This is a genomic window from Lysinibacillus sp. NPDC093197 (assembly GCF_044754025.1).
Classification (GTDB): Bacteria; Bacillota; Bacilli; order Bacillales_A; family Planococcaceae; genus Lysinibacillus.
The window spans coordinates 60162-114602 of the sequence record NZ_JBIVOH010000011.1 but is presented as its reverse complement, the minus strand read 5'-3'; the positions used below and the strand labels follow the sequence as shown (position 1 = coordinate 114602).

Below are 54441 nucleotides of genomic sequence, written 5' to 3'. Positions count from 1 at the left end.
TCACACCCGTTCCCATACCGAACACGGAAGTTAAGCTCTTTAGCGCCGATGGTAGTTGGGGGCTTCCCCCTGTGAGAGTAGGACGTCGCTAGGCAAATAAAAACCTGAGATTAGATTCTCAGGTTTTTTTGTATTTAAAGCAGTCTGTCTGAATAAGCCCCGCCAAAATCAGATTGGGGCTATTCGACAGACTTGAAGTGTCTTAATAAAATACAATGCGATTCATTGTAGTAAATGTCTTGTATCACTCGTTGACAATCTGGAACAGCTGTTTATACAGCTGTTTTTATTTTGTCTATTAAAATTCAAGGGCGTTTCGCAAGTTATTGAGATAGGATTGGCTGACTGGTAATTCTGTCCCGTCATTTAATGTAACGATAAAATTGGAAGTGAGGTCACGCGCCATCTTTTTTATGAAATGAATATTAACAATATAAGATCGATGAATGCGAATGAAAAATGCTGGTAAGCGCATTTGTAATTCTTTGAGTGTAATACTTGTTTTAAACTGTTCCTTTTCTACATAGAACCATGTCTTTTTCTGCAGGCTTTCGATATAAGATATTTTCTCAATGGCAACAGGGTTCCATTCTTCGTCCCGTTTACCAGTTAAAAATTGATAAGGTTCTAATTTCTGCGCTGTAAAAGTTGAAGGTAAAACAATTACTAATGCAGCTAGCGTGTCCTGTATATGTATTGGATAGCCAATACCGTAATATGGTGTTCCAAATAAGGTATTGTCTAAGATTGCGTCTGTGCGTTTTTTTGTTTGTAATACTTGCTCTGCAATACTGCCTGGCTCGACTTGCCGCCCTGCTTCTAAATGAATACTGTGCGATCCAGAGTGAAAATAGATATAAGAGTTTTGAACAGCAATGGCGATGGACGAATTTGTTGGAATCCAGTCTTGTAACATCGTAATAAATTGTTGTGAAATATCTTTTTGTAAAGAATCTAATTCATTATTCATTGTGATTATCCCCCTTGTTTGTAAACAGTTTACCAAATTTTGTCGTTAAAAAAGGTAGTTTCATCATTAAAATTCGGCATTTTATCTAAAAATAATGAAAATTCAGATGTACTGTTATATATTAATTTACAACAAATAAACCTGTTATGGAACAGATTTTAAAAAGTTTTTTAACAGAGTATATTTTATACAAAGGGGAAGGTGGAATTTCAATATGTCAACACGTCAAGAAAAAATCCAAGCTTTAGAAAAACAATGGGCAGAAAACCCGCGTTGGGCTGGTATTGAGCGCGCATATACAGCTGAAGAAGTAGTTAAATTACAGGGGTCTGTTGTAATTGAGCAAACTTTAGCAACTAAAGGTGCTACGCGACTTTGGAAATCCCTACATGAAGAACCATTCATTAATGCATTAGGTGCACTAACTGGTAATCAAGCGGTTCAACAAGTAAAAGCAGGTTTACAAGCAATCTACTTATCAGGCTGGCAAGTAGCTGCCGATGCTAACCTTTCGGGACAAATGTATCCTGACCAATCACTATACCCAGCTAACTCTGTACCGGCTGTAGTAAAACGTATTAATCAAGCACTACAACGCGCTGATCAAATCGATCATGCTGAAGGTCGTGTAGATGACTTTGATTGGTTTGCGCCTATCGTTGCAGATGCTGAAGCTGGTTTCGGTGGTCCTCTAAATGTATTTGAACTTGTAAAAGGTATGATTGAAGCGGGAGCTGCAGGTGTTCATTTAGAAGACCAATTAGCTTCTGAGAAAAAATGTGGGCACTTAGGTGGGAAAGTATTACTTCCTACACAAAATGCTGTTCGTAACTTAATTGCAGCTCGTCTAGCAACAGATGTAATGGGCGTAGATACAATTTTAATCGCACGTACGGACGCTGATGCAGCAGATATGGTAACTTCAGATATCGATCCACGTGATGCAGAATTTATAACTGGTGAACGTACACCTGAAGGCTTCTTCCGTACAAAACCTGGTATCAAACAAGCAATTGCCCGCGGTTTAGCATATGCACCATACGCAGATTTAATCTGGTGTGAAACGTCTAAGCCATCACTTGAAGAAGCACGCGAATTTGCAGCAGCGATTCATGCTGAATTCCCAGGTAAAATGCTTGCTTACAACTGCTCACCTTCATTTAACTGGAAAGCAAACCTTTCAGAAGAAGAAATCGCAGAATACCAACGCGAGCTTGGAAAACTAGGATACAAATTCCAATTCGTAACGCTAGCAGGCTTCCATGCATTAAACCACTCTATGTTTGAGCTAGCTCATGACTATAAAGATAACGGAATGGCTGCATACTCTAAACTACAACAAGCTGAGTTTGCTTCTGAATCTAAAGGCTATACGGCTACTCGTCATCAACGTGAAGTAGGTACAGGTTACTTCGATGATGTGTCACAAGTTATTTCAGGTGGTACTTCTTCAACAACAGCAATGGCAGGATCTACAGAAACTGAACAATTCGTTTAATTCAATTACGTTAATTCCTAAATTCATAATCATAGATAAGTTTCCCTCGCACCTCCTAAGCGGGGGAAACTTAAATCACGAGAGGTGGGGAACTACTAATGGAACAGGTAACTACAGGTAAGCTTACTATTGTTGGGGAACAAAACGAGCAAACAAAAGAAATTTTAACACCGGAAGCCCTTGAGTTTGTTCTTGCCTTGCATGAAAAGTTCGATGCTCGTCGTAAAGAGCTTTTAGAGGCTCGTCAAGAACGTCAAAAACGTCTTGATGCTGGTGAGAAACTCGACTTCCTACCAGATACAAAGCATATTCGTGAGGGAGATTGGACGATTGCGCCACTGCCAGCGGATTTACAAGATCGACGAGTAGAAATTACTGGACCAGTAGACCGCAAAATGGTTATTAATGCGTTGAACTCTGGTGCGAAAATGTTCATGGCTTGTTTTGAAGATGCATCTGCTCCGACATGGGAAAACATGATTTCTGGTCAAATCAATATGCGTGATGCCATTAATAAGACAATTGAATTTACACAAGCATCAAATGGTAAAACATATAAATTAAACAATGAAACAGCTGTATTATTAGTACGTCCACGAGGTCTTCATTTACTTGAAAAGCATGTACTAGTGGATGGGGAACCTATATCAGGTAGTTTCTTTGATTTTGCTCTATATTTATACCACAATGCTAAAAATGCACTAGCAAAAGGTACGGGTCCATACTTCTACCTGCCAAAGTTAGAAAGCCATTTAGAGGCTCGTTTGTGGAATGATGTTTTTGTCTTTGCACAAGATTACATCGGTATTCCACAAGGTACAATTAGAGCTACAGTTTTAATTGAAACAATATTGGCTGCTTTTGAAATGGATGAAATTTTATATGAGCTTCGCGACCATTCAGCAGGGCTGAACTGTGGCCGTTGGGATTACATTTTCAGCTATATTAAACGCCTGCGCAATCAACCAGATGTGATTTTACCTGATCGCGGTCAAGTAACGATGACAGTTCCATTTATGAAGGCTTATACGTCTTTATGTATTCAAACATGTCATAAACGTAACGCACCTGCGATGGGCGGTATGGCGGCGCAAATTCCTGTAAAAGGGGATGACGAAGCGAATGCAGTAGCATTTGCAAAGGTTGCTGAAGACAAACGTCGTGAGGCAACTGATGGTCATGACGGGACTTGGGTAGCACACCCTGGCATGGTTGCAACGGCTATGGAGCAGTTTGATGCGATTATGGAGACACCAAATCAAATTCATAAAAAACGCGAAGATGTGAATGTTAAGGCTGAAGATTTAGTGGCTGTGCCAGAAGGTACAATTACACTTGAAGGTCTTCAAATTAACTGTAGTGTTGGGGTTCAGTACATTGCTTCTTGGTTACGAGGCAACGGTGCTGCACCGATTAACAACTTGATGGAGGATGCTGCAACAGCAGAAATCTCCCGTACACAAGTATGGCAATGGATTCGTCATCCAAAGGGTATTTTAGATGATGGAAGAGGTATTACATTAGCATTCGTGCTAGAAGTTTTGGAAGAAGAGCTTGTGAAAATTAAAGAGGCTGTTGGGGAACAGGTTTATAACAGTGGTCGCTATGATGAAGCTGCTGAACTGTTTAAATCTTTAATTGAACAAGATGAGTTCGTGGAATTCTTGACACTTCCAGGCTATGAAAAATTAAGTTAATTAATAGGAATCTACTAACGAACATATCCTACTTTTCTAAAATACAGTGGGCTGAACTCGAATGCAGCTCATGAGTTCCACTAATGTAACGAGCGGGGTCTGTTCCCCTGTTCTTTACTTATACACAATGAGCACTGTTTAATAAAAGGGGTCTACTTATATTAATGGTAAGTAATGAGATTTAAAAATGGGGTGCAAGATGTCTTACGAGCTTAGATGGGGGGCTTGTAAGGCATTTTTCTATACACAGGAAAACATTATGAGGGGGAAAAGAAATGGGCAATAAGGAAATGCTATTAATTCCAGGTCCTACACCAGTAGTTGATGAGATATATGATGCTTTGGCGAGCGAGACGCGTGGGCATACAGATCCACGATTTGTTGCGATTTATAAAAATGCATTAGTCCAAACAAAAGAACTGCTCCAAACGGATGGCGAGGTGTTTGTACTAGCAGGCTCAGGAACGCTAGCAATGGAAATGGCGATTGTCAATATAGTGGGCAAGGGAGAAAAAATACTTGTCATTAGTCATGGGTATTTTGGGGATCGTTTTACACCTTTAGCAACTGCTTATGGTATTCAAGTAGAAGTGCTACAGGCAGAGTGGGGTAAACAAGTTGAACTAGCTGCTGTAAAGGCAAAATTAGCTGGGGGTAATTTTAAAGCAGTCACTATTACTCATGCAGATACATCTACAGGTGTTGTTTCAGATTTAGATGCATTAGTTCCAATTATTAAACAAGCGGGGGCTCTTATAATTTTAGATGGAGTTGTTGCAACAGCCGCATTGGATGAAAATATGAATAAAGCATATGGGCACGCCGACTATAAATTGGATGTTGTATTAACTGGCTCACAAAAGGCTATTGGCGTTCCACCAGGATTAGCAATCATTGCGTTTAATCAATCTGCTTTAAAGGCTCGCGAAGCACTTGGAACGATACCAGCATACTACTGCGATATTGAAAACTGGATACCAGTCATGAATGATCCAGGGAAATATTTTGCAACACCACCTGTAAATTTAATTTATGCTTATGATGTTGCTATGAAGATGGTTTTAGATGAGGGGATTGCGAAGCGTGAGGCGCGCCATAAAGCATATGGACGTGCTGTGCGTTTCGCATTATCTACGTATGGCATGGCAGCACTTGCTGATGAGACTGTAGCAGCACCAACTTTAAGTTGTATGCTCTATCCTGATGGGGTAGAGGATGCCAAGTTCCGAGCAAAGCTTGCAGAAAAAGGCGTAATTGTCGCTGGTTCTTTGGCACATTTAGCAGGTAAAGCATTCCGTATTGGGCATATGGGTAATACAACACCTGCTATGCTTGAACAAGCCGTGAAACTAATCGGTGAATCACTCAATGAATTAGGACACGTAGTAGCAGTAAAAGAAGCGGTTGCACGTTTGAATGAAGAATTAGCAGTAGTGACTATGTAATAGTAGAGGGAGATGTCTCACAAATGCGTGAGACATCTCCTTTTTCGTTATTTAACAATTGCTAGGATGAAACCGTCATATCCTTTAATTCCAACGGTTTGAATGGCTGTAGATTCGATACGTGGTTCGTGTTCTAATAAATCCATAAATTGACGCACACCTTGCACACGCTCATCTTCGCTTTTATCATCGATGACTTCACCGTTTCGCACTACATTATCAGCAATGATAAGTGCTCCACTATTCGCTAATTCTAAAGCCCATTTTAAATATTGAGGATTATTCGGTTTATCGGCATCAATGAAAATAAGGTCGAATAAAGGGCCTGAATTTTTAATTGTAGGCAATGAATGCAATGCATTTCCTACAATCACTTCGACTTTGCTACTACAGCCTGCTTTTAGGATGTTTTGCTTCGCCACTTCTGCATACGTCGGTTCAATCTCTAGTGTGTAAACCTTTCCTGATTCAGGGAGCGCACGAGCAAGCCATATACTGCTATAGCCACCAAGTGTACCAATTTCTAAAATATTTTGAGCACCTTTTATTTTTGCTAGCAGGTAAAGTAATTTTCCTTGTGTGGGTGATACATCAATTTCAGGAATGCCAGCATTTTTATTTGTTTGTAGGACATTCTCCATTGTTTCATCAAATGGAATTAGCTTATCAATAAAATATTCATCCACATCATGCCAAACATTGTTAGTTAACATAGTATAATTCCTCGTTTCCATAAGTGATTTAAACTGCAACTAAAGTGTATGATAAAATGAACTATAATAAAAATATATAATAATTACTAATACATAACTTTAAGTTATGAGTGAGGAGAAGGTATGAATAGTCACGCATTAAAATTATTTTACCAAGTAGCTAAAACAGGTAGTTTTACAAAGGCTGCTGAAATATTACATATTAGTCAGCCAGCAGTTTCTAGCCAAATTAAAAGGTTTGAGCAGGAAATAGGCGTACCATTATTTAAACAGCAAGGCAGAGGCATCGTATTGACTGAATTTGGTGAGGCGCTAGCGGAAAAGGCGCAAAATCTTATTTCTCTTGAGCAACACATTGAGTCATTTATTGAAGACTTTCGCCTAGCCAAGACAGGGTCTATTCATATTGTTGCTACTTATTTACCTGCTAATTTTTTAATTCCAAAATGGGCAGCTACTTTTAAAGGCTTAAATGAAGATATTAATTTAGTTGTTACAACGGCCAATACGAAAGAAGCATTTGAGCAGCTTATACACTATAAAGCGGATATTGCTATTTACGGTGGTGGAATATATGAGAGACCTGAGGAAGTATTATGGGAGGAGCTCTTTGAAGACGAGCTGTGGTTTGTTGTTGCACCCGAACATTTATATGCAAATCAAACGATTTCTATAGCGGATATGATGAAGGAACCTTTTATAATGCGCGAGGAAGGAAGCTCCATGAGAGATCACCTCTTTTCCCTATGTGAAACCCATCAAGTAAATCCACCGAAAATTGCACTACAATTTAGTGGAATAAATGAAACAATTCGATCGGTTATGGCTGGATATGGTGCAATTTTTATTTCATCACTTGCGGTTAAAGAGTATGTTCATAATGGGCAATTGGCAAGAGTATATGTACAGGGGATACATAGTAAACATAAAGTTGCTATTTGTACAAGGAAAAATGAGAAGCAAAGTTTACTTGTAAATAAGTTTATTGATACGATAAAAAATTCTTTATAGAAAAATTTAAGTCCTTCCGAGATACCTCAATTTTTCTATGCATAAAACCTGAATTTTGTTATACTAACTGTATAACAAACATGGAGCTGATATAGATGTTTATTCAAATAGAGCCCTTATCGGATGTGCCTATCTATGAACAGGTTACACGGCAAATTATAGAGGGTATTGCAAGGGGAGACATGGGACCAGGTGATATGTTGCCATCTGTGCGTAGTTTAGCGGCTGATTTAGGTGTTAATATGCATACGGTTAATAAGAGTTACCATGAGCTTGAGGCAAAAGGAATCATTACAATTCGCGCTAAATCAGGTGCAATTATTCGATCAACTGAGGATCGTGCATTAACGCCTGAACAGTTGCAACAGATTGAAAAAAATTTAAAGCCTGTTGTGGCAGAAGGAATGGTGCTCGGCGCAACAGCTGATCAAATTGAGCACATGATGAAAAAGGTATTTGCTGACTTGCAACTGCCAGTAGAAGGGGTGTAGCATGCTACTAGGTATTTTTACAATAATGTATATTATGACATTAGCTATGCAAATTTTTGTCCCTTATATTGTACGTGAGACAATCGTATTTGGAGTTACCGTACCGGAGCAAAATGTAAAGCATCCTGCATTAGCGATTGCGAAAAAGCGCTATGCGCAAATAGTAGGTCTTTTGGGAGCGATAATTTTAATAATCATGTTTGTGTTTTACTGGTTGCTCGCTCCTGCTGAAAGTGCTCAGGGCATTCTTTTACTTAGCTGTTTATTTGGGATGCTTGCGGTCAGTATGGTGTTATATTGGTTGAATCATCAAAAAGTGATGAAGCTGAAACTGCGTGAACGATGGGGCTTAAATATAAAACAAGTGAGAGCTGTCGATTTAACAGCCCGTAGTCGTGATGAAATACTACCTTGGCCATTTTATGTGGTGCCTATCGGTGTTACTGTTTTCCTCATTATGTTTACGTTGTTACATTATGAACAAATACCAAATGCTGTTGCGGTACATTGGGGACCAAGCGGAGCGGCAGATGCGTGGCAAGAAAAAACGTATTTTTCTGCGGTTTCACTACCACTAGTCATGTTAATGATGCAATGTATGATGTGGGGTATTGCAGATTCACTTAAGCGCTCTGCAATTCGATTGTCTATCAACCATCAGCAGGAGTCTTTGGAAAGCGAATTAAAAACACGGAAATTTATGAGCTGGAATATAGCGTTGGTCAGCTATAGTTTAACGGGATTATTTACAATACTACAGTTAAGTAATATTTATCCTTCGATGGCTGAAGGAAAAAAACTATTACCATTGTTTATTGCTTTCCTAGTTTTAATATTAGGTTCAGTGCTTGTATATGCATGGAAAAAGCGACAGTTACGATTGAATTATAAAGATAATGTGGTGTCAGAGGTAATGGATATTGATGAGGATCGTTATTGGAAGGGCGGTCTTATTTATATGAATCGTCAGGATCCATCAGTGTTTGTGGAGAAACGTTTTGGTGTAGGTTGGACAATGAACTTTGCGAACCCAAGAGGCTATATCGTCATCGGCTTGCCATTACTTATATTGCTGTTGGTTTCAATATTTTCATTATAAAATAAAGAGGTTGTCAAAAAGCGCATAAGTGCCAGTCACTCAAACAATTTCCAATGGTAACTGTGGGTTTTATGAAAATATAAGTGAAAATCCAAGAAGTCTCCCAGTGGGAACAACACAGTGCATAAGCCGCAACAAACCGCGCGTAGCGAGGGATGCGGCTTATGCTGTGCCCGCGGAAAGCGAAGTGGATTTTTGCACAGAAAGTAGTCAATAGCAAGTGCCAGTCACTCAAACAATTTCCACTGCTAGCAGTGGTTTTTTATGTAACAAGTCATATTTTATTGTTAGACTGACTTATAGGACAGCCCTTTTTACATAAAGCGTAAGTTAGGAACTGAACTCCTAGTGCAATATATTGAATGGGGGCAAGGATAAATGAAAATTTTAGTTGTCGATGATGACGTTCATATTTTACAGTTAGTCAATATTTATTTAACGCGAGAGGGCTATCAAGTATTGCAAGCAGAGAATGGCGAGCAAGCTTTGCAATTGCTTGATGGAAATATGCCCGATTTGGCTGTTGTTGATGTTATGATGCCAGGAATGGATGGCTTTACGCTAACTGAAATTTTAAGTAAGGATTACGATATTCCGGTGCTGTTATTAACGGCAAAAGGAGAGCTAGAAGATAAGGAGCGTGGCTTTTTAGCGGGTTCAGATGACTATGTCGTTAAACCGTTCGAGCCAAAGGAGTTGCTGTTTCGCATTGCAGCGATTTTACGTAGGCTTGATAAAAAGAATCAGGTAACAATACAGGTTGGTAAGCTCGAAATTGATCGACGTAGCTTTGAGGTTACGATTGGTGGAGAAACACTTATTTTGCCTTTAAAGGAATTCGAGCTATTGGCGCTACTTGCCTCTCGACCAAATCAAGTTTTTACACGTAGCATTATTATGGAGCAAGTATGGGGCTACGACTATGAAGGGGACGAGCAAACGTTAAATACACATGTGAAGCGGATTCGCGAGCGCTTGCATCGCTACGAAACAGATGTTGAGATTACAACGGTACGTGGCGTCGGTTATAAGCTTGAGGTTAGTGCGACATGAAGACGTTATATAGTAAGTTTGTTGTCACAACGATGCTCATTATGATTGGCAGTTTATGCATTGGGTTTTTAATGACGAATACGTATTATCATCAAGTGACTAAAGGAAAAAATGATGCTAAAAATGTTGCAATTGCAGAGGATATTGTCGATTATATCGAATCAGCGAAGCAAATGGATTTAGATAGCTATTTAACAACACTTGGAGAGATTGGTTATCAAATTTATGTTACAACGGGAGAGGATCATCGCTTTTTTGGTGGCGAATACCGAGATAAAACATTGTCGGCAGATGTAATCCAGCATGTTTTAGAAGGTGAAGTCTATCATGGGATGCGTGATTTCCCAAAAGAGACCTTTATGACAGGCTTTTTTGCAAATGAACTCATTAATACCATTGGTGTACCCTTTACGTATAATAACGAACAGTATGCACTGTTTATTAGACCAGATATTCGATTGTTGTTCTCTGAGGCGCATACGCTATTAGGAGGTCTTATCCTTGGAATGGCTGTGCTAAGTTTACTTGCTATGCTGCTATTTGCAAAGGCATTAATTAGACCGATTACACAGTTAACAGAAGCAACACATCAACTGGCTCATGAAAAGTTTGATACGTTGCTTGAAATAGATCGAGCGGATGAAATTGGACAACTGGCAGATAGCTTTAATGTGATGACAGAAAAATTACAGGAAAATGATAGAATTCGTAAACTATTTATAAGCAATGTATCTCATGACTTTCAATCGCCTTTATTGAATATTCAAGGCTATGTAGATTTACTGAAAAACCCTACGCTTTCTGAACCAGAACGACAAGAATATGCGACAATTATAGAGCTAGAAACGAAGCGACTTTCGACATTGACGAAGCAACTGTTACTCCTGACATCACTCGATCAATCGACTAGAATGCTAAAGAGAGAACCGTACAATTTAGATGAACAATTGAAGGAAACTGTGCGCAAATATCGTTGGCAGTTAGAGGAAGCTAATGTGCAGTTATCGTATCAGATTGAGCCAGTAACGTATAAAGGTGATGCGGGGCTACTACAAAATGTATGGGATAATTTATTAACAAACGCCATTAAATATAATGTTAATGGGGGAGAAATTCACATACATCTTCAAGAGCAATCTACTTTTGTAGAAGTGTTAATAGAGGATAGCGGTATTGGAATGAATGAGGAGCAATTGCAAAAGGTATATGACCGTTTTTATCGAGCTGATGAGTCAAGAACGAAACAGGGGACAGGTCTCGGCCTTGCCATTGTAAAACAAATTGTTGAATTGCACGGTGGGGAAGTGCAAATGAAAAGTGCAATTAAAGTAGGGACAAGCGTTTGTATACACCTACCAAAATTGTAATATAGAGTTCATGTAAAGTTCATGTTCAATCGATAAACTTCTATGTAAGTTGAAACTTGGAGGAGTTATCGTATGGAACAAAAATGGAGTTTACGTCTTATTCGACTCGCAGCGATTTTTGCTTTAGTGGGTACGTACTTAGGATCGCATATGTCAGGGTCAGGTAGTTATGAATTTCGACCAATTCACGCGCACGTTTTACTCGTTGGCTGGTTAAGTATGTTTGCATGGGGCATTTTTTACCGTGCATTTAAAGTGAAATCGCAAAAATTAGTAGCATTACATGGCTGGACAGCGATTATTGGAGTTTTTGGCTTAACACTTGGTATGTGGTTCTACAATATTAATCCTTTTAACTTTGGTCATACATTTACTTTAATTTTCTTTATTGTAGGTGGTACCACTTTGTTAATTAGTTTTGCATTATTTATTATTGTGACATTCATGGTAAATCAAAAAGATGGAATGAAAAATTAATATAAAACCGCGCCAGTATGAGACGCGGTCAGTGGGTAGGCAAATTCAAAAAAATTGAGTTTGCTTATTTTTTTAAGTAACCGTTGATTTCGTTCGAGAAGCGGGCTTGCCATTGCATTTAAACTAGAGTTAGTAGTCGCCTAAGCATCTATCAATTTAAATGCTCTAGTGATTTTTTAAGCCAACGTGTTGCCTCGTTATAATCTTGAGCTACACCCTGTCCTTTCTTATAAAGCATGCCAAGCTGAAACTGAGCTTTTTGGTGACCCTGATTTGCAGCAAGTCGGTAAAGTTGGGCAGCCCTCGCAAAATCTTTAGGGACACCTTGTCCATTGCTATGCATTTGAGCTAACTGGTATTGAGCTTTAGCATGTCCTTTAGAAGCTGCTTGTTCAATCCATCTAGCTGCTTCCGTGAAATCTTGCTTCACTCCTTTACCCTTATCAAATAAATTGCCAAGTTGATATTGTGCGCCTGAATGCCCTTGAATAGCAGCAAGTCTATAGCAACGTCTAGCCTCATCTAAGTCTTGGGAGACGCCCAATCCTTGTTCATATAATAATCCCAATTGATATTCAGCTTGAATATGAGATTGGTCTGTTGCAGCTCTCCACCATTGAACTGCTTTGGCATAATTCAATGGAACACCAACACCGTTAGCATATAACAACCCAAGTTCGAATTGAGCATCAGCATAGCCTTTTTCAGCGGCAAGTATAAAATACTGTAATGCTTTGTCAGGCTGTTGAAGCTGATAGACGAAAAGAAGGCCTAGCTCATAGCCAGCACTAATATGTCCATTGTCAGCGGCAAGCTGAAACCATCTTTCCGCACGCGTACTATCTTTTTCTTTTTGGTAAAGTAGGCCGAGACAATATTGGGCATTGGTATGCCCTTTATGAGCCGCAAGTTTAAACCACTTTATTGCTTCAATGTGATCTAGCTGTATGCCCTGTCCTGTATTGTATAGTAAGGCCAATTGAAACTCTGCATTCGTATGGTCTTGAAGGGCAGCTAGGTGGAACCATCTCGCAGCTTCCTCAACATTTTGTGAGATGCCACGGCCTTTAAGATACATATAGCCAAGGTTATACTGTGCACTTGCATCTCCTGCAAGTGCTGCCATTTCAAAATAAGCTATTGCCTCCTCAAAGCTTTGTTGTACACCAGTTCCATTATGATAGAGAAAGCCAAGATTATTTTGTGCACTTGTATTGCCTTGGTTGGCTGCTGAAATATACCATTTTGCTGCCTCTTCAAAATCAATAGCAAGGCCTAGCCCTTGATTGTAAAGTACGCCAAGATTATACTGTGCGTCGGCATTTCCTAAATCCGCCGCAGACTTATAATAATGGGCGGCCTCTTGATAATCTTGCTCAACACCTTGTCCTAAATGATAAAGCACCCCTAGACTATAAAGTGCATTAGCATCATGTTGTGCGGCTGCTTTCTCATACCACATCTTGGCTGTAACATAATCTTTTTGAACACCTCGACCGTGGTTATAAAGGAATCCTAAATTGTATTGTGCACTTGCATTGCCCTTTTTTGCGGAAATTTCAAACCAACTAGCAGCATGTTCATAGTCTTTAGCTGAGTACTGATCGAGCATCTTCGTATCAAGTGGAGGCAATAAATGTTCAAATTTAGGGAATTTTCGAGTCGAAATAGATGCTCTTAGACTACGATCATAACGGTGAATAAACCATTCAACGATATCACTAACATAATCGAGGACAATTTTAGCTGCTTTCGCTTCAACGATGTCATTGTTGCTAGTACTTGTCATTTTAAATACAAGTTCCATTAGTAAATAAATACGACGTGGATGAATGTTTGAGATAAAGGTACGATTATTTAATAGTGTTCGGATATTTTTTTGTTTAGGTTTCGCTTGCATTTCCAGCTTGTAAAAGTCATAGACTATCTCCTCAAGGACGAGGCGTGACTTTTGTAAAGAAATTGATGGCTGTGTAATAGCGTGGTTACTAGCATCCTGTAAGCTTTGTGCTATATGTGTGAACGATAAAATATGTAATTTTTCACATTGTTCGTGAAGGATATCGTATTGTATGACGATTGTAATCACCTCTTCTTAACTAACGGTAATAGTCTTTTTTTCATATATCGGGAAATTATTAGTGTTATTGATCATTTTCCATTGAATTCCTCAGTTGAATTGTCTTCAGTATGATACTATTTGATTTAAGAGTTAGTTTATAGTCTTTGGAGGGATTGATGGATGAAAAAAATTGCAGCAATTATTCCAACATATAATCCGCAACAATCATTTATAACATTTGTACATCAATTATTAGCCACCTCAATTTCTCAAGTTGTTATTGTTAATGATGGTAGCGATAAAAAATATGAAAATATTTTTGAAGAGTTAAAGAAAATAGATAGATGTAAAGTTCTCCAACACGAACAGAATATTGGAAAGGGTGGAGCGTTAAAAACAGCTTTCTCCTATATTCGGTCTAAACGAGCGGGTTTTCAGGGTGTTCTAACAGTAGGGGCACACGGACAGCATACGTTAGAGGATATCAAATTAGTATTGACTATGACAAAAGTGTTTTCAGAAGGCATTGTCTTAGGAATCCGCAATTTCCATTCCTCCGATAGTACGTTCTTTTCGTATTGGGGGAACCGAGCAACTAGTTTACTGTTTGAATTACTATTTCATAAAAAGCTAATGGATACACAAACAGGCTTGCGTTACATAGAAATCAAAGAATTACCATGGCTTATAGAGGTACAAGGTGATCGTTTTGAATACGATACAAATATGCTTGTCGCGGCCCTAAAAAGAAAATGTCCAATTTTCGAAGTAGAAATTGGTCAGCTACGCTTAAAAAAGAATTCAATTATTCAATATGATGAATTAACAAATACAGGTACAGTAATGGCTAAGATGCTTATAAAATATTTGAAACCGTAGTAAGCGTAATGCAATACGTGTATTTCTAATATTTTGTGCTAGGATAAGAATAATAATTACTCAACTTGACGCAGCGAGTATAAAAGAAGGGGTAATGAATGTGGAATATTCAGATCAAGTGAAAAATCGTGTGAAGCGAATGGAAGGTCAGCTACGCGGTATTTTGAAAATGATGGAAGAAGAAAAAGATTGCAAAGCCGTTATTACACAATTATCCGCAGTGCGCTCTGCGGTAGATCGTACGGTAGGCGTAATTGTTAGTACAAATTTGTTAGAATGTGTACAAAATGCTGAAGGTGACGGCGAAAAAATGAATGAAGTTATTCAAGAGGCTGTAAATTTAGTTGTCAAAAGCCGTTAGAATCCAAAGTTAAAGCATATTTAAGCTCTTACCTTATATAGAAGCTTGTTAAACGACAAGTCTCGCCTCTTTTAGTTTTGTCGGAGAATCGTAAGCCACTTTTGTTTAGGGGCTTATTTGTCTCAGTTTCCGATAGAATTTATTCTGGCGGGGCTTGTTTCGTTATTATGATTATATAAGATGTTTTAGGTGAAAGTTAATGAATATGCAAAAAAATACTTTTAATTATTAGATTTATGTTTTATATAGGTTTAAAAACCTAAATGATTACTTCGATAAATGTAGAAAAAGGTCATATGTAGTGAACTTGTATGATAGATTTAAAGTAATATTCTCTTTTATAATTAGGATAAAGATATTATAAAAGAGAAGGTGAGTTATTTTGAGAAAATGGATATTAAGCAGTGCAACATTGTTGATGTTAAGCCCAACTATAGCCCATGCACAAAGCCAGCCTTTAAATATGCAAGCACCAATTGCTTACAATGTGGTGGCAAGCACTAAGATAGAAACATTCGATCAACTAACAAATGAAATAGCAATGCAACTTAACAATTTTGCTACAGAAATTAAAGTTACATATAGTGGTTCAATGACAGGTTTCGACAAAAAGTTAATGGAAGCATTTGAAGAGGCACAGCAAAAGGCTACTTATGCCAGTGGTCATCTTCAAGGAATGACTATGACTGCTGATTCCACAGGCAACGTGACCTATAAAGTGAAATACTTTACGACTCCAGCACAAGAATCTGCCGTTCAGAAAAAGATTGATGGCATATTAAAAACGATTATTAAGCCATCTATGACACAATTTCAAAAAGTAAAAGCCATTAATGATTATATAGTGTCCAATACTACTTATGGTACAAAAACAAAGGCGAGTCCACATAGCGCTTACGCATTATTATTTGAAGGACAAGCTGTATGCCAAGGCTATGCTTTATCAGCATATAAAATGTTAGAGCAAGCAGGGATTGAAACTAAATATGTAGTAGGTTATGTAAATGGCAATGAAGCACATGCTTGGAATATGGTGAAGGTTGATGGCAAGTGGTATCATCTGGATACAACATGGAATGATCCGTTACCAAATCGCATAGGGGCATCTTCCTATGATTATTTCCTTGTAACTGATGCTCAGCTAAAGAAAGACCATAATTGGATTACTTCAAATTACCCTGCGGCAACAAGTACAGCATATAATTTTATGCAAAATGTACATTTTGCACACCAAATCAATAATACTTTATTCTTTAGCAACACAGCAGATAATGATAAATTGTATAAACTCGACTTGGTAAGTGGTAAGAAGACTAAGGTAATTAATACGCGAGCACTTTATATTACAGGTGTTGGAGACAATCTTTATTATAGCGATTATAGTAATAGCGGTTACTTAACAAAACTAAATTTAAAAACATTAAAAACGAGTGTAGTTGTTAAACAATCGGTATCTGATCTATTGATTAACAGCGGATATTTAGTATATAAAGTTAATGGTAAAGAGCAAAAGCTGAAAATTAACTAATTTATAGTGTGATAAACAGAAAGCTTCTATATCACATGTTCAATGCATATATATTTATAAGCACAAAAGGGCTCCTAATTGAGTTCTTTGTGTTTTTTTTGTATATAATGAAAGTAGTGAAACTGTGTGAGGTGAAGATTTTTGTGGAAAAAGCTAGCTATTATTGCAATACTTATCATTTTCTTAGAACCAATTTATACAGCGGGTAAAGCGACAGTAAAACAAGTTGTTACGTGGGCAAATAATGATGACATTGAAACGGTGCTACTAGCAACAAAGGAGAAAATTGTTGATGTTACCACTAAATTTTCAGAAGATGCCTCAATACAAACAGCAAACCCTGAAGATGTGAAGGAACAAAAGCTAGCCGTTTCTTCTCCGGTCGTACAGCAGCCTGAGACAAAGCTTGTTGTTACAAATGCAAAGGAAATGGCAGATGCGATGTATGCCTATTATAGTAGCTTTTCACCAACCTATGAGATTCAATATAAGGGAAGTACAGAACGAATCGAGAAGATTGTAGAAGAGGCCTATGACAGTGCAATTAAAAGAGATGATTTTGTGTATGGGCATATTAGTAAGCATTCCATACGCTTTGAATATGGGAGAAAAACTGCCAAAATTTTTGGGGAACAAAGCTATTTAATAACGCCAGAGCAAGCAGCTTATGTTGAGATGAACGCTCAAGAAATAGTAGCCACAATTGAGAAAAACGCGAAAACAGATGTGGAGAAGGTCAGAGCCGTTAATGATTATATAGTAGCGAATACGGCTTATACAGAACAAACGAAGTCAAGCCCACATAGTGCTTATACCGTGCTTGCTGAGCATGGTGGTGTATGTCAGGGCTATGCGTTATTAGCACATACACTGTTACAAAAACTTGGCTTTGAGACTCAATATATTGTTGGCTATGTCGGTAAGGAAGGGCATGCTTGGAATTTAGTAAAACTTGACGGTCAATGGTATCATCTTGATACAACGTGGAATGATCCTGTGCCTGATCGGAACGGTGCCATAAGGTATCAATATTTTTTAGTAGATGATCGTACAATGGCGCGTGATCATACATGGATAGCAAATGATTATCCAAAAGCAACAAGTACCATTTATAGCTACTATCAAGATATCGATTTTCCCGCACAAGTAGGAACTCAGTTATTTTATAGCAGTATTTCTGATGACAATAAATTGTACGTGCTTGATATGACTACAGGAAAAGCTCAGCGTGTTACTAAAACGCGTGCGCAATATATTGTTTATGCTGATGGATGGTTATACTTTAGTAATTATTCGCATGGCGCTTATTTAACAAAAATTCGCCCTGATGGAAGCGGTGAACAAGTGTTAAATAGGGAAGACACGAAGGATTTATTTATTAAGGATGGCTATTTATATTTCATGACGGATGAGCTAAAGAAAATGCAACTATAATTTTTGCCAATTAAGTGTAGATGAAGGGTGTATGACATTAAAATGCTCTATAGCCATCTTACATTTTAAATAAGTAATACTGTTGATTTCCGCTATGGGCGGACGCTTTCCGCGGGCACAACGTAAGCCGCAACCCTCGCTGTCGCGTGGATTGTTGCGTCTTACGTTTTGTGCGTTCCCGCAGGAGTCGCCGCCCGCCGCTCCAATCGACTGAATGCCTTGGTAAAAATATTCTATTTAATGACCACGAAGAGGATAAATGTCAAAAGTTAGGACTATATCGCCTATAGTTACAGTCTTCTTTTATATGAAATAAATATAGATGACTACTACCGTTGATTTCCGCTATGGGCGGACGCTTTCCGCGGGCACATCGTAAGCCGCAACCCTCGCTGTCGCGCGGATTGTTGCGTCTTACGTTTTGTGCGTTCCCGCAGGAGTCGCCGCCTTCCACTCCAATCAACTGAACACGTTAGTAAATCCACAAAAAGGGCGTATGACATTAACGATTGTCATACGCTCTTTTTGAGCGTTCAATAATATAATGTATTGGTTGATGCTGACACAAAGTAACTTGGATTTTTGGGTACATTGAGGTCATTTCCTGGGAAAATGTTTTTAAAATTAGCGGGTTATGCTTTAGAGCGCCACCATTACAATAAAAGTGAAAAGGCTCGCCTTGATAGCCAATTTGCTTTAGTACCGCACAAGCGAGAAGCACTAACTCATGGGCAGCCTGTATAGAGATATGAATAGCGCATGCATCTTTCTTTGCAACTGCATCGGCTAAAAATGCACTCATTTTTGCTAATTGTGCATTTGTATAAGATGGGCGGAATAACCATGCTGCTAGCTCCGTGACATCTTGAATACGTAAATAGTTATAGACGGCATCTTTTAATATCGTCGCCTCGCCTCGTCCATCCTCCATGCGGAAAATGGCCCGTAAAACTTCCTGCCCTAGCCAATAGCCACTACCTTCATCGCCTGCACGATGGCCCCAGCCACCAGAACGTGCGATTTGTATACCATCGAATGCGTACGCAATTGCACCAGTCCCTGCTATGAGTAGTGCACCTGCCTGTCCAGCAGTGACACCTAATAAGGTAGCTTCAGCATCATTTTCGATAATAAGCATCTGGATATGTAGCTGTGCCGCTGTAATTGCATCATGGACAATTTCCGTAACATTTTTATGATCATTTGGTGAATCAATCCCAGCCATAGCAAACGTGGCGATAGCGATTTTTGAGTTAGCTTGCGCTTGTAAAAATACACGAGCTTTTGCTAATAATGTTCGTAATATATCCGTAGCAGGCTCCACACCTATAGCCTGGTAATTGGACCCTCCTAATGATGTTGTAAATTGTATTTCACCTGACTCGGCATGTACGATTGCACATGCCGTTTTAGTTGCACCACCATCAATAATTAGCAGCCATTCATTCATTGATCCCATTCCTCTATAAACGAAATTAATTGCTTTTCCGCCTCTGTAATGGCGAATTCCTTTTGCTGAACCCATTCAAGTAGGGTATCTGCCTTTACCTTTGCTCGCTCAATTGATGCTCGCATTGTTTCAGGTGAAGGGCCACCTAATAATGTTCGTACACTTACAAAAAACTCTGGTTTTAAAGTATGATAAAAATCATCTTCAGAAATAATTAAAGGTTTGCCAGTAACCAACTTGGCTTGTGTATTAGCTAGGCTCCATGTCAGACTAGCGAGTGATTCTTCACCGTGAGCAAGTAATACTTTAATGCACTTACTGACGATACTATGGGCTTGACGGAATGAAATACCTTCGGAGCGGACTAATGTATCAGCGAGTTCTGTTACATTTGCAAAACTGTTTTCCGCGCGGTTTCGGAGCTTCTTCTTGTTTACATCCATTGTAACAACGAGTGAACCAAATAATTTGTAAATACCTATTAATCGATCTATAGCTCGCCATAAATATGGTTGCATATCGTCCTCTGTATCTACGATATCACCAAACGGTGTATTATGTACCATTTGTAGAACTGTACTAGCGTCTCCGACTACTGCAGATAGTAATGAGCGTGTATGTTCAATGGAAACAGGGTTACGTTTTTGCGGCATAATCGAGCTAATTTGAACGTATGGGCTAGCTAGTGTAAATGCGTTAAATTCCTGTGTAGCCCATAATAAAAAGTCCTGAGATGTACGTCCGAGGTTAAGGGCGGCAAGCTGTACAATACTTGCTGCTTCAGAGATATAGTCAGCACCAGCAACCGCATCCCAGGCATTTTCGATAATTTCATCGAAAGCTAGTAAGTCTCGCATGCGCTCACGGCTAATGTTAAAGCCTGTAGTCGTTAAGGCGGCTGCTCCCATGCTACTCCGATTAACTGTTTGATAGCAATGCTGCATGCGCTCGAAATCTCGATCGAGTTGATCGATTACGGCTTTTAAATAATGTGCAAAAGTGGTTGGTTGTGCTTGTTGCGTATGTGTATAGCCAATCATAATTGTATCGATATGCTCCTCAGCTGAAGCAATTAAATCACCTCGTAATTTAAGCAATTCCCCCATAAGCATTAATAACTTTTTGCGCAATGTCATTCGATAAATGGCGATACCCATATCATTACGACTTCTACCAATATGGAGATTTCCAGCAACGTCACCAGCAAGTTCTATTAGTTTATTTTCAATGCGGAAAAATAAATCCTCGTATTGCGGGCTATAATCTTCTATTCGATAATAGTTCAAGTCTAGTTTTTTTAGCGCCATAGCAATTTGTTTCGCTTCTTCTTTTTTTACTAGTCCTTGTTCTTCTAACATTTTTAAGTGAGCAATATTAATTTGAAGCATAATTGTTAAAAAGTTTTTCTTCGCTTCGTCATAAGCTGGTTGCAAAACAATTTTCCGATAAATATTTGAAGGAAAAATCATTCCATCCTCCTGCTGGATTTTGTTGCGGAAATCTTCAAACATATGAATGGCCTCCTATAGGATGACAGTTAAATGGCTGTGCCAGCACTGCCCTTTGATAGCTTTTCGGAAATAATGAGCACAATTAAAATTAAGAAAATCTGTAAAACGCCATAAGCACATGCAGTTCCAAATTTAAAGGCATATAATTTTTGAAATATAGCAACAGACAGCGGGATTGTAGAAGTACTGTAAATAAGAATAGAGGCTACGAACTCACCTAAACTTTGAACAAGTGCTAGCAGAGTTCCTGCTAATATTCCCGAAAAAGTAAGTGGTAGTACGATCCGTCTAAACGTATACCACCAGTTTGCGCCTAGACTTCGCGATGCCTCCTCGATAGACTGATCTAATTGCACGAGGGAAGCTGATGTTGAACGAAAAACGAGGGGTAAATGTCTAATAAAATAAGCTAATGGTAAAATCCAAAATGTACCGATAAGTACTTGGTTAAAAGCGAAAATATTTTCAGTACTAAAGGCTGCAATTAAATTGACGGCAACTACAGTACCAGGCAATGCCCAAGGAACCATAATTAAAATATCAAGCAATGTTTTACCTTTAAAATTTAGGCGAACCATCGCATAGGCAGCTGCAACACCGAAAATTACATTACCGAACGTTGCGACGACGCCCATTTGTATAGAGTTCCAAATTGGTCTCCATGTTCGTTCGTCAGTAAAAAGCGCTATATAATGATCGAGTGTATAGTCGGTGGGGAGAATTTGAGTTTTCCAGGCACCATCTACTGAAAAAGAAATTAAAATAAGCACTAATATTGGTAAAATTAAAATAAGTGTACCGCCAAAGGAAGCAATTGTAGCAATCATTTTCATCCATTTTGAGGATACTTCAGAGCGATGAACGCTAATGCCTTTACTCAAATTTTGATAGTTTCTACGATTTTGGTACCAGCGCATAATGATTAAAAATGAAATGGACACAAAAGATAAAATCATTGACTGTGTAGCGGCCATCCCCAAATTACCATTTGTTCGTGATAAGTATATTTGCATGGTCATTGTTCGTTCGACACCAAACATTAACGGCGCAGTATAGGATGCCATAGATATCATAAATACAAGTAATGCAGATGCAATAATAGAAGGTGTCAGCATTGGCAATATAACCTTTGTCCATACACGAATACGCCCTGCGCCTAAACTAGTTGCTGCTTCCTCTAATGATGGATCCAATCCTTTAATAGCAGCCGAAGCGGTTAAATAGAAGTATGTGTACATTGTAAATGTATGTACAACGATTACACCCCATATGCCTTTTAAAGAAAAGGGTACTTGCTGTAGTCCAAATAAATGTTGGATCGCACGTGGGAAAATTCCACTTTCTCCGTAAAGAAAAGTAAATGAAAGTACACCAACAAGCGGTGGAAGAGCCATTGGCACTAATACTAAAATGGATAGTATCCGTCTCCCAGGGAAATTATAGCGTTCTAATAAAAAGGCCATTGTAATACCAACAATTGCACAGCAAATAACACTAATAATAGAAATATATAAACTAGTCCAGAGTGCCTCGAGATTCGCAGGGCTAGCGAGACTAAAAAACTTTTGATAATGCGTAAGTGCATTATCCTCTGAAAAGCTCTGAAGGAAAGTTTGATAGAAAGGATAAATCACATAGGCAAACAACACTAAAAACAATGGTGAAATTAATATATAAACAAACCATTTCGATTGTGTTAGCCGTGTCCAAGCATTATTTTGATAAGATTGTACAGGTGGTTTTTCCATATGGTATGCCTCCTATTCTCCTAAAAAATAAAGTGATTCACGAGCTATATTTAATGTAATGTCTTCGCCAATATTTTTTAACTGAGCGTTTGTATTAATTATCATGACTTTCAACGAGAAATCGATAAAATCGACAATATAATTCACGCTTATTCCTGTAAATTCAACAAAAGAAATGGTTCCTGTTAATGTGTTTTCACCAGGACCTTGATTAACGGTCTCTGGACGAATCGAAATAAACACGTTGTCTCCAATCATATGCGTTAAATTAGGGGAGCTGTGTTGCTTTCGCCCAGTTAGAACAAGTCCGCTCTTCGTTTTTACTTGTATTTCATCATCATGAATAGCAATTGTTGTCGCTTCAATTAAATTCGTTTCCCCAATAAAATCGGCGACGAAGCGGTTTAATGGACGATTATAAATCTCCTGAGGTGTGCCAATTTGTTTCACATATCCATTATCCATCACCATAATGCGGTCCGACATAGCCATCGCTTCCATTTGATCGTGCGTTACGTAAATTGTTGTGACGCCTAACTCCGATTGAATTCTTTTGATTTCAATGCGCGTTTCCTCTCGTAATTTCGCGTCTAAATTCGACAAAGGCTCATCAAGTAATAAAATATCAGGCTCAATGACAAGTGCTCTTGCCAATGCTACGCGTTGCTGCTGACCGCCAGATAATTCATTTATTTTTCTATTTCCGTATTGTGCAAGATGCACGAGTCCTCTAATACGATCGACTTTTTGTTTTATCTCAAATTTTGAGAACTTTCGTACTTGTAAACCAAAGGCAATATTTTCGTCTACTGTCATATGCGGAAAAAGGGCGTAATTTTGAAACACCATACCGATATTTCGTTTGTTTGGCTGAAGCAATGTCACATCACGATCATCGAAATAAATTTTCCCTTCAGTAGGGTAATAAAATCCTGCAATCATTCGTAATGTGGTTGTTTTCCCGCAACCACTAGGCCCGAGGAAAGTGAAAAATTCACCTGTTTTAATATCGAGATTTAAATCTTTCACGCCATGTACTTTCCCAAATTGCTTAGAGACATTTTCGATTTTGACATTTTTCAAATGAAATGCTCCTTTCTATTTTGAAAAGATGGGGATGCTATTGCAATCAACTTTTCGCATAAATGTCTAAGTAGAATACTTATTAGCCTGTAATTGATACAATTCTGAAAAATATCCCTTTTCATTCAATAACTCTTGCATTGAACCTTCTTCAATTATGTGCCCATGTTGCAATACAAGGATTCGATTAACCATTTTTAAAGCAGATAATTTATGCGTTATTAATAATAATGTTTTTGTTGCTGAAAGGTCAGTTAATGTTTCAATCATATGGTGCTCACTCCTTGCATCAAGAGCTGCCGAAGGTTCATCTAAAATGAGAAATGCTGCATTTCGGAAGTAAGCTCTTGCAATAGCTACCTTTTGCCATTCACCGCCTGATAGTTCTGTGCCGTTATCAAAATTTTTACTTAAAATTTGCTCATACCCTTGTTCGAAACTTGCAACTAAATCATTAAGAGAGCTTTGCTCGGACACGCTAGCTAACCTTTCATAATCATTAGTACTTTCCGTATGACTAATCATAATATTTTCTTTAAAGGATAACTGATAACGGGAAAAGTCTTGAAACACAATACCGATTATTTGACGATAAGAATCAATATTATATTCTGCAATATCAATGCCGTTTAATTCTATTTTTCCTTCAGTTGGTTCATAAAATCTTGAAATCAGCTTAACGATGGTAGATTTCCCAGCACCATTTTCTCCGACAAGTGCGATTTTTTCCCCCATGTTGATAGTAAAATTAACTTGATGAAGTATAAATTTAGAAGAATTGGGGTACTTAAAAGATACATTTTTAAAAACTAATGTAAAATTACTTTTTTCTAAGGACAAAATCTCTTTGCCTGATTTTATATCTGATTGTAACGATGTGAATTTAAAATATTTTTCCATATAAAGTAATGTGTCATATAGTAAGCTCGAATTTTCGATAAAACCCGCCAAACTTTGCCGTGCAAGTAAAACAGAAGAAGAGAAAATTAGTATATCTCCTGCAGTAAATGTGTTATTTAGTACGCCTTTGACTACCCACCAAAAACTTAGGCCAATCCCTGCAATTCCAATTCCTACAAATACAACAGAGAAGATAGCTTGTTTATATCTGATTTTTTTTACTTCTGTATGAATTTTATTGAACGTCACCATATATTTATTAATAAAAAAGGCGGCCGTGTTATATATTTTCACTTCTTTGATGTGTTCTTTTGACAGCATTACTGAGCTATAATATTGCATCTTTCTAGATTCTGGACTATTCATTACAAGGGTTTCAAATGCTTCTTTTTGTAATTTATATGTAACGATAGCCTGTGGAACTATGGCAACAAAAATAATGAAAGCAATCAAGATATTAAAGTTCGTCAATAGCACCAACATAGAAATGCCAGTTATGACACTACTAATCATGCCAGAAGTAAAAACGATGAGGTTTACTGGCCTCCATGCAGCTTCTTGCTCAAGTATTTGTATATCATCATAAAATTCTGGATTTTCAAAGTAATATAGTCCCTTTATATCCGAAGATTTTTCCATTAAGGATTTATTTAAGTCGGCAATTAATTTATCAGTCATTAAACCTTGAAAGGTCATTTCAATGGGACCTAATATAGCATTAATAAATGATACTATTATCCAAGATATTACAAAGAATATGATTATAGAATAAACGATAGTGTCGGTAGTAGAAATGGCATCAATTAAACCTTTTGAAAACCAAATAGTAAGAGAGGGTAGTATTGCTTGAAATGGAATTATAATTAACAAAACAATAGAATAAAACTTTGAAGCTCCCCAAAAAAGAGGGAAGGTTTTTAGGGTAAGTTTGAAATAAGAGTAGATTGTATTCATGATTCTTCACCTAATTATACAGTATATATTTTACTTATATTCCTATTTAATTTAGCGTAAGTGTATTAATCAATTGGCAACGGACTGCAAAGAACTAAGCACGAGTTTTTAAGGCAACCTTAATGAAATGTGCCTCATTTAAGAAGGGGTGTAAAGAAGCTGAAAATCTCGAGATAAAATAAAAAATCCCCTTTAAGAAATTATAAAAAATAATGTAATATTTACATTTATAAGTTCTAAAAGAGGGTATTAAATTACTTAGTTTTAAATTCAATGCTTAGGATTCATATAATTCATTGCTATATACCACTATATGAAATCCTCCTTTAATTAGGGTTAAATTATAATTATTATAAACTGAATAATCAGAAATGACAAATTATTATAAAATTAGACAAGGTCAAAAATTTTTAGCAAACTTCCGTTTACCAAAATAAATTATAGAGTAATACTGCTGTTGATTTATGTTGCGTGTGGACGCTTTCCGCGGGCACACTGTAAGCCGCAACCCTCGCTTAAGCACGGTTTGTTGCGTCTTACATTCTGTGCTGTCCCCGCAGGACTGAATTAGGTAAGGAATTGTTTGAAAATTGTTTGAGTGCCTGGCACTACTTATTTCCTCTACCTTTAATATTCGTATCCCAGTGCTCCATCCATTCTGCCTCTTTATCCGACATTAGTTGCCAATCAATATCAAATGTTTTTAAATCTAATTCCTGATACCATTCTGGCATTGAAGCATGATCGATGTCGGAGCGTGTTGGAATTTGGTAGTAATCATTCGCTAATTTCGTCACCATTTCCTTTTCAAATAAAAACTCTACGAACAATTTTGCGTTCTCCAAGTTTTTAGCATTGTTAACAACGGCAACACCATCAACTAAAATTGGTGCACCGCTCTTCGGATAAATGTAATCGAACGGATAATCAGTTGTATATTTCTTTAATAGAATATCTTGCAAATTCCATAAGGAAACACTGCCTTCTTGACGTGTGAGCTTCAAATAAAGGGCATTTGGGTCTTGTGTATATTCTTTCGTGTTGGCATCTAATTTTAATAGCCAATCGTAGCCCTTATCAGGTGTAGTGGCATCTTGACGAACAATCATTGAGGAATAAATAGTTCGCATTGTTCCCGAAGCTAATACGCCGCGAATTAAAATTTGATCTTTCCATTTTGGATCTAATAAATCATCCCAATCTTGTGGGCCGGTCTCTTTTGTTAGTAAGTCGCTGTTAATCATTATTACTTCAGGTAAAAGCATTTCACCGAACCAGCGACCTTCTTTATCTTTATAGTTTGCATCAATTGTCTCGATAAAGCTCGGTTGCCACGTATGCAGTAAATCTTCGTTAGCGCCAACCATTAATGCAGATTGTGTACCACCCCACCAAAAATCTGCCTGAGGATTTGCTTTTTCACCGCGTAGACGCTCTAATATTTGCTGAGCACCCATTGTTAAAAACTCCACTTCAATGTCCGGGTACTTCTCATTAAACTGATCGATTACGCCTTGCACCATTTCCTCATCACGTCCTGTGTAAATGACCAGTTTGCCAGATGGAGTTGTGCTTTCATCTGCTTTTTCTGAATCAGATGCTTTGTCATCGTTTGTGGTATCTTTTGTCGAATTTTTATCGTCGGTGTTGCTACAAGCAGCTAAAACGATAAGCATCAGCACAAGAAAAACTCCGAAAATACGTGTTTTTTTCATAATCATCTTCCCCTTCCTATAGTGAGTTGCTTACATAGTGCAGTATAATACTTAAATAAAGTATTAATGTTAGAATAATTAAAATAATCTAACGATATTATTATCATAATCCAAAAAAATGACGATTATCAACGATATATATGTGAAAAATAAAAACTCCTTAAAAATGGCTAAACCCATTTTTAAGGAGCTGTTATTTTTCGGTTAGCAAGCATATTAGGCAGCAACATGCCTAGAATAACGAGAATTATGCCAACAACTTGTAATAAAGTGAGTGATTCGTGCAATACAATAACGGAAACAGTTACAGCAACAGGTAGTTCAATGGCGCTTAAAATAGAGGCTAGTGCGCCACCAACCTTTGGTACTGCAATTGAAAATAAATAAATCGGTAAGATAATACCGAAAAGTCCAAGTGCTAGTCCGAATTTCCATAACCCTTCAGTGAACAATTTGCCGTTCCATGCAATTTCAGGGTTTAAGAAAATACTGATCATAATAAGTGCAACAAAGGAAACAATTAGAACTCTTGATGTCGTTGTAATCCCTTCGACAGGGCGAGAGTTAAATTGGATAAAGCATGCAAAGGTAAATGCAGCCGCAAACCCAAATAGCCAGCCTTGTATTGCAATACCACTTAAATCGACATTCAGTACACCAGCCGCCAAAATAGTACCAGCAAATAAAACGATAATCGAAATGACTTCTGGTCTACTAGGCAGTCGTTTATGGAATATGCAGTCTAACAATAAACCAATCCATGTAAATTGAAAGAGCATGACGACGGCAAGTGATGCAGGTAAATATTTTAATGATTCCCCGTAGACTATACCCGTAATGCCTGTGAAAATCCCTGCACTAATTAAAATAAGTAAGCCATTCTTTGAAAGTTTCGGTAGTTGTCTTTGCGTTATGATAAAGATTGTTGCAACTAGCATAAAGCCGATAATATATTGGCTAGATACCGCCTCTGATGTTGTAAAGCCATGCTGCATAGCTACTTTGACAATTGTCGATAAAATGCCATAGCTACTTGAAGCGATGACGATCAATAGAGGGTAAATTAAATTTGTTTTCATGCTTAATTATTCCACATCCTAAATCTGTTTCACCATATGATGAAATGGTTCGTCTATGATGGACCATGGTTCAGTAATGACAAAGCCCATACGTTCATATAAGCGACGAGCATCTTCTTTCTGTGTTTCTACATTTAATGATAATTTTGTAAATCCTCGTTTTTGCGTTTGCTCGATAGCGAATTGAATTAACAATGTACCGATCCCTTTACCACGAGCCTCTGGCGAAACACAAACTGTATCGATATAGTATTCATCCTCATGAGCCTCTTGATCGATGGTAATAGAAGGGGCATTTTTCTCTTCAAGCCATTTTACGAGATTAGCATCCATTTGAATTGCCTGTGCACCATTGTAATAAACAAGTGTGCCTAATATTTGTTCACCTTCAACCGCCACAAAAGTATTTAAATAAGAGTGTCTGTTATCTTCACGTTGGAAGAGCACTGTTAGTTCCTGTTCAACCTTTGAAGCTGTTTGTTCTCCTGTTAAACGGTTGGCAATATCACCAATCGCATCAATAATTAGTGGAATAACGGCATAAGCATCCTGAGGTTGTGCTTGTCGAATTGTTATACTCATTGTCAAAATCCCTACCTTTCTATAGGCAAGTATAACAAAGATAGAAGATGTCTCAAGCTTTTGAAATATTCACTACTTTACTTTTTTAGAATAAGTATAGAGTCGATTACGGTTAATTTCTGCTACGGGCAGGGCCTTCTGCTCAGTACACTGTAAGCTGCAACCTCGTTAGCGCGCGTTTTGTCCGTTATGAGTTGTAGTCGCGTCCCTCCATTACAAATAACTATATACGTTGGTAGAGAAATACTTTTTTATGACTATCAGAAGGATAAAAAAGACGAAAATCTTTTTAAAAATAATATTAGCGGGCTATTGCTGTTGATTTGTCGTGTGCAGCCGTTTTCTTTGTGGCACTCCTTAGGATGACCATTTCATTAAGCGATATGAATAATAATTGTTGAATGAAATTTGGCGATTAAGGTCGAAAAAAACCGCATGTGCTAATACTTTTATTATTTTTCCGAAAGTTTAAAACTTTATAGGAAATCAACTTTCATGTTAATCTATAATGAATAGACTTTCGGGGGGACAACAATGACAAAGGAAGATAAGGATTTTATTTTAGTCTATGGAGATGCATTTATTGACTATATTGCTGACGATGTAACGAATACATCTTTTACTAAATATATGGGTGGTGCAACGGTTAATGTAGCTGCTGGCATTAGCCGTATTGGTGCTCCATCTGCACTAATTACGATTACTGGAGATGACGAAGGTTCACAATTTGTTCAAGATGGTCTTGCGCAAGAAGGTGTGAACCTTGACTTTGCGGTATTTGACCCTGCAAAACGTGTAAGTGGTGTTTACGTGCATTTAACTGAAGCTTGCGAGCGAATTTTCAAAGATTATGTCGACGAGACGCCAGATTTACAAGTTGATGCAACACAATTAGATGATGCTGCCTTTAAACATGCTTCTGCATTAATTGTGTGCTCAGGTACAATGTTTCATCCAACTGCATTAGCAACTACGAGAGCTGCTGTCGAAAAGGCAAAGGAAAAAGGTGCTATTATTGCAATGGATGCCAATATTCGACCATTACGTTGGAGCAGTGAAGAAGTTTGTAGGGAGACCATTACTTCATTTTTTGAGAATGTAGATATTTTGAAAGTAACTGATGATGAATTATTTTTCTTAACAGAGACAACTAATTTAGAAGATGGCATTGAGCAGTTAAACAGTTACTTAGTACCGATTATTTTAGTAACAGTTGGTGAAGAGGGCACATATGCCGTATTAAACGGGGAAGTTATCCACGTACCAACAGAAAAGGTTGTCCCAGTAGATACTACAGGTGCAGGAGATGCATTTATGGCTGGTGTATTACGCGATGTCCATTACAATGGTTTACCGACAACTGTAGAAGAGCTAGTACGCTGTGTGAGCTTTGGCAATCGATTAGGTGCCCTTGCAGCGACGAAGGCAGGAGCACTAACAGCGCTACCATATTATGATGATATCAAACATTTATTAGAGAAATAAAAGTTCGGAGCGTGCATATGATGGAAAAAAACTATGATGTGTTAGTGAAAGATCGATTATTTTTTGGCGGTGCGCAAGATGCAGATGCAGCTTATGTAAATGAGCAGGTAGATGTTGTAATTGATGTTCGCGTGAATGGATTAACAGCACAAGAACAGCAAGCAGCGCACTATAATTACAACCATATGCCTATCGCTGATGAAGAAGCAGAAGTAGCTCAGTCTATTGAAAAAGTAGCGAAAAAAATAGTCTCTGCTTATGAATCAGGGCAGAAGGTTTATTTTCACTGTGGAAGTGGTGGTGGACGAGCAGGTGTAGCAGCGACTGCTGTGTTAATGGAACTTGGCTTAGCAAAATCGCTACAGTCAGCAGAATCAGCCGTTAAGAAAGCACGCTCACAAGTAACAATCCGTCCAAATATGGCAACGGCTTTAAAGAAGTTGTACGAAAAGTAATGTTTTTTATAAAATATTACCTTGGTATTTAAATTAGTCTTTATGAAACAATTCTATATGAAGTATGTAGCCTGCCATGTCCTATGGCGGGCTTTTTTGAATTTATGTAAACGAGTATGGACAGTTTTCTGGCGTTGCCTAGTACATACTATGCAGCAGCTACAAAAGGTTGTTTTTGCAGAAAATGTGAACTATTACAGGAACAGCACGAATAAAAGAGCTGCGCCGTTACTGCTAAAAGGTGAGCGACTTGAACGGAACTAAATGACTTGTTAGGATTTAGCATTTGATTTTTGTTCTATACATATTAGAACAAAATTGTTATAGTAAAGTTAGAACAAAAAGGCGAGGTGTTTTAAATGGAGGAGTTAGCAAAAATCCCTTGGGCGGTTATAGCGCCAATAATCGTAGTACAAATTATTTTAATGATTATTGCTTTAATTGATCTTCGAAAAATTCACGCAACAAATGGGCCGAAAATTTTATGGGTATTTATTATATTATTTATTAATCTACTTGGGCCTGTTGCATATTTTATCGTCGGGAGAAAACAATCATGACAACATTACTACAAGTAACGGGTTTGACGAAGCGTTTTGCCGACAAAACAGTAGTGGATGCAATTGATTTTACGTTAGAAGAACACACATCCACAGCATTAATTGGACCAAATGGTGCAGGGAAGACAACGACCTTATCGATGTTAACAGGTTTATTAAAGCCATCTTTAGGGAGCGTTAAAATGTTGGGTGGAGATTTACGAACAAATATTGGATTTTTACCGCAATATCCGCAGTTTCAGCCTTGGCTAAGTGCCCTAGAGTTTACGGAAATGGCCGCAAAGTTAAGTGGTGTACCTGCTAAAAAGGCGAAGCAAGAAGCTCAAAAAACATTAGAATTTGTAGGCTTAGGAAATGATCTTCATAAAAAGATTGCAACGTTTTCAGGTGGGATGAAGCAACGTCTTGGTATTTCCCAGGCAATTGTTCATAAGCCTAAATTACTGCTGTTAGACGAACCTGTATCTGCTTTAGATCCAGTTGGACGTAGAGAAGTACTTGATTTATTAAAAGGTTTACAGCAGCAGACGACAATTTTGTATTCAACACATATTTTGAATGATGCTGAGGAAATGACTGACCAGTTATTATTTTTGCGTAATGGTCAACTTGTGGAACAGGGAACATTACGTGAAGTGCGCCAACGTTTTGATGAGCCAGCTTATATCGTAGAATTTAGCACGGTGGAAGAAGCGCAGCATTTTATTAGTCAATCTACATTTAAATGTACAGTTAACGGTAGCTATGTGTACGTAGCCATTCAAGATGAAGAACCGAGCATGCAACAAGTACTTGAACGCCTTACTGCTTATCCATATTTAGTGCGAAATGTAGCACGTCAAACGGCGTCGCTAGAGGATATTTTCATGAAGGTGGCGAAAAGAGCATGAATGGATTTAACGTACTACTTCAAAAAGAATTTCGTGACGCGTGGCGTAGTAGAAAGTTTTTATGGATTCCACTTGTTTTCGCTCTTTTAGGTATGAGTGAACCGCTAACCAGTTATTATATAAAGGATATTCTAAAGGCTGTTGGCAATATGCCTGAAGGTTTTGAAATGTTGATGCCAGAATTAGTACCTGCAGATTTAATATTATCTACAATTAGTCAGTTTCAATTAATTGGATTACTCGTGCTTATGGCTTCTTTTGTAGGCTCTATTAGCAAAGAACGCTCAAATGGTTTGGCTACCTTATTGTATGTACGACCTATTTCTTTTGGAGCATTTTTTATTAGTAAGTTTTTAGTTGTCAGTACAGTAGGCTTTGTCAGTATAGTAGCAGGATTTACGGCAAGTGTTTATTATACGGTTGTGTTGTACGGAACATTTGAGATAGGGACTCTTTTAGCAAGTGTTTGTACGTATTTTATATGGTTGTTATTTGTTTTAGCAGCGACACTCATGATGAGTGCGATGTTTAAAACAGTAGTTGCAACAACATGCGCATTTATTTTAATTTTTGTAGGTCAAATTATTGATGGGCTCGTAGGTACGTTTTGGACAATTTCACCGTGGAAGTTACCACTATACGGTGTTCAGCTAATACGCGGGACAATGGAAATGTCTGATTATTGGTGGAGCCTAGTTATTACAATAGTTCTTATATGTCTTTGTATTACTATCGGCATTTTTTCAATGAAGAAAAACGCTTCAATGGCTAAAATATAACAAGAAAAATCCACTTAGACTTCTGCGGCTTACAACATGCCCGCGGAAAGCGAAGTGGATTTTGCCGTATTAGAAAGTCAGATATTATGCATAAGAGTGAAATATGGAATTGCCCTTTTATGTGTCCAGATGGCACAGCTAGTAGGGCATTCTTTATATCCAGTAAAAATCCACGAAGACTCCTGCGGGAACGCACGAATGTAAGACGCAACAAACAGCGCGTACGCGAGGGTTGCGGCTTACAACATGCCCGCGGAAAGCGAAGTGGATTTTTACGCTTTAGAAAGTCAGATATGTACGAACTTTTCTTGGAATATCCATAACTTAGGAATATAATGTAGCTATAACTTATGATTTGTCAAATAACTCGAAAAATATAAAATCTTGCTATGAGAGTAGGTGATAAGATTGGCTACACAAAATTCCGATCGCTTTCTCACAGCCTTTAATCGAATTGACCATCGACTAAGGGATATTATCGGTGCGAAAGATTTTATGCCTTTTTACCGTCTCGTGGACCAGGCGAAAAAAAAGGACGTTTTAGTACGTAAATATGAGGATGATTTACGCTCCTATGCAGATTTACGCAATGCGATTGTTCATCATCGTACATCTATGGAGTATGTAATTGCAGAACCACACGTAGATGTAGTAGAGCGCATTGAATATATGGACGCTACTCTTGCAAAGCCCACACTAGTGGGACAAATGTTTCGAAAAAAGGTGCTTGTATTCCAAGAAAATGATTCATTAAAGCATGTATTAAAGGTTATTCGTCAACGCAAGTTTACACAGTTTCCTGTTTATAATAAAGACCAATTTAAAGGGCTTGTGACTACTGTTGGCATTACAAATTGGCTTGCATCTGTAATGGGAGGCAACCATGTGCCGAAACACGTTCCTACATTGCATGATATCTTATTGCACGAAAAAAATAGAGTGAATTACAAATTTGTGAGTAGATACATAACGATTTATGAGGCGGAAGAAATATTTAAACAGGGCGTGGAAAGTGGAAAGCGTTTTGAGGCGATATTGATTACGGAGCATGGGAAAACACAACAAAAGCTGATTGGCATAATTACACCATTAGATATTATGAAAATAGAATAGGCAAGACGATACAAGCTGTTACGGGCTTGATCGTCTTGCTTTATCTTTTAGGCTAATGTATAAGGAGCCATTCGTTTGAACTTGTGCAAAGTAGACATCTTCATAGGATTGGACATTTTGCTTTTTCAGCTTTTTCATTACCCAATCTTCAGTCAATTCAAGTTCCACAATATTTTCTTTAATAAGCTGTCCATCCGATATTACTTCTGTTGGTAAATAAGTAGGCGGAGTGACATCGGCTTTTATATCTTGCTTCGTTGAGGGCTGTTCTGCTGGCTTCAGCAATACGCTCAAATTACCGGTAGTTTCTAATAAAGCGTATTGGACATCCTGAACGGAAAATACAGATTGTTCGCGTAACATCATCGTTAACTCATCCATGTGCAAGCGATTTTTCTTTAGTCCTGATTCTAAAATAAGGCCATTCTGAATGACAATGGTTGGTTTATCGTCAATCAGCACACGTGCTTTTTTAGATTTGATAGTAATAACGGTCATGAGATACGTTAAAACGCTCCACCATATTAGTGCAATAAGTCCTTCTAAAAAAGGTGTCTCAGATTGTGCTGCAATTTCTGAAGCGATCGATCCAAATGTAATACCTGTTGTATAGTGGAAAAATGTAAGCTGGCCTAGCTGTTTTTTACCAAGTAATCGTGTAACAATGAGTAATGCAAAAAAGGAAAGGGTTGCTCTAATTACCATTTCCCAAACATTGGCGTGGAAAAATTCATCTACAGTCATACAAAAATCAACTCCTTAGAACTGCTATCGAGAAATAGCTTGTGCAAAAAGAGGAATTGTATGCGACAATCATTTATAAATTAGGTTTTTGAAAAAATAAGGAAGTGTGGTGGTAGCATGAACAAACAAATAGAAAATTCTAACAATCCTGTCTTTCCGATTATGATTGCTATTGCCGTTGCCCATCTTATCAATGATACGATGCAATCTGTTATACCTGCGATGTTTCCAATATTGAAGAGTGAGCTCGGTTTGACCTTTACGCAAATCGGGCTTATTTCATTTGTATTAAACATGTTTGCCTCAGCTCTGCAACCCATTGTAGGCTACGTCAGCGATAAAAAGCCAATGCCTTATGCTTTACCTATCGGAATGATTAGCTCATTTATAGGGATTTCCATTTTAGCTTTCACAACGCAATACTGGGTAATTATTATAGCCGTATTATTTTTAGGCCTTGGTTCAGCAATATTTCACCCGGAAGGTTCACGCGTTTCATTTATGGCAGCAGGCTCTAAAAGAGGGCTTTCACAATCAATTTATCAAGTTGGCGGGAACTCTGGACAAGCGCTTGCGCCATTAATTAGCGCTTACATTTTGGACATTTTTGGACAACGTGGAGCAGCTTTTGTGCTTATTGCGACAACGATAGGAATTATATTGTTGAGTAAGATTGCCAAATGGTATAAAAAGCAGTTGGAGCTAGAACGTCTATCCAAGAAAAAACGCACATTAGTATCATCTTTGCCTCCACTGACAAAGAAACAAGTGGGAATCGCTTTAACATTATTATTTACTATTATTTTTGCACGATCATTTTATACAACGAATATAACAAGTTTTTATGTTTTTTATTTAATGGATCATTATAATGTTAGTCTGCGACTTGGACAAATTTTAATTTTTACTTTTATGGCTTTTGGTGTTGTTGGCACGTTTTTTGGGGGATCATTATCTGACCGTATCGGTAGAAAAAATGTAATTTTACTTTCAGTCGTTGTGCCAATGCCATTCTGTTTAGCATTGCCATATGTACCGTTATGGATAGCAGCAATATTTTTAGTTATTATCGGCACATTAATTATGATTAGCTTCTCTGTAACAGTTGTTTATGCACAAGAGCTTGTACCAACTAAAATTGGGACAATGGCGGGATTAACGACTGGCTTTGCATTTGGTATGGGAGCAATTGGAGCAATTGTAATTGGAGTGTTAATGGATCATAAAGGTATTGATTTCACAATGTTGATTGTTTCTTTACTGCCATTATTATTACTAGTAGCATTTTTCTTACCGAAAGATAAACCTGCATCTGCTTTGTAAGAAAAATACACGCCTCTATACAGGAGGCGTGTCAGCTAGGTGTATAATTAAAAAGGGAAGAATCCGTTTAACGGCTTCCTTCCTTCACTTCAATCTAGTCACCGTTGCAATAGAATCAACATTGCTCAAAAAGTAGGAATTAGGCGTTTTAAATGCGTGATTACAAACTATTGCCGTAATGGGGATGTAAATTCTGCTGGTAACTTTTCTTTATCATTCACCAAGCCCTCAGTAATATGAATTTCATGCATTTTATCGTTGTAAGTAAATTTAAATATCCCATTATCAAAATCAGTGCCAATTTCTTTGAAGAAGATGCCTTCAATTGAAACATACCGTGGACAAGTAAATGCTATTTTAAAATTGTCCTGGTCTTTAATCAAATAGGCACGTACACCTTTTTCGTATGTATCATAGGTGTCATCTTCAGTTGGACGTTGGACAGCTACAATGTGGAAATCTACAAAAGGAACCTCTTTTAATAGGACATTCAGGAATGATCCCTTTGTTATTTCCTCCCAACGGCTTTGTGCACTTTGACCAACGATGATTTGAGAAATGCCGTAATTTTTTGCTACTTCAGCAATGACCTTTTGAATAGGACGTTTTTCGTTATCTAGTAAAATGAATTTTTCAACATCAAGCTCTTCGGCTAGGTCTTTCCACTGTTCGATGTAACCAGATTTCTCAGCATCAAAGGCATCGAGGGGTTGTGAATCGACCGAAAGAATATAGAGTGGGCAATCGAGCATCATGGCCATTTTATGACCTCGACGAATTAAGCGCTCCCCATTTAGTCCATAGTAGACACAAACTAAAATACTTTCGTCTAATCTCCCTTTAACATGCTTCATTAAAAATATACACCTCTTTATCCTATTGTTATTTTGTTATTTGTACTGCGAATTTTGAAAAAAATATCCTAAAACAGCTAAAATGAAGGCTGTTACAGTGCATTATGCTTATTTATATTGTATACTTTAAAGTGAATAAAAGTTAATGACGATATACGGGAAACCCTTAAGGAATTCGGCTTATATCCATGTTCTATGATTGTTTTGTTTATGCATAATGTGAATTTAAATGAATAGCTTCCATATGCCACATTATTATGCAGTGAGTTAAATAGATAGTCAAGTGTTGATGCAATTAAACATTTATCAAGTGTCTAATGTACGATACATGTTCGGTATCCACATCGATTAGTACAGGTAAACATCCAAATTTAGAAGAGTTCTGATATATTCATTCAACTTTTTGTCTACTATGTACCTCTTTAAGAAGGGGATAGCAGGCTTGTATTTTACAGTAGTTATTCAAACGCTGCTGAATAACGTTAAAGCAACGGCGAATGTCAAATATTTTGTAAGGAATAATTTAGGAGCTATTTTATAGTATGCATATATGTACTATCAGCTAACTGACCTGTATCATGCAGGCCTAAAAATACAAAATCTCGGGCGCAAAATTGCTGGACGAAATTGATTGTAGGAGGTTTTCATTTGGTTACAGTTCTCATTGCGATACTTTTACCATTTGTATGTGCCGCTCTAATCCCTTTGCTCTATAGGCGACTAAGGCGTGTTATACATTTAGGCTGGTTTGTTTTATCCGTTCCAATCATATTGTTTATTTTACTCGCACGGTACATTCCTCAAATTGCCGAGGGTAAAACATTTATTCATACATATGAGTGGATTCCCTCTTTTGATATAAACTTCACGACATATCTCGACGGGCTCAGCATTATTTTTGGTTTGCTGATTACAGGTGTAGGTAGTTTAGTTATTTTATATTCAATTTTTTATTTATCAACGAAAGAATCTCTTCATCATTTTTACTGCTACTTATTACTATTCATGGGCGCTATGCTCGGCGTCGTCTTTTCAGATAATTTAATGGTGCTGTATACATTTTGGGAATTAACAAGTGTGTCTTCATTTTTGTTAATTGCATTTTGGCATCATCGTAAAGCTTCACGTGCTGGTGCACGAAAAGCAATGACTATTACTGTTTTCGGTGGTCTTTCAATGCTTGCGGGTTTCCTAATGCTATATGTAGCTTCAGGAACATTTAGTATTCGCGACATAGTAGCTAACGTAGAGCTAATACGGGAACATTCACTATTTGTTCCAGCGTTATTGCTAATTTTAGTAGGTGCTTTTACTAAATCCGCACAATTTCCTTTTCATATTTGGTTGCCTGATGCGATGGAGGCCCCAACTCCTGTTAGTGCCTACCTCCACTCGGCTACTATGGTGAAAGCTGGGATTTATTTAGTTGCACGTTTTTCTCCAGTATTTGGTGGTGAGGCTATTTGGTTCTGGCTAGTTAGTGGAATTGGCCTTTTAACATTGTTCTGGGGCTCGTTCAATGCAGTACGTCAAACAGACTTAAAGGCGTTACTAGCGTTTTCAACAGTTAGTCAGCTTGGGTTAATTATGAGTTTATTTGGTCTTGGTTCCGCAGGGCATTATTTTGGATATGCTGAAAGTTCAATCATATATACACAAGCGAGTTTTGCGGCATTGTTCCACCTTATTAATCACTCCACATTTAAAGGGGCATTATTCATGATGGTTGGTATTGTTGACCATGAAGTTGGAACACGTGATATACGTCGTCTCGGTGGTTTGATGGCGTTAATGCCGGTGACATTTACGATAGCTGTAATAGGCGGATTATCAATGGCGGGATTACCTCCATTTAATGGTTTTTTAAGTAAGGAGATGTTCTTTACGGCCGTGTTACAAATTCGTGAGGTCAATATCTTTTCTATGGATAGTTGGGGTGTTTTATTCCCTATCGTGGCATGGGTCGCAAGTATTTTTACGTTTGTTTACAGCATGATTTTAATTGCTCATACATTTTTCGGTAAATTGCAACCTGCTAAATTGGATAAAAAACCACATGAAGCCCCGATTGGGATGCTCATTTCGCCAATAGTACTTTGTTTATTAGTAGTCGCAATTTTCTTCTTTCCAAACGTCCTTGGCCATTATATTTTAGAGCCTGCAATGGCTAGTATTTATCCAACATTCCCATCAGCTAGTGAATTAACACCACATATTTATGCATGGCACGGTGTTAATCCTGAATTGTTGATGACCATTGGTGTAATAATTGTCGGCATTATTTTATTTAAAACATTAAAAAGCTGGAAGCCTCTATATCGTATTTTTTCACAAAACTATACGTTTAACACTTACTATAATCGCCTTATAGAGTTTAGTGAAAAAGGCTCTATGAAGTTCACTAATCGTTATATGTCAGGCAATTTAACACATTATTTTGTCTATATCTATGTGTTTTTTGTCGCGCTCATTGCAGGATATTTTATATGGTCTGATGCCATGGCATTTGATTTTGCAAAGGATTCACCAGTAGAGTCCTATGAGCTTATTTTAGTGTTTGTTATGATGTTTGCTGCAATATGGATGATTTTTGCAAAGGGACGGATTACGGCTATGCTATTGAACGGCGTTCTTGGCTATTCGATCGCATTCTTCTTCGTAATTTTCCGAGCACCTGATTTGGCACTTACGCAACTAGTTGTTGAATCCGTGACAACAGCATTGTTCCTATTGTGTTTTAAATTTTTACCGGATTTAATGCCTGAATCCTCACGCAAAAGAGTGAAGTTTTCAAATGCTGTTATCGCCATTTTTGTAGGTGCAACGGTAACGTTAGTTGGTTTAGCTGTCGTGCACTATGACCGCTTTGAAACGGTCGCGCTGTACTTTAATGATGCGTATGACTTAGCTGGCGGATCAAATATTGTTAACACTATTTTAGGGGATTTTCGTGCGTTTGATACGATGTTAGAGGTTGTCGTTCTTTTAATTGCTGGCTTAGGCGTGTACACGCTGACAAAGCTCAAGCCACGAAAGAAGGAGGCAGACCATGAAAATTAATGACGTTATTTTACGTACTATTACAAAGGCTGTCGTATTCATTATTTTAACGCTTGGTATTTACTTATTTTTTGCAGGACACCATGCTCCGGGTGGAGGTTTTATAGGTGGTCTCGTGCTTGCCTCGGCAATAGTACTGCTATATTTAGCTTACGATATTGAAACAGTGCACAAAGGGATGCCGTTTGATTTTAAAAAGGTAGCAGCACTGGGCGTATTATTAGCGACAGGTACGGCCATCGGTTCGCTGTTTTTTGATGTACCATTTTTATCACAAGCATATACGTATATCGATGTGCCGATTTTCGGAAAAATGGGCTTCTCGACTGTTACTATTTTTGAAGCTGGCGTGGCGTTAACGGTTGTTGGCGTTGTTGTGACAATTATTTTAAGTATAAGTGAGGATGAATAGCCAATGGAGTCTTTAATTCTAATATTAATTGGTGTGTTAGTTGCTGTAGCGACGTACCTAATCCTCTCAAAGCAATTATTACGTGTGATTCTTGGAACAGCAGTACTTTCACATGCTGCGCATTTACTTATTTTAACGATGGGGGGCCTGAAAAAAGGGGATGTGCCACTCATTGGTGAATCGCCAGGTCCATACGCAGATGCGCTTCCACAAGCATTAATTTTAACGGCTATCGTGATTAGCTTTGCAGTGACAGCATTTGTGCTAGTTCTCGGCTATCGTGCCTATAAAACTAATGGCACTGGGGAATTTGATGAATTGAGAGGTACGTCTGATGAGTAATATAATCGTTTTACCATTAATCGTGCCGGTTATTACGGCCATTTTGCTAGTGTTTTTAAGAGAACATGTTTTGTTACAACGCATTCTGAGCCTGTGTACGTTTGCCTTCGTTGTAATCATAAGTGTCGTACTTTTGTTAGAGGTCCATCAACAAGGTGTGATGCGTATTGATTTTAGTGGCTGGTTACCGCCATTCGGGATATTATTTGTTGCCGATTCTTTTGCGGTACTACTTGTTTTAGTAGCGAATATTGTCGCAGCAATTTGTTTATTATACGCTATCTTCACAATTGGCGAGCACTACGAAAAAATGTATTTTTATCCATTTGTGCTCTTAATGGTAGCGGGGGTAAATGGGTCGTTTCTAACAGGAGATATTTTTAATTTATTTGTATGCTTTGAAGTGATGCTACTTGCCTCTTATGCACTTATTAGCTTAGGTGGTGGGAAGATACAGCTACGAGAAGCGCTGAAGTATGTACTTATTAATATTGTTGCTTCATGGATCTTTTTAGTGGCATTAGCATTTTTATATGGAACTATCGGGACGTTAAATATGGCCCATATTTCCTTACGTGTTATGGAAGCTGGAGCTGACCCACTTATTACAACAGTAGGGCTTGTGTTCCTGATTGTTTTTAGCTTAAAAGCAGGTTTACTTCTATTCTTCTGGTTGCCAGGTTCATATAGTGCGCCACCAACAGCCATTGCTGCATTGTTTGCCGCTCTATTAACTAAAGTTGGCATTTATGCACTTGTTCGCACATTTACATTATTATTTACAACGAATACCGAGGTAACACATACAATCCTCAGTGTTATGGCAGGATTAACTATAATTGCTGGTTGCATGGGTGCACTTGCCGGAAGAGATGTAAGGACAATTGCGTCATACAATGTCCTAATTGGTGTAGGTTTTATTGTTGCTGGACTTGCTATCGGTACGGAATCTGCCCTGCAAGGTGTAACGTACTACTTAATGCATGATATGGTAGTAAAAGCTATGCTGTTTTTAGCGGTAGGGATGATGATTTACGTAACTGGTGAAACCATTATAGATAAAATGAGTGGACTTATTCGGAATTATCCCTTTTTCGGATGGCTATTCTTTATAATGATGTGTTCGCTCGCTGGAATTCCACCATTAAGTGGATTTTTAGGCAAAGTTTTAATTGGACAAGGGGCCATTGAAGGAGGGAATTTTGTGCTACTAGGATTAGGTTTCCTTTCTAGCTTAATAGTTCTCTACTCTCTACTACGTATTTTCCTTTCTTCCTTTTTTGGTGAAACCATTATTAGTATTGAGGATGAAAAACCACTACCGAAACGGGTAGTGTTACCATTGACTTTACTAACAGTTTGCACAATCGGTTTAGGCATTGGTGCTGAGTGGATGTCACCGTATGTTAAGGATGCGGCAGAAACGCTTCACACACCCTCTATTTATATTGACGCAGTGTTGAACGGCGAACAATGGCAAGGTGAGGTGAATAAGTAATGGCTATGCAATTTATATTAAATTTATTTATTGCCACGTTATGGTTATTGCTACAGGATGAAATCACACCCCAGTTTTCTACATTTTTAATGGGCTTTATCGTTGGTATTGGAATTTTGTATGCAATGCATCGTTTTTACGGTACTCAATTTTATTTGCGCCGTGTTTTCTCTATTATTAAACTACTATGGCTTTTTAACTGGGAGCTATTACTCTCGAGCTACAATGTGTTAAAACAAATAACAACACCTAAGTTGAATATTACACCGGGTATTTTTACGTATAAAACAGAACTTAATGGAGATTGGGAAATTACAGCGCTCGCAATATTGTTAACGCTGACACCTGGTTCAGTTGTGATGGAGGTTTCTGAGGATGGAGATTTGTTCTATATCCATGCTATGGATATTGAGCAATCAAAAGACGCCGTAGTTCGCTCCATAGGGAAATTTGAAAAAGCGATTATGGAGGTGACACGCTAATGGTAGAAAATGTTTTATTAATAGCACTTGCGTTATTTAGTGTGTCGATTGCGTTGTCGCTATATCGTGTCATAAAAGGCCCATCTATGCCTGATCGTGCGATAGCGCTTGATACGATAGGTATCAATCTACTTTCTGCAATAGCTATCGTATCCATCGTGTTAAAAACAAAGGCATATTTAGAAGCAATATTAATTTTAGGTATATTGGCGTTTATCGGTACAATTGCCTTTACAAAATATATTGAAAGAGGTGTGATTGTTGAACGTAAATCAAATGATTGAGTGGGCGGCAGTCATCCTAATACTTGTTGGTTCTATCGTTAGTGTTATTAGTGCATTTGGTATGATTCGCTTGCCTGATGTCTATACACGGTCACATGCAGCGACGAAAAGTTCAACATTGTCTGTATTAAGCTGCCTGTTAGGTGCATTTGTCTACTTTTGGATACACGACGGCTATGTGAGCGTTCGATTAATTTTAGGGATTCTCTTTGTATTTGTAACAGCACCAGTAGCTGGCCATTTAATATGTCGTGCTGCATATCGATCTCGTGTGCCTTTAGCAGAAGGATCGGGAGAAGATGAATTAAAAGCAAAGCTATTTATGGACAAAGACGAATAAATAGCGAAGCGTTTCGTGTTGCGACTGAGACATTATTTTAGGAACAGGGTAATTTTCTCAATTAATTATGGAGAAGAACTTAGCAATTCTTTCTTTTGGATAAATTATGAAGATGACAATAGTTGAAGATGATTGTGAAGTCGGTGACTCACGCGAAAAGCAACTGCTTAGAGGAAATCAACGACAAAGAGAAAAGTGTTAGATTGACAGCAAATCAATCTAACACTTTTTTTATGTTGTCCAGTCTCTTTTCCAATATGCATTCATTTAGACAGATGTCCTATGTTTTACAGGCATAAATGATGACAAGAATGAAAATAGTAAAGTAACACGTTCTAGAGTAATTCAAAAATAACAAAAAAATATAAAAACATTGATTTATTAGAAAATTCTGTGTAAAATATTTTGTTAAAAAATTTCGTGTATAGCTTGAAAATTATTTTAAAAGAGTATATCTTAATTAGCAGATAGATTTTTTATTCTGCTATATGAATAAATATCCAATCGACTATTTTCGAGACACAAATGTTTCATATACAATAAAAAACGAAAAAAAAGGAGAAATTAGAATATGAAGAACAAAATTTTCATGCTTATGCTCGTTCTAGTAATTGGTGTACTTGCAGCATGTGGAACTAAAGATGATAATGCAACAAATTCAAATACTGGTTCAGATTCAGCAGAGAAACAAGTACTAAAAGTAGGTACATCAGCAGACTACGCACCATTTGAATATGTTGACGCTGCTAAAGGTGAAGAAATTATTGGATTTGATATTGATTTAATTAAACTAGTCGGTGAAAAACTAGGTGTAGAAATGCAAGTTCAAGATATGGACTTTAACAGCTTAGTCCCTGCTTTACAAGCAGGTAAAGTAGACGTTGTTATTTCTGGGATGACACCAAATGAAGAGCGAGAAAAAGTCGTAGATTTCTCAGACAAATACAATCAAACAGAACAAGTTATCGTAGTTAAAAAAGATAGCGGTATTAAAAAAGAAGCGGACTTAGCTGGTAAAAAAGTCGGTGTACAAACTGCTTCAATTCAAGAAAATTTAGGTAAAGCTATTGCTGAAAAAGTAGATGTATCTATTGAAGGACGTACACGTATTCCTGAAATTGTCCAAGATATGATGTCAAAACGCTTGGACGGAGCAATCATGGAAGGTGGCGTAGCTAAAGGTTATCTAAAAACAAACGATAAATTAGCGGCGTTCCCAGTAGAAGTACAACCAGAAGATCATAAAGCAATCGCTGTTCAAAAAGGTAGCGATTTAAAAGATAAAATTAACAAAGCATTAAAAGAACTAGCTGATGAAGGAAAAATTCAACAGCTTGAAGAAAAATGGTTAGAAAAAGCTGAATAATTCAATTGAAATGCGATAGCTCTATCTAGGGCTATCGCTTGTCCATTTCACTAAAAGGAAAAGAGAAAGGAGGGGACGCTGTGAATTTAGATTTTACAGCAATCATTCCCTCTATTCCTTATATATTAAAAGGAATAGGTGTTACACTTCAAATTGCAATCGGTGCATCCATCATCGGTTTTATCGTTGGTATATTATTAGCATTATTTAAAATTGGGAAAGTGAAAATTTTACGATGGCTTGCGGATTTCTACACATCCATTTTCCGCGGTACACCACTTGTCCTACAATTATTAATTATTTACTACGCAGTCCCACAATTATTAGATATTCAAATTGAGCCAATTCCAACAGCAATCATTGCATTCGGGTTAAACTCAGGTGCTTATATTTCAGAAATTATCCGTGCCGGAATCAACGCCGTCGATAAAGGTCAAATGGAAGCAGCTCAAGCATTAGGTATACCGTATTCAAAAATGATGAAAGATATTATTATTCCACAAGCAGTAAAAAATATATTACCATCTTTAGTAAATGAATTTATTACTTTAAATAAAGAAACAGCTGTTGTAACGGTTATTAGTGCACTTGATATTATGCGCCGTGCCTATATTGTAGGTGGTTCAACGTATCGTTACCTTGAACCTTTACTATTTGCTGGGGTAATCTACTATATTATGACGCTTGTCTTGACGTTCCTTGGTAAACGAATCGAGAAAGGAATGAGAAAAAGTGATTAAAATTGAAGATTTACACAAATCATTTGGGCAAAATGAAGTACTAAAAGGTATTTCAACTGAAATAAAAGAAAAAGAAGTAATTGCTATTATCGGACCATCAGGCTCTGGTAAGTCTACATTCTTACGTTGCTTAAATTTATTAGAAGAGCCGACGAGTGGGAAGATTACAATCGCTGGAGATAACCTTACTGATAAAGGGACAAATATTATGAAGATACGTGAAGAAGTCGGCATGGTTTTTCAGCATTTTCACCTTTTCCCACATAAAACGGTTTTAGAAAACTTAACTTATGCACCCATCAATGTAAAGGGGATGGATAAGGCAACAGCCATTAAAAATGCTGAAGATTTGCTAACGAAAGTGGGTCTTTTTGAGAAGCGTAATGAGTATCCAAGTCGCCTTTCAGGTGGACAAAAGCAACGTGTAGCAATTGCTAGAGCACTTGCGATGGACCCAAAAGTGATACTGTTTGATGAGCCTACTTCTGCTCTTGACCCAGAAATGGTTAAAGAAGTGTTAGCAGTTATGAAAAACTTAGCAGATTCAGGGATGACGATGTTAATCGTAACGCATGAAATGGGCTTCGCGCGTGAAGTAGCAGATCGCATTCTATTCCTTGACGGTGGAAAACTTATAGAAGATGCACCGCCAGAAGAGTTTTTCTCTTCACCTTCTACACAACGCGCAAAAGACTTTTTAGAAAAAGTTTTATAATTTATGAAACGCATTTAGTCTCTTTTATATTAGAGGCTAAATGCGTTTTTGCTTTAAATGAAAGAAGAATCATCAAATTGATCTATAAATGCATCAAGCTTGAATAACTCCTCTATATGATAGGTTCCTAATGGATGCTCTTTTTCTAAAAGCTCAGTAGCGACTGCTGCGGCAATTTTCGCTGTAACTAATGATTCATCATTATCAACAAAGGATAATGCTATTGGTGGTGTGTGTTTTTCAATGGCTTCGACTTTTATCGCACATACAGACGAACCAATTTTAACTTTTTGGATAAGTGAGGTAAGGATGTGTTGTATTTTATTTATTTTTAACATGTTAGAAAGTCGGCTTTTTTGTAGAAAAGAGACAAACCGATTGAGCCATTCTACATCAAACCCCATCCTTGTTACAATCTGCGCCCGAGGAAAATGTTTGCTTAATGTATGCTGATCTGAAAAATTAAATTGATAGACGCTACGTTTGCCAATCTTATAGAAATGCACGAAGCGTTTATTTGTAAAATTAGTAATCTTCGTCCCAGTGTGATTTTTAACGGTGTATTGCTTATTTAATTGATCTAATATCCAATGAATTGCGCCATTACCATGTTTATCGCCTGCCCCAAGTAAAATTGAAATATGAAGTTTTGCAATCGAAGGCAGTTGTTGCGCAACATACATGGCCATTAAATTCGTTAAGCCAGGTGCCATTCCTACGCTCATTACAGCTGTCGATTGATGCTGAACGGCTACTGGGTGAAGGAGCTCAAGTTTTGTTAGAAAGGTATGACTTGCAGTAATATCAATGTACATAATTCCTTCTGACAAGCATAGCTCAGCAAACGCTGTATCCTGTTGCTCTAGACACATAATGACTAGCGCGATATTTTCAAGCTGCTTTGGCTGTACAGGCTTAGAGACATCAAGCTGCATCGGGCTAACAAGATGATTTTGTTGGACGCAAAACTGTTTAGCCTTTTGTGAATCTCTTCCAGCAATCCAAACTCGATTAGGATAACTTTGCATTAGTAATTTTGCGATTTTGCGACCAACCTCACCATAACCCCCGACGATTAATATATTTTTTGTTGTCATTTATTTACCTCTTCTTTAATGGCCACTAAAGCATCAACCATATGTGACTTAAAATATGGCATTACCTTTGAAAAGCCAACGTCATGTAGTAAGTCAGTTAGCATTTCAAGGCTAATTGGATAAGTAGATGTGCCAAAAGATTGCTCAAAACGAAGCCAATGTTCTTCAGATAAATTATTTTGCAGCATAGAGCTCCGCCAATACTTGAGCTGGAGTGGAAATGCTGCTGCTGACATGTCTGTATTAATGGATGAAATAAATAACACTCCATTATCCTTTAAGCTATCTGCCATTTTTTGTAGTAGTGCTTTCTTTTGTTCAAGTTCCTCAATAAAATGTAAAACTAAGTGACAGGATGCAACTGCAAACTGATGGTGCAGCACCAATGAACGTAAATCTTCTTCATACCACTCAATCTGAGGGGGAGGATCAACTTTCTCCATACGTTTTCGAGCCAACTGTAGCATGATTTCTGAAGTATCAACGGCTGTAAAATGGGAGAAAGGGAATGCCTTCCCGAGGGAAAATAGTTCCTGACCGCCACCAGCCCCTACTATTAACATGCTATCAATAGTAGGGTAACTATAAAGGATTTCAGTCATCATATCGTAAATAAGATCGTAACCAATAATTTTTTGTCGAATAGTATTTTGGTAGCTTGAGACAATTGGATTTTGCCAATCATGCTGTAGATTTTTCATTTTTTACCTCCGTGTTGTACAATATAATTAAGAATTATTCTCAATTATAAACACTTATGGAAAATGAACTATCCCATAATTCTGGGGGAGGAATTTCGTGCAAGATATTCAGTATTGGCGAAGGAAATCAGAAAGCTATTTAAAAAATAACGTGAATTCAGTTCAGTACCGACAAAAAATAGTAGAAGATTTACGTAAGTTTATTAATTTCGATGCATATTGTTGCACTATGACAGATACTCAAATGTATTTTTCAATAGGTGCTGTTACAGAGCAATCAATAGAAAATATTCATCAACAACTAATGTCTTTGGAATATGGCTCAGGAGATGTAAATAACTATCGTTATCTTGTAGAAAGTGGCCTATATATCGGTAGACTTAGTGATGTGGGTATCCAGTGTGTACGATATAAAGAGGTGTTAGAGCCTCATGGCTTTAGTGATGAAATTCGAGCTGCACTGATGTTTCAAGGGCAATGCTATGGATTTTTAACACTTTTTAAAAAGACAGAAAATGTACAGCCCTTTTTTCAAGATGCAGAGGTAGAACAAGTTAGAATTCTCATGCCTGTCATGGGGAAGGCTTTAAAAAGATTCCATCAAACGATTATCGAAGAGCGACTGCCAACAGAACGGGAGCAAAGTGGAATCATTATTTTGAATAAAGATTTGCATATTCTTTCTACAAATATGAAGGCATCTCAATTGTTAGTACTTTTAAGAAAAAATGAAGGATTACTTGATTGGCAATTGCCGAAGCCAATACAGGCAATTTGTGCGAACTTACTGGCAAACAGAAAGGACATTGAAAATTCCTTGTTAGTGCCAATTCATAACAAAGGTTATATAACAATCCAAGCATCCATTCTCATGACAGCTGATTTACAACAACAAATAGCGATAGTATTAAACGAAGCATCCCCTAAAGAAATGCTAACTTTTTTACTGACAGCTTATCAGCTTACACCTAGAGAAAAGGACGTTATAGTTGAAATAATGAAAGGTATGGCGACAAAAGATATTGCACATAATCTCGGAATTTCTAGTTATACTGTTCAGGATCATTTAAAGCTAATTTTTCAAAAGGTCGATGTGCGTGATCGTAATGAATTAATTTGGAAGCTATTTACTCGTTTTAATGAATAAATAAGCCCTATAAAAATCTGCAGATGTTCTTTTAAAAGAATATCTGCAGATTCTTTTTAATATGACAAAATAATAATAGGTAGAAAGGTTAAGAAAACTTAACTTAAATTTCGTAGAGGAAAATAGGGAATTTATAATATAATGAAAAACAGTAAGAGAGTCCTAAGAAAATACAATATTCGACACCGTTTTTTAGGTAGTAAGAGATAGCAATTAAATATAAATATGTATTTATTATTCGGAAAATTCTGATATTAGGAGGAGTAGCGATGGCATGGACTTTTTATTTAAATGTCACAAATGATACAGATCGAGATTTAGAGCTAGTAGAATCGCAATTACATTGGGGCTATTGGAATACAGATGGTGAAGAGGATAAAAAACCTCAAACTATTAAAGCAGGGCAAACAATTCAAGCTGTTGGCGCCAAATCAGCATTTGGACCAAATGGTTATGAATTTTCTTGCTCTTGGAAAGATAAAAATAGTGAAACGCAAGCACCGTACGGGGTAATAAGTCTTTATGTGAATGTTCCTTATAATGATCCTAATGAAGCTAGATGTCGAGCAAATGGATATTTTGAAGTAGCTGAGTGGAAAGACATTACACATGATGGCCATAGCTTTGTTCGAAATATCCGTATTTCTAACAAGCTAGATAAATTAAAACAAAATGAAATAAGAAACAATCTAGAAACAGATTGGGCCAAAATTAACGCATTAGTTGAAATCGAAGATGTGAGAGATATTGATTTAAATCAATATATTCCTAGTGGTGTTCATTTTGAAAAGATGTCGTTATTCAAAACACCTATCTTTACTATTTCAAAAAGATTATTTGATGGGGTCAATGATTTAACGTTTGATAGTCTTTATTTAAAGCAACGTGAAGTACAACAGTATTATTCCGTAGAAGTGACTAGTTTAAGAGCAGATGCGTCTAAAATCGAAACTGTTACGAAAAAGGGAAAAATTACAGTAAAAGATGAGTTTGGATTATCTACTACAAGTAAAGTGGTGGAAGAGAAAGTTAGTACCATTGAAACGGCCTTTAAATTTACAGAAAAGATTTCTGTATCTGATGAAAAAGTGGTAAAGGCAAGTGTGGCACAGGAACTACAGGCGGAATTAAAAGCGAAGTTTAATATATTAAATGCTGTTACAACAGAGCAACAGCAAACTGAGAAAAAATCGAAAGAAAGAGTTTTTGAAGCCCCGAGTGATAAAGATATGGACGTTGTACCTTGGATTTTTAGTAAAATGATTCTTCTTTATCGAACGGACAACAATAATGTAACAACGTTAATTGGTGCTTCTGAATGGGATTATGCCGTATTACATCGTACGCATCTATACGATGTAATGGATAATACGAGAAATAAAGTAACGACAGGAGGAGCGCACTAAAATGGCGACTTGGACATTTTCATTAATGATTACAAATGCAACAGACCGTGAGCTTGAAGTTTTTCAATCGCAGCTAGCGTGGGGTATCTGGAATACCGATGATATGGAAGACCAGAAGCCGGTAAATATTCCTCCAAACACAACATTACAGGCATTGGGAATAAAAGCATCCACAGGTCCCAATGGATATGAATGCTCTTGCTCATGGCGAGATATAGTCCCACAAGGCGGAAAATCATATGGCACAATCTCGATAGCGCTAGACGTTCCACAAAAGAGCAAAAATCGAGCTGAATGCTTAGCTGATCATCAATTGCACGTCGATAGTTGGGAAGACTTGCCTGACAAAGGACATAACTTTGTACGATCTATCATTGTAACGAATAAGAATGCCTAAAAGAAAGTGGAACATATTTGATGAAAATAAAGCTTAAATCTATCACAAAGGAAGATGAAACATTTCTCTACGAAATCTATGCCTCGACAAGAAATCAAGAAGTAAATTCATGGGGATGGTCAGCTGAACAAAGGGCCGATTTTTTAGCAATGCAATGGCGCGCACAACAAGTTTCGTATAATCAGGAATTTCCAAGGGCAAATCATTGGATTATTGTTGCGGGTGCTGAATGTGTTGGCAGGATTCTCACGGAAGAACTACCTGAATATCATCGTCTGATTGATATAGCTATATTGCCAAAATATCAGGGAAGATGTATTGGGACATATATTATTGTTCAACTGCAGAAAAAGGCAAAAGTACAAAAGAAAGCAGTTGTATTACACGTCCTTAAAACAAATGCTGCAAGATATCTCTATGAGAGACTAGGATTTCAAGTTATTCAGGAAAACGAGATTTATATAAAAATGCTATGGAAATAAAAGAGAAGGAGTGTGTTGGTATGTCAGATGCGTACCTAGGTGAAATTCGTATGTTTAGTGGTAAGTATGCTCCAAGGGATTGGGAGCTTTGTAATGGACAATTATTATCGGTTAATGAGTACCAGGCTCTTTTTTCGTTAATAGGAAATAAATATGGTGGCGATGGGGTAACAAATTTTGCGTTACCTGATTTACGTGGAAGAATCCCAATTCATAAAAGTCCAGAATATCCTATTGCTAGTAAAGGCGGAGAGGAGACAGTGACATTAATCGAGGCCGATTTACCAGCCCATACGCATATAATTACAGCAAATAATGTTAAAACGGAAACAACAGAAAGCACACCATCTAATACTGTATGGGGAGTAGCTGATTTAAAGAATTATCAAACAAGTATAGCGAGTGATGTTGTGCAGATGAATAGTAATTTAATGTCATCAGTTGGTGGCAATCAGCCACATGAAAATGTCATGCCTTCATTGGTTATTAATTTTATTATTGCAACACAAGGACTGTACCCATATTTTTCTTAAAAGGGAGGAAGTACATTGGCAGAACCATTTGTAGGAGAAGTACGACTTTTTAGTTTCGACAAAATACCTCAAAATTGGTTACCGTGTGATGGACGTCTATTGCCGGTGAATCAATACATAGCACTTTATTCTTTGATAGGAAATAAATACGGGGGAGATGGTAAAACAACTTTTGCACTACCCAATTTGCAAGGTAGAGTACCGTTACATAAAAGCGACGAAATTGCCTATGCATCAATGGGTGGTGAAGCAACACACGCATTAACGATAAATGAAATGCCAAATCATACGCATGAAGTTTATGCGGATGAGGGTGAAACAAATAAAGCAACACCAAAGAGTAACGTATGGGGAAAAGTGAATGGCAATAATATGTTTGCCAGTAATCCAAATACTGCAATGAGTGCAACAGCGATGACAGTCACTGGACAAAATCAGGCCCATAATAATATGCAGCCTTATCTAGTCGTATCGTTTTGTATTGCAACAATGGGGATTTTTCCACCACGGAGTTAGGGAGGAACGAAAATGGCAGAAGCCTATACAGGAGAGATTAAAATATTCGCTGGCAACTATGCACCAAGTGATTGGGCTTTTTGTGATGGAAGTACATTACTTGTTAATCAGCACCAAGTGTTATTTTCAATTATCGGTAATAGATTTGGTGGCGATGGCAAAACAGACTTTAAGTTGCCAGATTTAAGAGGTAAAGCGCCCATGCATTACGGAACGGGCACAGGACTTACAACAAGGGAATTTGCCACAGAAGTAGGTGAAGTAAGTGTGTTATTAAGTAGTGAGCAAATGCCTGCCCATAAGCATGAAATGCAAGGGAGCACAAAAACAACGGGTGGAGTTAGTAGTCCCGAAGGTGCCATTTGGAGCGCTCTAGGAGGATTGAATCCAAAGAAGTTATATAAAGAATATACACCAACTACAAAAGTAAATATTCATCAGCAAGCGATTGAAACAACTGGAGGAAATATGGCACACAATAACATGCAACCATATGTAGCATTAAACTTTATTATTTGTTTGTATGGTGAATACCCAGTAAATGAAGGGTGATATAGATGAGAAACTATAAACGGATAAATGTTGTACTTATGTTGGTTGCAATGTTGCTCACCATTGTACAACCATTTTTGGATATACAAGTTGCGAGGGCAGCAATTCCAACTATTGAACCTATAAATATTGTAACGGGGACTGTTTATCAAAGTACACCAAATAGCGTTAATATTTTAGAAGGACTTGCTGGAGCAGGTGGTTATGATTCAGGCGATCAGACAAACACGGCTTATCTTAAATTTTATTTACCATCTGGCACTGACTATTCGAATGCAAAGTTAAGCCTTACGCCAATTGATTCGGGAGTTACGGGTGATATTTCTAATTTGAGAGTTAATATAGGCAGCTCGGATAATTGGGTAGTTAATGGAGGTTTTGATCAACCTTTATCTATTTTACCGACTAAATTTATAGGGATTGAAAAAGATTTTTCTAAACCATCCTATATATTTAATCAATTCGATACCCCTATTTCTATACCCATCGGTGATTTACTTACTGAACAGAATATAAATGATATTGGTAGTGAAAATATTATTACATTAATTCTTTCGTCGCCAAATATGATAGATGACTATGCAGTTTTTGACAAAATTGAGTTAATTGATTTTAATACCACACCCACTGTAGAGGAGAAGCATAAAGTTAGCTTTGATGTAGATGGGGGGAGTCTAGTACCCGATCAATCCATCGCACATGGTGAAAAAGCAACAGTGCCACCAGCCCCAACAAAAGCAGGCTACACATTTGAAGGCTGGTATACAGATGATGAGCGAACAAATCAATATGATTTCACCAACAATGTCATTACAGCGAATACGACACTTTATGCGAAGTGGGAACCACTGAAGTATACTGTTAGTTTTGAAGTAAATGGTGGAAGTGTAGTACCAAGTCAATCCGTAGCACATGGTGAAAAAGCAACAGTGCCACCAGCCCCAACAAAAGCAGGCTACACATTCGAAGGCTGGTATACAGATGATGAGCGAACAAATCAATATGATTTTACCAGCAATGTCATTACAGCGAATACGACACTTTATGCGAAGTGGGAAGCA

The 54441-nt window shown here is 37.5% G+C and carries 53 protein-coding genes and 1 rRNA gene; 39 read left to right on the top strand and 15 right to left on the bottom strand.

The window, feature by feature from the left end:
* Positions 1 to 94 (top strand): 5S ribosomal RNA (gene rrf, locus ACIP9G_RS21415); the annotation flags it as partial.
* A 204-nt stretch (positions 95 to 298) separates the two neighbouring features.
* Here the strand turns inward: rrf and ACIP9G_RS21410 are convergent.
* Positions 299 to 970 (bottom strand): LytTR family DNA-binding domain-containing protein, encoded by a 672-nt coding sequence (locus ACIP9G_RS21410; RefSeq protein WP_401022123.1) that lies wholly within the window; start codon positions 968 to 970, stop codon positions 299 to 301.
* Positions 971 to 1184: 214 nt separating this feature from the next.
* Between ACIP9G_RS21410 and aceA the strand changes: the two genes are divergently transcribed.
* From aceA to ACIP9G_RS21395, 3 genes are all read left to right on the top strand, one after another.
* Complete coding sequence (gene aceA, locus ACIP9G_RS21405) at positions 1185 to 2468, top strand: isocitrate lyase (RefSeq protein ID WP_340821414.1); 1284 nt, start codon at positions 1185 to 1187, stop codon at positions 2466 to 2468.
* A gap of 98 nt (positions 2469 to 2566) precedes the next feature.
* The gene (gene aceB, locus ACIP9G_RS21400) at positions 2567 to 4165 is read left to right on the top strand and encodes a malate synthase A (RefSeq protein WP_401022120.1); all 1599 of its coding nucleotides are present in this window, start codon (positions 2567 to 2569) and stop codon (positions 4163 to 4165) included.
* A gap of 275 nt (positions 4166 to 4440) precedes the next feature.
* Complete coding sequence (locus tag ACIP9G_RS21395) at positions 4441 to 5610, top strand: pyridoxal-phosphate-dependent aminotransferase family protein (RefSeq protein WP_401022117.1); 1170 nt, start codon at positions 4441 to 4443, stop codon at positions 5608 to 5610.
* Between the two features lie 47 nt (positions 5611 to 5657).
* On the opposite strand, the gene ACIP9G_RS21390 is transcribed toward ACIP9G_RS21395, so the two are convergent.
* On the bottom strand, positions 5658 to 6323 hold the full coding sequence (locus ACIP9G_RS21390) for an O-methyltransferase (RefSeq protein ID WP_401022114.1): 666 nt from the start codon (positions 6321 to 6323) through the stop codon (positions 5658 to 5660).
* 123 nt (positions 6324 to 6446) lie between these two features.
* Between ACIP9G_RS21390 and ACIP9G_RS21385 the strand changes: the two genes are divergently transcribed.
* The 6 genes from ACIP9G_RS21385 (at position 6447) to ACIP9G_RS21360 (ending at position 11821) form a co-directional block, all read left to right on the top strand.
* Entirely contained in the window at positions 6447 to 7334 is an 888-nt protein-coding gene (locus ACIP9G_RS21385; protein WP_401022112.1) for a LysR family transcriptional regulator, read from the top strand.
* A 95-nt stretch (positions 7335 to 7429) separates the two neighbouring features.
* Positions 7430 to 7825, top strand: a complete 396-nt coding sequence (locus tag ACIP9G_RS21380; protein WP_401022109.1) for a GntR family transcriptional regulator — start codon at positions 7430 to 7432, stop codon at positions 7823 to 7825.
* Between the two features lies 1 nt (position 7826).
* A complete protein-coding gene (locus ACIP9G_RS21375) occupies positions 7827 to 8924 on the top strand; it encodes a DUF1648 domain-containing protein (RefSeq protein WP_401022107.1) in 1098 nt (365 codons plus the stop codon).
* A gap of 378 nt (positions 8925 to 9302) precedes the next feature.
* Positions 9303 to 9977, top strand: a complete 675-nt coding sequence (locus ACIP9G_RS21370; protein WP_401022106.1) for a response regulator transcription factor — start codon at positions 9303 to 9305, stop codon at positions 9975 to 9977.
* Positions 9974 to 11344, top strand: coding sequence for a HAMP domain-containing sensor histidine kinase (locus tag ACIP9G_RS21365; protein WP_401022104.1), 1371 nt, complete (start codon positions 9974 to 9976; stop codon positions 11342 to 11344). Before ACIP9G_RS21370 ends, ACIP9G_RS21365 begins: the two co-directional genes overlap by 4 nt.
* Before the next feature lie 72 nt (positions 11345 to 11416).
* Positions 11417 to 11821, top strand: a complete 405-nt coding sequence (locus ACIP9G_RS21360; protein WP_401022102.1) for a hypothetical protein — start codon at positions 11417 to 11419, stop codon at positions 11819 to 11821.
* Positions 11822 to 11972: 151 nt separating this feature from the next.
* Here the strand turns inward: ACIP9G_RS21360 and ACIP9G_RS21355 are convergent, their stop codons facing one another.
* On the bottom strand, positions 11973 to 13910 hold the full coding sequence (locus ACIP9G_RS21355; protein ID WP_401022099.1) for an SEL1-like repeat protein: 1938 nt from the start codon (positions 13908 to 13910) through the stop codon (positions 11973 to 11975).
* A gap of 153 nt (positions 13911 to 14063) precedes the next feature.
* Here ACIP9G_RS21355 and ACIP9G_RS21350 point away from each other — a divergent pair, with 153 nt between their 5' ends.
* The 4 genes from ACIP9G_RS21350 to ACIP9G_RS21335 all read left to right on the top strand — a co-directional run bounded on the left by ACIP9G_RS21350 (position 14064) and on the right by ACIP9G_RS21335 (position 18085).
* Positions 14064 to 14762, top strand: coding sequence for a glycosyltransferase family 2 protein (locus ACIP9G_RS21350; RefSeq protein ID WP_401022097.1), 699 nt, complete (start codon positions 14064 to 14066; stop codon positions 14760 to 14762).
* Between the two features lie 100 nt (positions 14763 to 14862).
* Entirely contained in the window at positions 14863 to 15123 is a 261-nt protein-coding gene (locus tag ACIP9G_RS21345; protein ID WP_010857552.1) for a metal-sensitive transcriptional regulator, read from the top strand.
* Positions 15124 to 15505: 382 nt separating this feature from the next.
* A complete protein-coding gene (locus tag ACIP9G_RS21340; protein WP_401022095.1) occupies positions 15506 to 16651 on the top strand; it encodes a transglutaminase domain-containing protein in 1146 nt (381 codons plus the stop codon).
* 141 nt (positions 16652 to 16792) lie between these two features.
* Positions 16793 to 18085, top strand: coding sequence for a transglutaminase domain-containing protein (locus ACIP9G_RS21335; protein ID WP_401022093.1), 1293 nt, complete (start codon positions 16793 to 16795; stop codon positions 18083 to 18085).
* 502 nt (positions 18086 to 18587) lie between these two features.
* Here the strand turns inward: ACIP9G_RS21335 and ACIP9G_RS21330 are convergent.
* The 8 genes from ACIP9G_RS21330 to ACIP9G_RS21295 all read right to left on the bottom strand — a co-directional run bounded on the left by ACIP9G_RS21330 (position 18588) and on the right by ACIP9G_RS21295 (position 29107).
* Positions 18588 to 19535 (bottom strand): N-acetylglucosamine kinase, encoded by a 948-nt coding sequence (locus ACIP9G_RS21330; RefSeq protein WP_401022090.1) that lies wholly within the window; start codon positions 19533 to 19535, stop codon positions 18588 to 18590.
* Positions 19532 to 21046: an argininosuccinate lyase gene (gene argH / locus ACIP9G_RS21325; protein ID WP_401022088.1), complete on the bottom strand. Its 1515-nt coding sequence runs from the start codon at positions 21044 to 21046 to the stop codon at positions 19532 to 19534. Before argH ends, ACIP9G_RS21330 begins: the two co-directional genes overlap by 4 nt.
* Before the next feature lie 26 nt (positions 21047 to 21072).
* Complete coding sequence (locus ACIP9G_RS21320) at positions 21073 to 22794, bottom strand: ABC transporter permease (RefSeq protein WP_401022085.1); 1722 nt, start codon at positions 22792 to 22794, stop codon at positions 21073 to 21075.
* A gap of 12 nt (positions 22795 to 22806) precedes the next feature.
* A complete protein-coding gene (locus ACIP9G_RS21315) occupies positions 22807 to 23877 on the bottom strand; it encodes an ABC transporter ATP-binding protein (RefSeq protein ID WP_340821392.1) in 1071 nt (356 codons plus the stop codon).
* Between the two features lie 66 nt (positions 23878 to 23943).
* Positions 23944 to 25731 (bottom strand): ABC transporter ATP-binding protein, encoded by a 1788-nt coding sequence (locus ACIP9G_RS21310; protein ID WP_401022083.1) that lies wholly within the window; start codon positions 25729 to 25731, stop codon positions 23944 to 23946.
* Between the two features lie 608 nt (positions 25732 to 26339).
* The gene (locus ACIP9G_RS21305) at positions 26340 to 27446 is read right to left on the bottom strand and encodes an extracellular solute-binding protein (RefSeq protein WP_401022081.1); all 1107 of its coding nucleotides are present in this window, start codon (positions 27444 to 27446) and stop codon (positions 26340 to 26342) included.
* Between the two features lie 182 nt (positions 27447 to 27628).
* A complete protein-coding gene (locus ACIP9G_RS21300; RefSeq protein WP_340821388.1) occupies positions 27629 to 28525 on the bottom strand; it encodes an EamA family transporter in 897 nt (298 codons plus the stop codon).
* Positions 28526 to 28543: 18 nt separating this feature from the next.
* Positions 28544 to 29107: a GNAT family N-acetyltransferase gene (locus ACIP9G_RS21295; RefSeq protein WP_401022080.1), complete on the bottom strand. Its 564-nt coding sequence runs from the start codon at positions 29105 to 29107 to the stop codon at positions 28544 to 28546.
* Between the two features lie 534 nt (positions 29108 to 29641).
* On the opposite strand from ACIP9G_RS21295, the gene ACIP9G_RS21290 reads away from it, so the two are divergent.
* The 6 genes from ACIP9G_RS21290 to ACIP9G_RS21265 all read left to right on the top strand — a co-directional run bounded on the left by ACIP9G_RS21290 (position 29642) and on the right by ACIP9G_RS21265 (position 34389).
* Positions 29642 to 30592, top strand: a complete 951-nt coding sequence (locus tag ACIP9G_RS21290; RefSeq protein WP_401022078.1) for a carbohydrate kinase family protein — start codon at positions 29642 to 29644, stop codon at positions 30590 to 30592.
* Between the two features lie 17 nt (positions 30593 to 30609).
* The gene (locus ACIP9G_RS21285) at positions 30610 to 31047 is read left to right on the top strand and encodes a protein-tyrosine phosphatase family protein (RefSeq protein WP_401022076.1); all 438 of its coding nucleotides are present in this window, start codon (positions 30610 to 30612) and stop codon (positions 31045 to 31047) included.
* Positions 31048 to 31406: 359 nt separating this feature from the next.
* Positions 31407 to 31607, top strand: coding sequence for a PLDc N-terminal domain-containing protein (locus tag ACIP9G_RS21280; protein ID WP_340821383.1), 201 nt, complete (start codon positions 31407 to 31409; stop codon positions 31605 to 31607).
* Positions 31604 to 32497, top strand: coding sequence for an ABC transporter ATP-binding protein (locus ACIP9G_RS21275; RefSeq protein WP_401022074.1), 894 nt, complete (start codon positions 31604 to 31606; stop codon positions 32495 to 32497). The genes ACIP9G_RS21280 and ACIP9G_RS21275 overlap by 4 nt, the downstream gene beginning before the upstream one ends.
* Entirely contained in the window at positions 32494 to 33276 is a 783-nt protein-coding gene (locus tag ACIP9G_RS21270) for an ABC transporter permease (protein WP_401022071.1), read from the top strand. The genes ACIP9G_RS21275 and ACIP9G_RS21270 overlap by 4 nt, the downstream gene beginning before the upstream one ends.
* A gap of 408 nt (positions 33277 to 33684) precedes the next feature.
* The gene (locus tag ACIP9G_RS21265) at positions 33685 to 34389 is read left to right on the top strand and encodes a CBS domain-containing protein (protein ID WP_340821380.1); all 705 of its coding nucleotides are present in this window, start codon (positions 33685 to 33687) and stop codon (positions 34387 to 34389) included.
* Between the two features lie 18 nt (positions 34390 to 34407).
* Here ACIP9G_RS21265 and ACIP9G_RS21260 read toward each other — a convergent pair whose 3' ends face one another.
* Entirely contained in the window at positions 34408 to 35133 is a 726-nt protein-coding gene (locus ACIP9G_RS21260) for a DUF421 domain-containing protein (RefSeq protein WP_401022069.1), read from the bottom strand.
* A 117-nt stretch (positions 35134 to 35250) separates the two neighbouring features.
* Between ACIP9G_RS21260 and ACIP9G_RS21255 the strand changes: the two genes are divergently transcribed.
* Complete coding sequence (locus tag ACIP9G_RS21255) at positions 35251 to 36456, top strand: MFS transporter (protein WP_401022067.1); 1206 nt, start codon at positions 35251 to 35253, stop codon at positions 36454 to 36456.
* A 167-nt stretch (positions 36457 to 36623) separates the two neighbouring features.
* Here ACIP9G_RS21255 and ACIP9G_RS21250 read toward each other — a convergent pair whose 3' ends face one another.
* Positions 36624 to 37310, bottom strand: coding sequence for a histidine kinase (locus tag ACIP9G_RS21250; protein WP_340821377.1), 687 nt, complete (start codon positions 37308 to 37310; stop codon positions 36624 to 36626).
* A 648-nt stretch (positions 37311 to 37958) separates the two neighbouring features.
* Here ACIP9G_RS21250 and ACIP9G_RS21245 point away from each other — a divergent pair.
* From ACIP9G_RS21245 to ACIP9G_RS21200, 10 genes are all read left to right on the top strand, one after another.
* Positions 37959 to 40370 carry a Na+/H+ antiporter subunit A gene (locus ACIP9G_RS21245; RefSeq protein WP_340821376.1) on the top strand — a complete coding sequence of 804 codons (2412 nt, stop codon included), beginning with the start codon at positions 37959 to 37961 and terminating at the stop codon, positions 40368 to 40370.
* Positions 40360 to 40782, top strand: coding sequence for a Na(+)/H(+) antiporter subunit B (locus ACIP9G_RS21240; protein ID WP_340821375.1), 423 nt, complete (start codon positions 40360 to 40362; stop codon positions 40780 to 40782). Before ACIP9G_RS21245 ends, ACIP9G_RS21240 begins: the two co-directional genes overlap by 11 nt.
* Positions 40783 to 40785: 3 nt before the next feature.
* Positions 40786 to 41124: a Na(+)/H(+) antiporter subunit C gene (locus ACIP9G_RS21235; RefSeq protein WP_139860092.1), complete on the top strand. Its 339-nt coding sequence runs from the start codon at positions 40786 to 40788 to the stop codon at positions 41122 to 41124.
* Positions 41117 to 42622, top strand: coding sequence for a Na+/H+ antiporter subunit D (locus ACIP9G_RS21230; RefSeq protein WP_401022063.1), 1506 nt, complete (start codon positions 41117 to 41119; stop codon positions 42620 to 42622). Before ACIP9G_RS21235 ends, ACIP9G_RS21230 begins: the two co-directional genes overlap by 8 nt.
* Positions 42622 to 43104 carry a Na+/H+ antiporter subunit E gene (locus ACIP9G_RS21225; RefSeq protein WP_340821373.1) on the top strand — a complete coding sequence of 161 codons (483 nt, stop codon included), beginning with the start codon at positions 42622 to 42624 and terminating at the stop codon, positions 43102 to 43104. Before ACIP9G_RS21230 ends, ACIP9G_RS21225 begins: the two co-directional genes overlap by 1 nt.
* Positions 43104 to 43388 (top strand): Na(+)/H(+) antiporter subunit F1, encoded by a 285-nt coding sequence (locus tag ACIP9G_RS21220; protein ID WP_401022060.1) that lies wholly within the window; start codon positions 43104 to 43106, stop codon positions 43386 to 43388. Before ACIP9G_RS21225 ends, ACIP9G_RS21220 begins: the two co-directional genes overlap by 1 nt.
* Positions 43366 to 43728, top strand: a complete 363-nt coding sequence (locus tag ACIP9G_RS21215) for a Na+/H+ antiporter subunit G (RefSeq protein ID WP_340821371.1) — start codon at positions 43366 to 43368, stop codon at positions 43726 to 43728. The genes ACIP9G_RS21220 and ACIP9G_RS21215 overlap by 23 nt, the downstream gene beginning before the upstream one ends.
* 571 nt (positions 43729 to 44299) lie before the next feature.
* Complete coding sequence (locus ACIP9G_RS21210) at positions 44300 to 45094, top strand: transporter substrate-binding domain-containing protein (protein ID WP_340821370.1); 795 nt, start codon at positions 44300 to 44302, stop codon at positions 45092 to 45094.
* An 80-nt stretch (positions 45095 to 45174) separates the two neighbouring features.
* The gene (locus tag ACIP9G_RS21205) at positions 45175 to 45834 is read left to right on the top strand and encodes an amino acid ABC transporter permease (protein ID WP_401022057.1); all 660 of its coding nucleotides are present in this window, start codon (positions 45175 to 45177) and stop codon (positions 45832 to 45834) included.
* Entirely contained in the window at positions 45827 to 46549 is a 723-nt protein-coding gene (locus ACIP9G_RS21200; protein ID WP_401013928.1) for an amino acid ABC transporter ATP-binding protein, read from the top strand. The genes ACIP9G_RS21205 and ACIP9G_RS21200 overlap by 8 nt, the downstream gene beginning before the upstream one ends.
* A gap of 53 nt (positions 46550 to 46602) precedes the next feature.
* Here the strand turns inward: ACIP9G_RS21200 and ACIP9G_RS21195 are convergent, their stop codons facing one another.
* Together ACIP9G_RS21195 and ACIP9G_RS21190 are read right to left on the bottom strand one after the other, a co-directional pair.
* Positions 46603 to 47646 (bottom strand): saccharopine dehydrogenase family protein, encoded by a 1044-nt coding sequence (locus ACIP9G_RS21195; RefSeq protein ID WP_401022056.1) that lies wholly within the window; start codon positions 47644 to 47646, stop codon positions 46603 to 46605.
* Positions 47643 to 48347: a class I SAM-dependent methyltransferase gene (locus tag ACIP9G_RS21190; RefSeq protein ID WP_401022054.1), complete on the bottom strand. Its 705-nt coding sequence runs from the start codon at positions 48345 to 48347 to the stop codon at positions 47643 to 47645. The genes ACIP9G_RS21195 and ACIP9G_RS21190 overlap by 4 nt, the downstream gene beginning before the upstream one ends.
* Positions 48348 to 48444: 97 nt before the next feature.
* On the opposite strand from ACIP9G_RS21190, the gene ACIP9G_RS21185 reads away from it, so the two are divergent.
* From ACIP9G_RS21185 to ACIP9G_RS21150, 8 genes are all read left to right on the top strand, one after another.
* Positions 48445 to 49494 carry a helix-turn-helix transcriptional regulator gene (locus ACIP9G_RS21185; protein ID WP_401022052.1) on the top strand — a complete coding sequence of 350 codons (1050 nt, stop codon included), beginning with the start codon at positions 48445 to 48447 and terminating at the stop codon, positions 49492 to 49494.
* 269 nt (positions 49495 to 49763) lie between these two features.
* Positions 49764 to 50900 (top strand): hypothetical protein, encoded by a 1137-nt coding sequence (locus ACIP9G_RS21180; RefSeq protein WP_401022050.1) that lies wholly within the window; start codon positions 49764 to 49766, stop codon positions 50898 to 50900.
* A 1-nt stretch (position 50901) separates the two neighbouring features.
* The gene (locus ACIP9G_RS21175; protein WP_340821363.1) at positions 50902 to 51297 is read left to right on the top strand and encodes a hypothetical protein; all 396 of its coding nucleotides are present in this window, start codon (positions 50902 to 50904) and stop codon (positions 51295 to 51297) included.
* A 20-nt stretch (positions 51298 to 51317) separates the two neighbouring features.
* Positions 51318 to 51779, top strand: coding sequence for a GNAT family N-acetyltransferase (locus ACIP9G_RS21170; protein WP_401022125.1), 462 nt, complete (start codon positions 51318 to 51320; stop codon positions 51777 to 51779).
* A 20-nt stretch (positions 51780 to 51799) separates the two neighbouring features.
* Positions 51800 to 52312, top strand: coding sequence for a phage tail protein (locus ACIP9G_RS21165; protein ID WP_401022047.1), 513 nt, complete (start codon positions 51800 to 51802; stop codon positions 52310 to 52312).
* Between the two features lie 15 nt (positions 52313 to 52327).
* Positions 52328 to 52828 (top strand): phage tail protein, encoded by a 501-nt coding sequence (locus ACIP9G_RS21160; RefSeq protein ID WP_401022044.1) that lies wholly within the window; start codon positions 52328 to 52330, stop codon positions 52826 to 52828.
* A gap of 12 nt (positions 52829 to 52840) precedes the next feature.
* Entirely contained in the window at positions 52841 to 53380 is a 540-nt protein-coding gene (locus tag ACIP9G_RS21155) for a phage tail protein (protein ID WP_401022042.1), read from the top strand.
* A 5-nt stretch (positions 53381 to 53385) separates the two neighbouring features.
* Positions 53386 to 54441, top strand: a 1056-nt coding sequence (locus ACIP9G_RS21150; RefSeq protein ID WP_401022040.1) for an InlB B-repeat-containing protein, incomplete at its 3' end; no start/stop codon positions are given.

Excerpts from the sequence above, each read along its gene's own strand:
- ACIP9G_RS21410 (WP_401022123.1), bottom strand. The coding sequence starts at position 970 with ATGAATAATGAATTAGATTCTTTACAAAAAGATATTTCACAACAATTT.
- aceA (WP_340821414.1), top strand. The coding sequence starts at position 1,185 with ATGTCAACACGTCAAGAAAAAATCCAAGCTTTAGAAAAACAATGGGCA.
- aceB (WP_401022120.1), top strand. The coding sequence starts at position 2,567 with ATGGAACAGGTAACTACAGGTAAGCTTACTATTGTTGGGGAACAAAAC.
- ACIP9G_RS21395 (WP_401022117.1), top strand. The coding sequence starts at position 4,441 with ATGGGCAATAAGGAAATGCTATTAATTCCAGGTCCTACACCAGTAGTT.
- ACIP9G_RS21390 (WP_401022114.1), bottom strand. The coding sequence starts at position 6,323 with ATGTTAACTAACAATGTTTGGCATGATGTGGATGAATATTTTATTGAT.
- ACIP9G_RS21385 (WP_401022112.1), top strand. The coding sequence starts at position 6,447 with ATGAATAGTCACGCATTAAAATTATTTTACCAAGTAGCTAAAACAGGT.
- ACIP9G_RS21380 (WP_401022109.1), top strand. The coding sequence starts at position 7,430 with ATGTTTATTCAAATAGAGCCCTTATCGGATGTGCCTATCTATGAACAG.
- ACIP9G_RS21375 (WP_401022107.1), top strand. The coding sequence starts at position 7,827 with ATGCTACTAGGTATTTTTACAATAATGTATATTATGACATTAGCTATG.
- ACIP9G_RS21370 (WP_401022106.1), top strand. The coding sequence starts at position 9,303 with ATGAAAATTTTAGTTGTCGATGATGACGTTCATATTTTACAGTTAGTC.
- ACIP9G_RS21365 (WP_401022104.1), top strand. The coding sequence starts at position 9,974 with ATGAAGACGTTATATAGTAAGTTTGTTGTCACAACGATGCTCATTATG.
- ACIP9G_RS21360 (WP_401022102.1), top strand. The coding sequence starts at position 11,417 with ATGGAACAAAAATGGAGTTTACGTCTTATTCGACTCGCAGCGATTTTT.
- ACIP9G_RS21350 (WP_401022097.1), top strand. The coding sequence starts at position 14,064 with ATGAAAAAAATTGCAGCAATTATTCCAACATATAATCCGCAACAATCA.
- ACIP9G_RS21330 (WP_401022090.1), bottom strand. The coding sequence starts at position 19,535 with ATGAATGAATGGCTGCTAATTATTGATGGTGGTGCAACTAAAACGGCA.
- argH (WP_401022088.1), bottom strand. The coding sequence starts at position 21,046 with ATGTTTGAAGATTTCCGCAACAAAATCCAGCAGGAGGATGGAATGATT.
- ACIP9G_RS21320 (WP_401022085.1), bottom strand. The coding sequence starts at position 22,794 with ATGGAAAAACCACCTGTACAATCTTATCAAAATAATGCTTGGACACGG.
- ACIP9G_RS21310 (WP_401022083.1), bottom strand. The coding sequence starts at position 25,731 with ATGAATACAATCTACTCTTATTTCAAACTTACCCTAAAAACCTTCCCT.
- ACIP9G_RS21305 (WP_401022081.1), bottom strand. The coding sequence starts at position 27,446 with ATGAAAAAAACACGTATTTTCGGAGTTTTTCTTGTGCTGATGCTTATC.
- ACIP9G_RS21300 (WP_340821388.1), bottom strand. The coding sequence starts at position 28,525 with ATGAAAACAAATTTAATTTACCCTCTATTGATCGTCATCGCTTCAAGT.
- ACIP9G_RS21295 (WP_401022080.1), bottom strand. The coding sequence starts at position 29,107 with ATGAGTATAACAATTCGACAAGCACAACCTCAGGATGCTTATGCCGTT.
- ACIP9G_RS21290 (WP_401022078.1), top strand. The coding sequence starts at position 29,642 with ATGACAAAGGAAGATAAGGATTTTATTTTAGTCTATGGAGATGCATTT.
- ACIP9G_RS21285 (WP_401022076.1), top strand. The coding sequence starts at position 30,610 with ATGATGGAAAAAAACTATGATGTGTTAGTGAAAGATCGATTATTTTTT.
- ACIP9G_RS21280 (WP_340821383.1), top strand. The coding sequence starts at position 31,407 with ATGGAGGAGTTAGCAAAAATCCCTTGGGCGGTTATAGCGCCAATAATC.
- ACIP9G_RS21275 (WP_401022074.1), top strand. The coding sequence starts at position 31,604 with ATGACAACATTACTACAAGTAACGGGTTTGACGAAGCGTTTTGCCGAC.
- ACIP9G_RS21270 (WP_401022071.1), top strand. The coding sequence starts at position 32,494 with ATGAATGGATTTAACGTACTACTTCAAAAAGAATTTCGTGACGCGTGG.
- ACIP9G_RS21260 (WP_401022069.1), bottom strand. The coding sequence starts at position 35,133 with ATGACTGTAGATGAATTTTTCCACGCCAATGTTTGGGAAATGGTAATT.
- ACIP9G_RS21255 (WP_401022067.1), top strand. The coding sequence starts at position 35,251 with ATGAACAAACAAATAGAAAATTCTAACAATCCTGTCTTTCCGATTATG.
- ACIP9G_RS21250 (WP_340821377.1), bottom strand. The coding sequence starts at position 37,310 with ATGAAGCATGTTAAAGGGAGATTAGACGAAAGTATTTTAGTTTGTGTC.
- ACIP9G_RS21240 (WP_340821375.1), top strand. The coding sequence starts at position 40,360 with ATGAAAATTAATGACGTTATTTTACGTACTATTACAAAGGCTGTCGTA.
- ACIP9G_RS21235 (WP_139860092.1), top strand. The coding sequence starts at position 40,786 with ATGGAGTCTTTAATTCTAATATTAATTGGTGTGTTAGTTGCTGTAGCG.
- ACIP9G_RS21230 (WP_401022063.1), top strand. The coding sequence starts at position 41,117 with ATGAGTAATATAATCGTTTTACCATTAATCGTGCCGGTTATTACGGCC.
- ACIP9G_RS21225 (WP_340821373.1), top strand. The coding sequence starts at position 42,622 with ATGGCTATGCAATTTATATTAAATTTATTTATTGCCACGTTATGGTTA.
- ACIP9G_RS21220 (WP_401022060.1), top strand. The coding sequence starts at position 43,104 with ATGGTAGAAAATGTTTTATTAATAGCACTTGCGTTATTTAGTGTGTCG.
- ACIP9G_RS21210 (WP_340821370.1), top strand. The coding sequence starts at position 44,300 with ATGAAGAACAAAATTTTCATGCTTATGCTCGTTCTAGTAATTGGTGTA.
- ACIP9G_RS21195 (WP_401022056.1), bottom strand. The coding sequence starts at position 47,646 with ATGACAACAAAAAATATATTAATCGTCGGGGGTTATGGTGAGGTTGGT.
- ACIP9G_RS21190 (WP_401022054.1), bottom strand. The coding sequence starts at position 48,347 with ATGAAAAATCTACAGCATGATTGGCAAAATCCAATTGTCTCAAGCTAC.
- ACIP9G_RS21180 (WP_401022050.1), top strand. The coding sequence starts at position 49,764 with ATGGCATGGACTTTTTATTTAAATGTCACAAATGATACAGATCGAGAT.
- ACIP9G_RS21175 (WP_340821363.1), top strand. The coding sequence starts at position 50,902 with ATGGCGACTTGGACATTTTCATTAATGATTACAAATGCAACAGACCGT.
- ACIP9G_RS21170 (WP_401022125.1), top strand. The coding sequence starts at position 51,318 with ATGAAAATAAAGCTTAAATCTATCACAAAGGAAGATGAAACATTTCTC.
- ACIP9G_RS21165 (WP_401022047.1), top strand. The coding sequence starts at position 51,800 with ATGTCAGATGCGTACCTAGGTGAAATTCGTATGTTTAGTGGTAAGTAT.
- ACIP9G_RS21155 (WP_401022042.1), top strand. The coding sequence starts at position 52,841 with ATGGCAGAAGCCTATACAGGAGAGATTAAAATATTCGCTGGCAACTAT.